Below are 57,671 nucleotides of genomic sequence, written 5' to 3'. Positions count from 1 at the left end.
CTTTCAGCACTTATCCCGTCCACACATAGCTACCCAGCGATGCCTTTGGCAAGACAACTGGTACACCAGCGGTGTGTCCATCCCGGTCCTCTCGTACTAAGGACAGCTCCTCTCAAATTTCCTACGCCCACGACGGATAGGGACCGAACTGTCTCACGACGTTCTGAACCCAGCTCGCGTACCGCTTTAATGGGCGAACAGCCCAACCCTTGGGACCGACTACAGCCCCAGGATGCGATGAGCCGACATCGAGGTGCCAAACCTCCCCGTCGATGTGGACTCTTGGGGGAGATAAGCCTGTTATCCCCGGGGTAGCTTTTATCCGTTGAGCGATGGCCCTTCCATGCGGAACCACCGGATCACTAAGCCCGTCTTTCGACCCTGCTCGACTTGTAGGTCTCGCAGTCAAGCTCCCTTGTGCCTTTACACTCTACGAATGATTTCCAACCATTCTGAGGGAACCTTTGGGCGCCTCCGTTACCTTTTAGGAGGCGACCGCCCCAGTCAAACTGTCCGCCTGACACTGTCTCCTGCCCCGCTAAGGGGCATGGGTTAGAATTTCAATACAACCAGGGTAGTATCCCACCGACGCCTCCTTCGAAGCTGGCGCTCCGAGATCTCTGGCTCCTACCTATCCTGTACAAGTTGTACCAAAATTCAATATCAGGCTACAGTAAAGCTCCACGGGGTCTTTCCGTCCTGTCGCGGGTAACCTGCATCTTCACAGGTACTATAATTTCACCGAGTCTCTCGTTGAGACAGTGCCCAGATCGTTACGCCTTTCGTGCGGGTCGGAACTTACCCGACAAGGAATTTCGCTACCTTAGGACCGTTATAGTTACGGCCGCCGTTTACTGGGGCTTCAATTCGCAGCTTCGCTTGCGCTAACCACTCCTCTTAACCTTCCAGCACCGGGCAGGCGTCAGCCCCTATACGTCACCTTACGGTTTTGCAGAGACCTGTGTTTTTGCTAAACAGTCGCCTGGGCCTATTCACTGCGGCTCTCATGCGCTTGCACGCTCAAGAGCACCCCTTCTCCCGAAGTTACGGGGTCATTTTGCCGAGTTCCTTAACGAGAGTTCTCTCGCACACCTTAGGATTCTCTCCTCGACTACCTGTGTCGGTTTGCGGTACGGGCACCTCTCACCTCGATAGAGGCTTTTCTTGGCAGTGTGAAATCAGGAACTTCGTCCATACGGACTCGCCATCACAGCTCAACGTTACAGTGTGCGGATTTGCCTACACACACGCCTTACTGCTTGGACGCGCATAACCAACAGCGCGCTTACCCTATCCTACTGCGTCCCCCCATTTCTCAAACGGTGAGGAGGTGGTACAGGAATATCAACCTGTTGTCCATCGCCTACGCCTATCGGCCTCGGCTTAGGTCCCGACTAACCCTGAGCGGACGAGCCTTCCTCAGGAAACCTTAGTCATACGGTGGACGGGATTCTCACCCGTCTTTCGCTACTCATACCGGCATTCTCACTTCTAAGCGCTCCACCAGTCCTTCCGGTCTGACTTCAACGCACTTAGAACGCTCTCCTACCACTGACATCGTAGATGTCAATCCACAGCTTCGGTGAATCGTTTAGCCCCGATACATTTTCGGCGCAGCGTCACTCGACCAGTGAGCTATTACGCACTCTTTAAATGATGGCTGCTTCTAAGCCAACATCCTGGTTGTCTGTGCAACGCCACATCCTTTTCCACTTAACGATTACTTTGGGACCTTAGCTGGTGGTCTGGGCTGTTTCCCTTTTGACTACGGATCTTATCACTCGCAGTCTGACTCCCGTGTATAAATATCTGGCATTCGGAGTTTGTCTGAATTCGGTAAACCGGGATGGCCCCCTAGTCCAAACAGTGCTCTACCTCCAGTATTCTCATCACGAGGCTAGCCCTAAAGCTATTTCGGAGAGAACCAGCTATCTCCAAGTTCGATTGGAATTTCTCCGCTACCCACACCTCATCCCCGCACTTTTCAACGTGCGTGGGTTCGGGCCTCCAGTAAGTGTTACCTTACCTTCACCCTGGACATGGGTAGATCACCTGGTTTCGGGTCTACGACCACGTACTATTTCGCCCTATTCAGACTCGCTTTCGCTGCGGCTCCGCCTTCTAAAGCTTAACCTCGCACGTAATCGTAACTCGCCGGTTCATTCTACAAAAGGCACGCTATCACCCATTAACGGGCTCTAACTACTTGTAGGCACACGGTTTCAGGATCTCTTTCACTCCCCTTCCGGGGTGCTTTTCACCTTTCCCTCACGGTACTGGTTCACTATCGGTCACTAGGTAGTATTTAGCCTTGGGAGATGGTCCTCCCGGATTCCGACGGAATTTCACGTGTTCCGCCGTACTCAGGATCCACTCAGGAGAGAACGAACTTTCGACTACAGGGCTTTTACCTGCTCTGGCGGACCTTTCCAAGTCGCTTCATCTAACTCGCTCTTTTGTAACTCCGTATTGAGTGTCCTACAACCCCAAGAGGCAAGCCTCTTGGTTTGGGCTCTTCCCGTTTCGCTCGCCGCTACTCAGGGAATCGATTTTTCTTTCTCTTCCTCCAGGTACTTAGATGTTTCAGTTCCCTGGGTCTGCCTTCAAGACGCTATGTATTCACGTCAAGATACTACGCGATTAAACGTAGTGGGTTCCCCCATTCGGAAATCTCCGGATCAAAGCTCACTTACAGCTCCCCGAAGCATATCGGTGTTAGTGCCGTCCTTCTTCGGCTCCTAGTGCCAAGGCATTCGCCGTGCGCCCTTAATAACTTAACCAAGTTATTAAGCCTATAAAAAAACTTAAAAAATAAATGTGTTTGTTACAATTTCAATGTCGTTTTATCCAGTTTTCAAAGAACAAGTTTTGAAGCTTTTCATTCAAGAAAGAATGAACCTTCAAAACTGAACGCAAAACGTAATCTTACAAACCCTAGGTTTGTATTCCGAAATAATCCTTAGAAAGGAGGTGATCCAGCCGCACCTTCCGATACGGCTACCTTGTTACGACTTCACCCCAATCATCTATCCCACCTTCGGCGGCTGGCTCCAAAAGGTTACCTCACCGACTTCGGGTGTTACAAACTCTCGTGGTGTGACGGGCGGTGTGTACAAGGCCCGGGAACGTATTCACCGCGGCATGCTGATCCGCGATTACTAGCGATTCCGGCTTCATGTAGGCGAGTTGCAGCCTACAATCCGAACTGAGAACGACTTTATCGGATTAGCTCCCTCTCGCGAGTTGGCAACCGTTTGTATCGTCCATTGTAGCACGTGTGTAGCCCAGGTCATAAGGGGCATGATGATTTGACGTCATCCCCACCTTCCTCCGGTTTGTCACCGGCAGTCACCTTAGAGTGCCCAACTAAATGATGGCAACTAAGATCAAGGGTTGCGCTCGTTGCGGGACTTAACCCAACATCTCACGACACGAGCTGACGACAACCATGCACCACCTGTCACCGTTGCCCCCGAAGGGGAAACTATATCTCTACAGTGGTCAACGGGATGTCAAGACCTGGTAAGGTTCTTCGCGTTGCTTCGAATTAAACCACATGCTCCACCGCTTGTGCGGGCCCCCGTCAATTCCTTTGAGTTTCAGTCTTGCGACCGTACTCCCCAGGCGGAGTGCTTAATGCGTTAGCTGCAGCACTAAGGGGCGGAAACCCCCTAACACTTAGCACTCATCGTTTACGGCGTGGACTACCAGGGTATCTAATCCTGTTTGCTCCCCACGCTTTCGCGCCTCAGTGTCAGTTACAGACCAGATAGTCGCCTTCGCCACTGGTGTTCCTCCAAATCTCTACGCATTTCACCGCTACACTTGGAATTCCACTATCCTCTTCTGCACTCAAGTCTCCCAGTTTCCAATGACCCTCCACGGTTGAGCCGTGGGCTTTCACATCAGACTTAAGAAACCACCTGCGCGCGCTTTACGCCCAATAATTCCGGACAACGCTTGCCACCTACGTATTACCGCGGCTGCTGGCACGTAGTTAGCCGTGGCTTTCTAATAAGGTACCGTCAAGGTACAGCCAGTTACTACTGTACTTGTTCTTCCCTTACAACAGAGTTTTACGAACCGAAATCCTTCTTCACTCACGCGGCGTTGCTCCATCAGGCTTTCGCCCATTGTGGAAGATTCCCTACTGCTGCCTCCCGTAGGAGTCTGGGCCGTGTCTCAGTCCCAGTGTGGCCGATCACCCTCTCAGGTCGGCTACGCATCGTCGCCTTGGTGAGCCGTTACCTCACCAACTAGCTAATGCGCCGCGGGCCCATCCTATAGCGACAGCCGAAACCGTCTTTCAGTGTTTCACCATGAGGTGAAACAGATTATTCGGTATTAGCCCCGGTTTCCCGGAGTTATCCCAAACTATAAGGTAGGTTGCCCACGTGTTACTCACCCGTCCGCCGCTAACGTCGAAGGAGCAAGCTCCTTCTCTGTTCGCTCGACTTGCATGTATTAGGCACGCCGCCAGCGTTCGTCCTGAGCCAGGATCAAACTCTCCATAAAAGAAATTTGAATAGCTCAAATTGTTTTGCTGGCATCATTTTGATGTCCAAAATTTTGTTTTGTTCACTAACCGAAGTTAGTTACTGAAAACTTTATTGATTACGTTTTGCTTGTTCAGTTTTCAAGGTTCATTTCGTCAACCATCTTTCGACAGCAACTTTTATATTATAACAAAATCATTTCTCTTTGTCAACATCTTTTTCAAGAAAACTTTCATTCCCAGAAGAGACAACTTTTAAATCTTATCATAACCACTTTACCAAGTCAACATCTTTTTATTCAAATTGTTTTTGAAGTTTGATGTTAGTTCTTACGTCGTCTTAACGACAAGTAATAATTTATCACGTTATGATAGACTTGGCAAGTGTTTTTTAAATAAAATCTATTGAATTAAAAAAACACAAATTTATAAGCATTTTTGTGCATTTACGAGAATACCAAATTGAGATATTCTCTTTGCTTACTTAATTATTTGTTTTACTATACATCTCTTTCTTTTAAATCTCAATGTTTTAAAATAAAAATACTTATTTATTCTCAAGATACCATTTGTTTAGGAAAGGAAATCTCAGTGGTATTTGTTTGTAAACATTACTCCTTCAGATTTATAAATCAAAGTCTTGTAAATTGTAATCAACATAGCAATATAATTTCATGCTATAACGCTACTATGAATAAATCCCGTTGCCTTCTGGATAGTTTGAATCTAAGCAACCTTTCGCACAAACCTACTTTTAATTTTATAACCGCCATAACAACGTTTCCTATATAAGTCACTATAAAGCTCTATTTAGTTTTTCATTTCCTAACAAATAAGCAGGCGCTAAAGTGCTTCTACTGCACTTTAGCGCCTGCTTACTGCTATTTATGTCCCTATTTAAGGTCATCCGCTTGAGGATCCACAATATTTAAGCACCATAAGAAATTGTCCCACGCAGAATACCAGCCACTGAAAACTTCAGAAGAATCATCCCAACGAACGTCGAATTTCTTGTGGCCATCTATTTCTACTAAATATAAAGTAAGGTTCTCATCTTTTTTAGCAACCACTAATTTCATACCATTCTCAAGTTCTTCTTCAGTAAATGGCACATCAGAAACCGAACGTAGTTGTGCCTGTTCAAATACTTGTTTGTTAATAATTTTGTAATTCATTATAAGCCCCCAATAAAAATACTTCTTTTTATACTTTTTGAATTTGAAAAACATAGAACTATAAAAGTATAACCTAAATTTAATCCTCGTTTAAACAACTTAATTTTTTTATAGCTTAAAAAGAGGAGAACTCACCTATATTGTGAATTCTCCTCTTCATTCATTACTATTCTTTTATTGCTTCACGAAAAGACTTCATTACAATTTAACTATTTTGTAATATGACGCATTGTTGGGAATAATAATACATCACGAATTGATGGTGAATTTGTAAGAAGCATGATTAAACGGTCAATACCAATACCTAGTCCACCTGTTGGAGGCATACCGTATTCCAACGCTTCAATGAAATCGTTGTCCATTTCATGTGCTTCATCGTTACCAGCTGCTTTTTCTGCTAATTGCGCTTCAAAGCGTTGGCGTTGGTCGATTGGATCATTTAATTCTGTGAAGGCATTTGCATGCTCACGACGAACAATAAATAGCTCAAAACGATCTGTGAAACGCTCGTCCTCTGGATTCTTCTTCGCAAGAGGTGAAATTTCTACTGGATGACCATATACAAATGTTGGCTGTACAAGAGTCTCTTCTACTTTTTGTTCAAAGAATTCATTAATGATATGACCCACTTCATGAACATCTTTCACTTCTACTCCGTGCTCTTTTGCAAGTGCTTGCGCTTGTTCTTTTGTCATTGGCTGCCAGAAGTCTACACCTGTTGCCTCTTTTACAGCGTCTACCATGTGTACTCGTTTCCAACCTACTGCAAGGTTGATTTCATCTTCTCCATATTGAACTGTCGTTGTACCAAGAACTTCTTGCGCAACATGTGCAATAAGGTTTTCAGTTAGTGACATGATATCTTGATAATCAGCATATGCTTCATATAGCTCAATCATTGTAAATTCAGGGTTATGACGTGTAGAGATTCCTTCGTTACGGAATACACGACCGATTTCATAAACTTTCTCTAAACCACCAACTATTAAACGTTTTAAATGCAATTCGATTGCGATTCGCATATATAGTTCCATATCTAGTGCATTGTGGTGCGTAATAAATGGACGAGCAGCTGCACCACCAGCAATCGTATGAAGCATTGGTGTTTCTACTTCTAAATATCCAGAGTTATCTAGATAATTACGGATTGCACGGATGATTTTAGAACGAGTTATAAATGTTTTTTTACTATCTTCATTTGTCATTAAATCTAAGTAACGTTGGCGATAACGTTGCTCAACATCCTGTAGGCCGTGGAATTTCTCTGGCATAGGACGAAGTGCTTTTGTAAGGAACGTGAAGCCCTCCGCTTTTACTGAAAGCTCTCCAACTTGTGTACGGAATACGTTTCCACGCACTCCAACAATATCTCCTAAGTCTGCTTGCTTAAATAATTCATATGCTTCCTCGCCTACATGATCTTGACGAACATAAATTTGAATTTGGCCACCTAAATCTTGAATATGGGCAAAGCCAGCTTTTCCTTTACCACGTTTCGTCATAATACGACCCGCAATAACAACCTCTTGAAGGTTTTCTTCTAGCTGCTCTTTTGTTTGGTCTGCAAATTGCTCACGCACTTCTGTTGATAAATGTGTACGCTCAAAACGACTTCCGAAAGGGTCTTGTCCGTTTTCTAGTATTGTCGTCATTTTTTGGCGTCTCACCAAAAGTTGATCATTTAATTCTTCTATATTATTTGACACTTGTTTCACTCCTTAAGTAAATTGTCCGCGTTTACGTCCATAATATTTCTATTGTACACAATTTTAGTGCTGTAATCATCTGTTTCAATTTATTTTCAATCCAACAAAAGATGATTAATAATTCTAAAAATTAAAGTTAGCAACACAAAGGCGCCTCTTTTAAAAATACCGAGACGCCCTATACATATCACTATACAATTAATTCCTTAGCTTCTGGACCGACTAAATTAAATTCGCTCTCTTCATATTCCTGCACAAGGCCATTTAATAGCGCACGAAGGTCTGCCGCCGTTTCTGTTTGGTTAATAGCATTACGTGCTTTCCCATTACCACGAATTCCTTTTAAATACCATGACGCATGTTTACGCATTTCACGCACCGCGATTCCTTCTCCTTTTAATTGGAGAAGACGTTCAAAGTGTAGGAGACATACATCCATTTTTTCTCGAACACTTGGTTCTTCCTTTAACTCACCTGTTTCTAGGTATTGAACCGTGCGGTAAATCATCCATGGATTACCTAATGCAGCACGTCCAATCATGACTGCATCTACTCCTGTAGTTTCAAGCATACGTTTAGCATCTTGTGGTGTTTCCACGTCACCATTACCAAGCACAGGAATGTTTACATTCTCCTTCACTTGACGAATGAAATCCCAATTCGCTTTACCTTCATACATTTGTACACGTGTACGACCATGAACCGCCACCGCTGCTGCACCTGCACGCTCAACAGCTTGTGCATTTTCCACTGCAAAAATATGCTCGTCATCCCAGCCAATACGCATTTTTACGCTGACTGGTTTTTTGACAGCATCCACAACAGCCGCTACCATTTCATATACTTTATTTGGATCAAGTAACAAGCGGGCTCCTGCTTCACATTTAATGATTTTATTAACAGGGCACCCCATGTTGATATCAATAATATCAGCAGTTGTATTTTCATCCACATATTTCGCCGCTTCCACTAAAGTTGCTTTATCTCCACCAAAAATTTGCAATGACAGAGGATTTTCACGTTCATCGATATAAAGCATCCCTAATGTTTTTTCGTTTTTTTGGACAATACCCTTATCACTAATCATTTCAGCATACACGAGACCTGCTCCGAACTCTTTAACCGTTAATCGGAAAGCAGAGTTACAGATCCCAGCCATTGGCGCTAAAACCACTCGATTGTCCATGACGATATCGCCAATTTGAAACGGCTTCTCTGTTGTAAGACTCAACGTTGTCTTCCTCCTCTAAAAGCTTTTACCTATTATTTGCTATCTATTGTTAATGCTATGCATTAATCTTTCATCCACATACTATTACTTAATGCACCGTTGAAAACTCTTCAAACGGACTCCATAGGGTGATACCTTCATTTTCGCAATCCATTTGCTGCAACAGATCGTGCGCTTGTTGTAGCTGTACATCAAAGGGTGATGCTGCAATCTCTACTAATGGTACTAAGACGAATGCTCTTTCGTACATTCTTGGATGGGGAACTGTTAAACTCTCCGTTTCAATATTCTCTTGATTGTAAAGTAAAATGTCAAGGTCAATGATTCGTGGACCCCAGCGAAATTCTCGAACACGCCCTAATTCCTGTTCTATGGATTGGCATATCTTCAACATATCAGCAGAAGAAACATCTGTTTTTAGATGAACAGCAATATTTAAAAAATCTGCCTGATCTGTATAACCCACTGCAGCAGTTTCATAAACGGACGATACACGAACAAGTTTAATACCTTCCGTTTCCTTTAAAAGGGCAACTGCATGCTGAAGATTTTCATATCTCTCTCCCATATTCGTTCCGATAGATAAATAGACATCCTTCATCAGAAATCACCTCTCGTTACCTCAACAGACACCTCTTTGTAATAGCCATGAATTGGTGGGTCTGGTTTAATTAGTTCTACACGAACTCCTTTTACTTTATCAGGGTAGGTTGTTAATATTGCATCCGCTACTCTCACGACCAGAGCCTCAATTAGCTTAAACGGTTCCCCCTCCACAATATCACGGCATAATGCATAGACCTCTGCATAGTTCACTGTATAAGAGAGATCATCTGTTTCTCCAGCCTTTGTCATATCTACAGCAAGGGAAACATTTGCTCGAAAGCGTTGACCTAGAGTTGTTTCTGCTGCTAATACACCATGGTAGCCATAAAACTGCATGTCCTTTAAATGAATGTAATCCATCACGCTTCCTCCTTAAACAAACGTTTTCCCACTAAGACATCAGCCATATACGTAGCACGCGTCATTTCCTTTACATCATGAACACGTATCATATGACAGCCCTTTTCAATTCCATAAACCACTGTCGCACTTGTCCCTTCAAGACGCTCTTCAACAGGTAGTTTTAAGACATTGCCAATCATTGATTTACGTGACGTTGCTAATAATACAGGGTAACCCATAGCTACTAAATCCTTTAAGTGTTGCATCATAACTATATTTTGGCCAGTATTTTTAGCAAAGCCGATACCTGGATCTAAGATGATATGATGTTCAGGAACTCCTGCTTGCTGAGCGATGGCAATACTTTTCTCTAAGTCCATTTTTGCTGTCGCCCAAAAATCAACACCATAATCCATATTTTCGCGATTATGCATTAAAATAATAGGCACATGTAAATCCGCAGCAACCTGAGCAATTTCTGGCTCAGCCTTCGCACCCCAAATATCATTAATCATATGTGCCCCTGCTTCAATAGCAGCACGGGCTACATTTGCTTTATACGTATCAACGGAAATAACGGCCCTTACTTCTTTCGCTAATGCTTGAATAACGGGCACAATGCGGGCAATTTCATCTTCATCTGAAATTCGTTCATACCCAGGGCGTGTAGATTCCCCACCTACATCAATTATTTTAGCCCCTTCAGCCACCATTTTTTTCGCTTGAGCAACAGCAGCTTCTACATTGTTGTATTTTCCACCATCTGAGAAGGAATCTGGTGTAACATTGAGAATCCCCATAACAAACGTTTCTTTTGTATAGTCTAATGTAATACCATTAAGCGTTAATGGTTTCTTATATTTTTCTAGCATGTAAACGCTCCCTCTATCCTTGCTCCACTTCTTGAACAAATGCCTCATGTAAACACGAATAAATCGGCCCATTATTACCTAAAAATTGCACATTCTCTAAGCTACTAATCGGCACAAGCTCTTGTACTGAATTGGTAATGAAGCATTCCGTACTTTGTAGTAAGTCTTCTTTTGTATAAAAACCTTCTTTAACTTCTAAATCGAGTGCAGAGGCCTTCTCTATAACCCACGCTCGAATAATACCCGGTAAAATACCTGTCTCTAAGGAAGGCGTATATAGTATATCATTATTTACCCAAAAAACGTTTGATGTCACACCTTCAGCCACATAGCCCTGTTCTGTTAAAAAGAACCCTTCTCGTTGTGCCAATGATAGCATTTCAAAGCGGCCAAGCACGTTGTTACCATAATGGTGTGATTTAACTCGCAATCCTTGTTCAGGTGTATTGCGTGGCGTTGAAAGCCATTGCGCAATTTTCTCCGTCCCACGTTTTGTATTCTGAAGTTCTTTTCGAAAGATAATGACATTGGGTTGTTTATATTCTGTTGGCTGTAATCCAATATGATGTTCTCCAGCTGATACATTTAAACGGAAGTAGCCATCCTGACCGCCAGCCAGCTTGTTTAACTGTTGCACAACTTCAAGTAAAAATTTTTCAGGATAGGTTAAATGAATGTGATACTGAGATAAAGCAAGCTGTAATCTATCCATATGCTCTTCCCAGCGAAATATCTGACCTCTATATGTGCGGAATGTTTCAAAAAAGCCCAATCCATATAAAAAGCCATGATCAAATGGAGAAATCTGCAAATCCTGTGCGTCCATATAGTTTCCATTCATCCAGCACTGCATCTATTCCACTCCTTCTACATACTTCTCTATAAATTGACGCAATAGTTTTTTGCCTTGCTCTGTCATAATAGATTCTGGATGATATTGTACACCCTCTATCGAATATTCCGTGTGACGAAGCCCCATAATTTCTCCCTCTTCTGTCCAAGCGGTTACTTCTAGACATGCCGGTAACGTCTCTTTTTCTACAATAAGAGAGTGGTAACGTGTGGCCTGGAAGGGATTTGGCATACCTTTATGCAAACCCACTTCAGCATGTAGCACAGGTGATGTCTTACCATGCATAAGATGCTCAGCTCGTATGACATTGCCGCCAAACACCTGTGCAAGTGCCTGATGACCCAGGCAGACCCCTAAAATCGGAATATTTCCCGCGAAATATTTAATAATGTTCAGGCTTTCACCTGCCTCATTTGGACTACATGGTCCTGGAGAAATAACAATCATATCAGGTGCAAGTTGCTCAATCTCCTTTACTGTTATATCATCATTTCGTTTCACTACTATCTCATGACCAAATTCACCTAAATATTGTACGATGTTGTAGATAAATGAATCATAATTATCAATCATTAAAATCATTTTGCTCGCTCCTCTGCCATTGCCTTTGCCTGCCACATTGCCTTCGCCTTATTTAAGGATTCCTGATACTCCCTTTCTGGCACAGAGTCAATGACAATACCTGCTCCAGCTTGAATATGTGCAACCCCATCTTTTATAAATGCTGTACGGATCACAATATTAAACTCCATATCACCTGTATAGCCGAGCCAACCGATAGAACCAGTGTATAAACCTCGTCGTACAGGCTCCAGTTCTTCAATAATTTCCATGGTGCGGATCTTTGGCGCACCTGTAATCGTCCCACCTGGGAACATTGCACGGATAACATCTGCATTCGTTTTATCTTCCGCTATTTCTCCTCGTACATTTGAAACAATGTGCATGACATGTGAATAGCGCTCAATGACCATAAATTCGTCCACTTCCACTGTTCCATAGGCTGATACTCGTCCTAAATCATTGCGCTCTAAATCCACTAACATCACATGCTCAGCACGTTCTTTCTCATTATCAATCAACTCTTGTGCCAATGCTAAATCTTCCGCTTCGGATTTCCCTCTTGGTCGAGTACCTGCAATGGGTCTTGTCGATAATTCATTGCCATGACGTTTTACTAATAACTCGGGTGACCCAGAAACTACAGCAAAATCAGGTGCTTCAATATAAGCCATGTATGGCGACGGATTAAACGCTCGTAAAGCCTCGTAGACATCCATCGCAGTCGCATTTAAGTTCTTGGACTGACGAACAGATAAGTTTACCTGAAACACATCACCCTGTGCTATATAGGTTTGAATTTTCTTTACAGCTGCTTCAAAATCAGTTCCTGCAAATGAGACAAGCAATTCATGCTCATCATTAGCAACTTCTACAGCATTTGTTTTTTCAAATTTACGCGCCTCTAAACCAGACTGTGCTGCAACCTGCCAGTTGTTAGCCCATTCTTCCAAGTTAACGTCACTATCTTCTAGCTTCATAAGAGTAACTGTATTCGTTTTCACATCATGTACTGCCCAACTATCAAAAATATAAAAATAGATATCTGGTATTTGCAAGTCATCCTTTGCCATATTAGGAAGTACTTCAATTTTACGTGCATAATCATATGCAACAAATCCAATAGCCCCTCCTTGAAAAACAGGAAGGTCCACATTATAAGAAATTCGATATTCCGCTACAAGCTCTTCCAGTAAAGCTAGAGATTCACCTTGTAAAATTTCTTGTCTATCATTTCTCCAGTTTACTAAAAGCCCCTCCTCTACTGATTGTGCAGTAGCTAACGGATTCCAAGCAGCTATCGTAAAATGCCCTCCGCGTCCACTCTCTAAAAACACATGCGCTTGCTGTGTCTCTGTTTGCTTCTTATAGCTATAAAAAAATGAATCTGCATCCATTGTTAATGTTTTTGTAAGTATTGTTTTCAAGTTATTTTCCCCTTTAAACATGTGGTGTGATTCCATCTTAACTTGAATATTACATAGAAGCGAATATTTTTATAATTTTAATAGTGTCCGTTTTTATGCACTAAAAAGGACTCCTTTTAAAAAGGAGCCCTTACATAAAAATCTTTATTTAGTCTTCAAATTGGTATAAAGGTGTTGAAAGGTAACGCTCTCCGTTAGAAGGTACAATGGCAAGAACATTCGAACCTTTACCTAAACGTTTTGCCGCTTCAATCGCAGCATAGATGGCAGCACCAGATGAAATACCACATAGGATACCTTCTTCACGTGCTACTTTACGTGCTACTTCAAAAGCAACCTCATTTTCAACAGGGAATACAGCAGAATAAACATCTGTATCTAGTACTTCTGGTACAAATCCAGCTCCAATACCTTGAATTTTATGTGGCCCTGGTTGACCACCAGAAAGAACCGGTGAATCTTTTGGTTCAACAGCAATGATTTCAATGTTTGGATACTTTTCTTTTAATACAGCACCTGCACCTGTAATGGTACCACCTGTACCAACGCCAGCTACAAATGCATCAAGTGTTAGGCCATCAAATGCTTCTACAATTTCAGGACCTGTTGTCAGACGGTGAATAACAGCGTTCGCTGGATTTGTAAATTGTTGTGGGAGGAAGTAGCCATGCTCAGCAGATAGTTCTTCTGCTTTAGCAATTGCACCCTTCATACCTGCTGGACCAGGTGTTAACACAAGCTCTGCACCATAAGCTCGTAATAAGTTACGACGCTCTAAACTCATTGTTTCTGGCATAACTAAAATCGCTTTGTATCCTTTAGCAGCAGCAATCATCGCAAGACCGATACCTGTATTACCAGAAGTCGGCTCAATGATTGTACCACCCGGCTTTAATGTCCCGTCTTTTTCTGCAGCTTCAATCATTGCTAGAGCTAGACGGTCTTTTACTGAGCTTCCTGGATTAAAATATTCTAATTTTACATACACAGTGCCTTCATTTTCATTTGTTGCATGATTTAATTTTACAATTGGTGTTTTACCAACTAATTCAGCCACTGAATTCGCTAATCTACTCATTTACTAATCCACTCCCAATCCCTACTATTTTTATAGGTTTTACTTATTTTGTATTTTATCAATTTTTCCATTCGATTGTCAATAAATAAAACTTATATTTTCAGAATATTTATCATTACTTAAAACGGAAAAGCCTTATCATCTGTCTACAAAAAAAGAATCTGCATCCATTGGGTATGTCACTACGAATGCCTGCAAGTTTGATCAGACTCATTTTACCCCGCAAAACTTGCAGACTCTTTTCATGTATTATTTTTCTTTTTTAGACTCTCCATAATACCAAGTAGCATTAAATTCAGACCAAAATGCTTCCGGTGTAACAGATTGCGTCAATTGCTCTAAAGCCAATTCACGCTCAATATGTTCTTTCACATCGTCATATGTAAAGGATTGTCCTTCTAATACCTCTTGCACTTGAACAATTCCATAATGACCATTATCTAACTTAAAGGCTTTACTTACCTCATTTGCCTTAAGAGATTTCACAGTATTAATAATGGTAGGGTCCACATTCTCCTGATTCTCTGTGAGGAAACCAATATCTCCTCCTAGACTGGCTGAAGCACTATCAACAGATATTTCTCGTGCCAGCACTGTAAAATCAGAACCATTTTTCAATTCACCTAGTGCCTCATCAGCAGCTTTTTTTGAATCGACTTCAATAAAATTCGTACGATAGCTTGTTTTTGTATTATATAACCCCTGATTTTCCTCATAATACTTTTCAACACTTTCTTCCTCTATCACTACGTCCTTCGTGAGTACTTTATCCAATATAAGCTGTGAACGAATTTTTTGGCGTAGTTGCTCTACTGATAGATTTTGCATGGCTGTATCAAACTTATCTTGAGCAGAACGCATTAACGCAAGTTCAAGATCTATTTCTTTATCGGTAACTTTAATTTTATATGTTTTTGCTGCCTTTTCCATTACCGATTCATTTACTAAATTTTGTAGTGTTTCTTTACCATATCGTTCTTCCATGGCAATCATCCACTCTTGGCGCGTGATCACATCCCCATCAATGGCAGCGACTTGTTCGTCGCTACCAATTTCCTGACCTTTGTTTGGGATTAACCAGCTGATGAACCATAAAATATTTCCTAATAACAGAATCGCTATGACAGCTAAAGCAGGCTTTGTCTTTAAACGACGTTGCAGTAAAGGCGTTTGGTTTGGTGTTACAGTGGTTGAAGGTCGTCGATTACGCGTTGAGCTCATCAATAAACCCTTCTAGCTCATCCTTAGAAAAACTGTATGTCTCTAGGCAGAAGTGACACTCTGCTTCCGCTCCGCCATCCTCTTCAATCATTTCTCTAATTTCCGCTGCTCCTAAACCTAAAATTGCTGCACCAAACCGCTCTTTTGTACATTGACATTTAAATTCAACTGGCATGGAATCTAAAATTTGTAGATGTCCATTTCCTAAAACAGCTTCTAAAATTTGCTCTGGTGTAAAGCCTTTTTCAATCATTTTTGAAACAGGCTCTATTGTAGCAAGATGTTGTTCAATTTCATTGATTGTTTCTTCCTCACAGCCCGGCATTAATTGAAGAATAAATCCGCCTGCTGCAAGAATAGTGTTGTCTGGATTGACTAATACACCTAATCCAACTGATGATGGTACTTGCTCAGATGTTGCGAAATAATAAGTAAAGTCTTCAGCGATTTCACCCGAAACAATTGGTGTTTGTCCAGAGAACATATCTCTCAATCCAAGATCTTTAACAATTGTAAGAAATCCTTCTGTACCAACGCCTGCTCGAACATCTAACTTCCCTTGCTCATTTAAATCAAAGTGAACATGGGGGTTTGTAACAAATCCGCGTACTTCCCCATGTGCATTACTATCAATTACCATAGGGCCAATTGGACCGTCACCCTCAATTTTAATCGTGATTTTCTCTTCACCTTTTAACATAGCTCCCATCATGACAGCTGCTGTCATTGAACGACCTAAAGCTGCTGACACAACTGGCCAAGTATCATGACGACGTTGCGCTTCACCTACTGTAGCAGTTGTACGAGCTGCAAACACACGAACTTGCCCATTAAATCCTAACCCTCTTACTAAATAATCATTCATAAATGGAATGTCCCTCATTTCCTATTGGTTACGTTTATATAGCTTATATAAACCCTTCAAAGTTAAAAACGGATCCACAACATCAATGATTTGTGTCTCCCCTGCGATTAAATTTGCTAGCCCACCTGTAGCAATAACTAATGGCTCCTCTTTACTTTGTGCTTTCATCCGGTTAACAATGCCCTCTACTTGTCCTACAAAGCCATAAAAAATACCTGCCTGCATGGCAGAAACGGTCGTTTTCCCGACAATATGTGAAGGCCGTACTATTTCAATACGCGGCAATCTTGCAGCCTGTGTATAAAGAGCCTCTGTAGAAATCGTTATACCCGGCGCGATAGCACCACCCATGTAATCGCCCTTCTCATTCAAATAACAATAGGTTGTCGCTGTACCAAAATCAACTATGATACAAGGGGCTTTATATAAATCTAGAGCTGCTATGGCATTCACAATGCGATCTGACCCAACCTCACGCGGATTTTCGTATTTAATATTTAAACCCGTTTTCACACCCGGGCCAACTACCAAAGGCTTTCTTCGAAAATATTTCTGACACATCGCGTCTAATGAAAACATAATTGGTGGCACAACTGAGGATATAATAATACCTGTAATTTGTTCAAATGAAATGCCTGCATGATTAAAAAATGAAAGAACTTGCATAGCATATTCATCCTCTGTTTTATGAAGGTCCGTCACCATACGCCAATGGAAAGCTAATTGTTCGTTGTCATCATAGACACCTAATACAATATTAGAATTCCCTGCATCTAAAACTAAAATCAAGGCTGACACCTCCCCTATCATCATTGCACCTTTCATAAACCTAACATGACAGCTACAATCTAATTGAAATGAAGATAAAATACTTTAGAAAATGATACCATACTTTTTACCTTGATTCAGCATTCATCTCCTTCCTCTAAAGGCGTGAGCGGAATGCTTACTTTATTTTTTCAGTGGATGTTCATCTATAACGATGAAAGCTTCTTTAAAAAGGAGCTCCCTAAACTAGGCAGCCCCTTTGAAAATCATTTAAAATTAAATTTTTCTGGATCTGGACCACAACGTAGACCATCATTCAATGCATCCAACTGTGTCATTTCTTGCTCAGATAACGCAAAGTCAAAAACATCAAGGTTTTCAGACATACGTGCCGGTGTCATCGTCTTTGGAATTGTGACAACATGATGCTGTACATCATAGCGTAACACAATCTGTGCAGGTGTCTTGCTGTATTTAGAGGCTAATTCTTGAATCAACGCTTCTTCAAGTAGAGAGCCATTCATCAATGGAGACCACGCCTCCACCTGTATACCCTTATCCTCACAATAGGCACGTACTTCCTCTTGTGTTAAATGTGGGTGAAATTCAATTTGATTAATAACAGGAATAACAGTCGTTTCCTTCAAAAGGCTTTCTAAATGATGCACATGGAAATTACTAACACCAATTGAGCGTACTCGACCATCTTGATAAATTTTTTCTAGTGCTTTGTAAACCTCAATATAATTTTGATCAATTCCTGGCCAGTGCACTAAATACAAATCTAAATAGTCTAATCCCATTTTCTCTAAACTGCTATCATATGCGGCAAGTGTTTTTTCATAGGAAAGACCATCGTTCCAAACTTTAGATGTGATAAATAGTTCTTCACGAGTTACTAAACCTTCTTCAATTGCGGCTTGTATTCCACGACCAACACTTTCTTCATTGCGATATACTTGTGCTGTATCAATGCTACGATAACCTTTAGCAATAGCTGTTTTTACGGCTTCTGCTAGGTCATCTCCTTCAGGTACTCGAAAAACACCATAACCAACCAAAGGCATCTTAAGTCCATTATTCAATGTTACATTTCCCACGTTAAACACTCCAATCTGTTTTCACTAACATTACATCTTCTCTCCACCCTAAGAGCAGAGTTATATGTAACTGTCTTACATAAATATATCCTAATGCTTATTAGCAAGAAAAGGCAAAGAAAAAGACTGTTTACCTAATTTTAGTAAACAGTCTTTTCTACTTTAATCACGTTTCTCATCGATACCTTTAGGAGCATCATTTGGTTCTTTACTTTCTTTTGCCAGATTTAAAGTTGTTGGGTTAGGCTCTTTGCTAAGTAGCTCTTTTTCAACAGTTGGTTCACCAATAGTATCTAATGTTGGCTTCGCTTCAATTTTCGGAGTGCTCTCTTCAATATTTTCTACGACCTCTGGCTCTGGTAAAATACCATGATCACGTAAATGTTCGATTTCCTGTGCATTTAATGTTTCTTTCTCCATTAAAGTATTGGCAATTAAATCAAGCAAATCACGTTTCTCCGTTAGGATGCGTTTTGTACGCTCATATTGTGTATCAATAATTTTTTGCATTTCTTTATCAATTTCATAGGCTACTGAGTCAGAATAATTTTGATCTGAATTAAAGTCGCGACCAAGGAATACATTGCCACCCTGACTTGAACCAAATTGCATAGCACCAAGGTTTTCACTCATTCCGTATTCGGTAACCATAGCACGAGCAATGCTTGTAACTTTTTGGAAATCGTTATGTGCCCCAGTAGAAACTTCACCAAGAACAATTTCTTCAGCTACACGACCACCAAGAAGGCCTGCAATACGATCTAAGAGCTCTTGCTTTGTTGTAAAGAAACGTTCTTCCTTCGGTAACATAATCGCATATCCACCCGCTTGACCACGAGGAACAATTGTTACTTTGTGCACTGTATCCGCTTCATCAAGCTCAAGACCTACTACTACGTGACCAGCCTCATGGAAGGATACCAGTTTTTTCTCTTTGGCTGAATATACTCGACTTGCTTTAGCTGGACCCGCAATTACTCGGTCAGAGGCTTCATCGATATCCGCCATACTAATCGTACGTTTACTTTTACGAGCTGCTACAAGTGCTGCTTCGTTTAGTAAGTTTTCTAAATCTGCACCGGAGAAACCTGGAGTACGTTGAGCAACTGCAGCTAAATCAACTGTATCTGCTAAAGGTTTATTACGTGCATGTACTTTAAGAATTGCTTCGCGCCCTTTTACATCAGGATGACCTACAGTAATTTGGCGGTCAAATCGACCTGGACGTAATAACGCTTTATCTAAAATATCTGGGCGGTTTGTTGCAGCAATGATAATAATACCTTCATTTGCTCCGAAACCATCCATTTCAACCAATAATTGGTTCAGTGTTTGTTCACGTTCGTCATGACCACCGCCAAGACCAGCGCCACGTTGACGACCAACCGCATCAATCTCATCGATAAAGATGATACATGGTGCGTTTTTCTTCGCGTTTTCAAATAAATCTCGAACACGTGATGCACCGACGCCGACAAACATTTCTACGAAGTCAGAACCTGAAATTGAGAAGAAAGGAACGCCTGCTTCGCCTGCCACTGCACGTGCAAGTAATGTTTTACCTGTACCTGGAGGACCGACAAGTAAGATACCTTTTGGAATGCGTGCACCGATTTCAGTGAACTTGCGATGGTCTTTTAAAAAATCTACAACCTCTACAAGCTCTGCTTTCTCTTCATCAGCACCTGCTACATCTGTAAAACGAACTTTTTTCTTTTGGTCATCATAAAGTTTAGCTTTACTTTTACCAAAGCTCATCACTTTATTACCGCCACCCTGAGATTGGCTCATTAGGAAGAAGAATAAGAAAATGATGATGATGAAAGGAATAATTCCTGTAAAGAATTGAATCCATCCACTTGTTTCTGGTGCTGCTAAAAAACTAATATTACTATCTTTATCCTTAGCAGCCTCATCGATACGGTCCATTAAAGATTGGTTTTCACGAGGGATATTCACTGTAAAGCTTTGACCCTTCTCATAACCTTTCAGTGTACCTTCAACGATGTAAACTGATTTATCAGGTTGAATTGTAGCACTTGTTATTTCTTTCTTATCTAGAGCTTGTTGAAACTCATGATAAGATAACTCTTTCGTTGGTGAATTTCCACTATTGAAAGTACCAAAAATACCGATAATCACTAGGAAAATCAGTAAATAAAATATGGTATATCGAAATATTCGATTCATCTCCAGCCTCCTCATTACAAACAGAAAAATTATAAGTAAAATCTTAACATATCATGATTTCATCATACAACGAAAAGCCCTACTTAAAAAATGTTTCGTTCACTTTTGCCGTTATCAAAACAGTTTTAGGCCATCTTTATATGTCCCAGCGTAATTGTACCTGTTCCTTGGACTCGATATAGCTGAACATTGTGTCAAGATTTTGAATTATGTTAAACATAACGAAAAATACATGACTTGCGCTGGAGGCCTTTGCATTTATAGCTGGTTTTTGTAACTTAGAAAGAATAAACTTCAGGCTTCAGTATACCAATATAAGGTAAATTACGATATTTTTCTGCGTAATCTAAGCCATACCCTACAACAAAGCCATCCGGCACTTCAAAACCAACATAGTCAGCAGATAAGTCCACTTTACGGCCTGATGGTTTATCTAATAATGTAACAATTTTGATGGACTTTGCTTTGCGGTATTTAAATAAATCTACTAAATAGCTTAACGTTAAACCACTATCGATAATATCCTCGATAATTAATACGTCACGTCCCTCAACGCTTGTGTTTAAATCTTTTAAAATTTTCACTTCACCCGATGACACAGTAGCATTACCATAACTAGAAACATCCATAAAATCCAATTCGATGAAAGAATCGAAGCGTTTCATTAGGTCTGTCATAAATGGCATTGCTCCTTTAAGCACACCAACAGCTAATGGGAATGCATCTTTGTATTCCTCTGTTAATTGTGCACCTAAATGTGCAATTCTTTCTTGCAGTTGTTCTTCTGTAATCATAATTTTTTCGATGTCGTTTTGTAACATATCGATTCCTCCTCGTGATGTATCAAAAAATTTTCAACCAATTATGGTGAAATATTTTACAAAGACCTTAGTCTACGATGAGCACTGTATCATCGTTTGGTTGCGGAGTGGTTGAAAAAAATATTCCCATACGCACACCAATTACCGCTACCACCTCATCAGATTGAGAAATCAGTAACGGCCAGCTATTTCGCTCATTTAAAGGAATCTTTTCATCTATAAAAAGGCGAGATAAGCGTTTTGGCTGATCCATTCCTTTTAACAGCATTCTGTCTCCGTCCTTGCGTGCTCGAATATAGAGCGGTAGTTGGAGTTTGCTAGCGTTAAAATAAAAAAGCTGTGCAGTATCCGTCAGCAATTCAGACGATAAATCATGCAAATTGACTACGCATAAGCGTTCACCATTTGTCAGTGTTGTCCATCCATCAGCAGCCGTAATCATTTGTTTCTCAGGAGATGTTTGGCCTTCTAATGGCTTATTCTTCTGAATCGTTAATTTCCCGTAAAGGCGAACTGCTAGAAAATCTTCAGGCAAGTGAATTTCAGCATACCCTGCTGTTGTATCACAAAGCTTTAAAATTGAAGTCAATAAAGCATAACTTTGTATCGTATTTGAATCTTTGTAAAGATAGTTTAATAGTATTAAAATGAGCCTCCTTTGTAAAGCAAGTGGTACCAATTGAAAAGCCTCAATTTCCATGCTATATGTATTTTCGTTACTTCTTATGATGGTTTGAGAAAATACATCTTGGGCTAATGTCATTAAAAAGGTATCGTCTTCTTGCAATTGCTTTGTGAAATGGGCCACCTGCTCAGTCACTCTCGGATTTTCTGCCTCCAGTAAAGGCACCACATGATGTCTAAAGCGATTGCGTACATAGGTGTCTTTGGAATTGCTAGCATCTTCTCGATAATCCAAACCTTTTCTAAGTAAATATTCCCTTATTTCAGACTTTGTAACCGTTAAAAACGGACGAATTAATGATTTGCCTTCAAAACATCGTTGAGGACGTATGCCTTGCATACTGTTCATTGTTGCATTTTTTGTAAGGGCCATTAATACTGACTCCAGTTGGTCATCCGCATGATGTGCAGTTACAAGCTTATTGGCATTTGTTTTTCTCAAGATTTCTTTGAAATATCGATACCTCTCCCTACGACAAATTAACTGTGTATTACCATTTTCCTGTGCCATAATTGCAGGTATTGGAATATCTGTAGCATGTAAGTAAACACCATTGTCATCACAATACTTTTGGACAAATGCTCTATCTGCAGCAGAGTTTTGCCCTCTCAACATATGATCGACATGTACTGCTTCCACCTGAATGTTCCACTGCGCCTGTGTTTGGATAAAGTAATGGAGTAACGCCATAGAGTCTACCCCACCCGAAACGGCGATGAGAAGATGATCGCCTTGCTGTAATAATTGCTCTTCTTCAATAAATGTTTTGACCTTTAATTCAAATGACAAACGCTTCTCCTCCCCTTTTCGTTGTTATTTTAAGATGAATTACTCATAGAATACTGAGCTGGTCTAAAGACAGCCCATGTCGGTACAACATGCGTCACCTCTAACATTAATACTGTACAGTCATCTTCTATTTCGAAATACCCTTGGAATGATTGCATGATCGTTGTTAGCTTTTCTTGAATGGTTTTATTTGTACTGGCAACCTGCTGTGCAAAAGCTAAAAATGTTTCCTCTTGCTCATCCCAATCATCTACACTTGAAAACAGGCCATCTGAGTGCATTAAAATAACGTCTCCTGCCTTCAGTTTTCTTTTTTCAGCTTCTACTGTTGAAATAGATAAAAATCCTACAGGTGCTGCATTACTTTCAACTTTCAGCACCTCTTTTCCACGTAAAATATAGGTCGACATACCTCCAGCCTTCCACGACCACAAATCACCATGCTGTAAATCAACAAGTGCAAAATCAAGTGTTGCATACATATCATCCTGTTGCTTTAATGACATAACATAATGCAATGTATGCATCGCCGTTTCCGGATTCATATTGTAATTAAGACACTCTCGCATCAAGTGGATCAATTTTCTACTTTCATGTTGTGCTTCTTTATTTTGCCCCATACCATCAGACAGCAAAATGGCAAATAGTCCCGGATGCAATTGGAAGAGGGCATGAGAGTCTCCAGAATATAGTGTTGCATCTTTCGACATGCTATATATATCATACTCTACTTCAAAGCTAATAGCTGATCTAAAGCATATTTGAACATGACGAAACGGTATTTCACAGGCTATTACTTTTTCTATTTCAAAAGGTTCATCGAAAATCTCATAAAGAATTGGCAGAATCATGCGTTCAGCTAATGTTGTATCTTCCTCCCAGTTGACACGTGCTGGTGCTAAAGCACAAACAATCTTTCTTGCACCTGGCTTATTGCTAAGCACATCTAGTTGAAAACATTCAATATTGGCATCCTTTAAGCGTTCAGCAATTTCCTTTTCTACACTAACAAATGAAATTGTATCCTCCTTCATCTCAGCGATTAACTGGTTTAAATGGTTACTCATATCACGAAGTTGCAGGGCAATCATTTTTTTACCATGAAAGTACTGCCCATTAATGCGCTCCCTATAAAGCTCTGTATCTAATTCCTCGAAAATCTTCGTCGATTTTACGCATTTATAGCGTATTTGTTCTTCTACACGATGAATAGCTGATTCCTTGCCTACCCCTTTCATATGAAACCAGTCTGTCACAAGCTTGTCCATACCATTATTTTTAGCACCCCAGCAATGTTCATAGCGGAAACAGCTTAAACAAGTGTTCATTGGAGATACTTCCTTCGCAGCTTCAACTGGAGCCGTCATAAAGCGATCAAATACAAGCTCCTTCATGAATTGTACAAAATGCTGAAAATGCTCTAATTTATACGTTACATGTTCGGTTAACCAATTCTGTCGTGCCAGTAAAATCTCCTCACGTTGTGGGAAAAGCTTGTCCCTCACCCTATCTGAATATTTCTTTGGGATCGTTAGAAAAAGAATGCTCCCGATGGCAATGGAGGTAAAATACACGCTATCTAAAGGCAGTGTGGCGTCATAAAATAAAAAAAAGACACTTGGCAAAATACTACCGATCGCAACACCAAATCTACCACCTTTAGCTCCCATTCCTGCACACAGCCCCGTTAAGGTCGCAACTGAAAGCATCCCGGTAAATGAAAGCTTAGCAATACCGATAAGAGTTCCCAGCACTGCTCCGATTACTGTTGCTAATGGGACACTGCCAACCAATGCACCAAAACAGATAAAAAGCTGCAATAAAAAAATGGGGAGTGAGAAATAGCTAATCACAACTGCTTGCATCCCAGTAAGCATGGCAGCAAACACGACTAATCCAGAGCCTAGCTTCTCATATGTCCAATGACTCGTAAACCATTCATACGAGTTAACAAATAGCACTTGCATAAACAGCGTCATAATAAGAGCTAGAGCTGCCTCACAGCCTACATAAAATTGTACAAGCACTGGTGGTAAGCCTTGATACATCACCCCTTGCCACATTATTTGTACCAGTAATACAGCTAAAGACACCGCAATACTTTGGGGCAACTGCCAGTAACGGAAACGCATGATACATTCATACATAACAATTTGTAACGCTAGAATGAAGACTTGTCCAAAACCAAGGAAAAAACAACCTGCTAAACTACCGAATAAAACGAATTTGGCATACTCCCTATACTTTGTTCGAATAATGGCCCAAAAAGGAACTGAGAACGGTACAGCTGCTTCAAATACAACAGATTGAGCTAAGAAAAAGGCGGTTAAAAAAAAGAGAGAACCTATTAGGATCTGCTTCTTTTTCATACCGATCTTTTGGTCATCTACATTCGTTGTATTATACCATTCAATACTTGTCATTTGATTATCCCCTTTCCGCACTTTTGGTTATTATAAAAAATTATGTGCGGAAAGATTGTCTGACATTGACAGAAAAAAATATAAATATTTCGACTAATAGCTATTCATAAATACGAGAATTGGCAACAATTTCTTTCGCAACAGCCTAACATTTATGAAAAACGTTGAAAAATCCACTTATAAAAACAAAATTGTAATGACTTGCTATTCATCATAAAGCTTAGTGCGAGGGCATTCTATGAGCTATCAATCACTTTATTCAACTGTTACCACGATACATTTCTACGTAAGAACAAAAAATCCGCTAAAATACTCTTCTATGCTAGTTTTTACGAAATATATTTTTTTAAAAAACCTACTTGACACTAGCACGTTTGGCTTGTATTATTTAACTTGTTGCTTAAACGACTGTGCGGAAGTAGTTCAGTGGTAGAACACCACCTTGCCAAGGTGGGGGTCGCGAGTTCGAACCTCGTCTTCCGCTCCATATAGTAATTGGCGGCCTAGCTCAGCTGGCTAGAGCGTACGGTTCATACCCGTAAGGTCGGGGGTTCGATCCCCTCGGCCGCCACCATAGTAGGCCCGTTGGTCAAGTGGTTAAGACACCGCCCTTTCACGGCGGTAACACGGGTTCGAATCCCGTACGGGTCATCTCAAATAGGCGCCTCAGAACTAAATTCTGAGGCGCCTATTTTTATTGTAATCTATTTTGTCACTATTCCCATCTATCCGTCTGTTCATTTATAGCTATGTGACTGCGTATAAAAATATGGCATACTAAAGAAAAGAGTGTTTTTTAGGAGGTTAAATTCCCTTGAGTGCATTAACAAAAGCCGCGTTAATTTGCGGAAGTGGCTCGATGATTATTCTTATTTCAATTCTTATTAATTTACCTTTTTTTGTTCAAATAATCCTATTACTTTGTGGACTTGCCGTGAGTGTATATGGTGTTTTCTTACTTGTCAAAATGGTTACTCATCCAGTGGAGAAAACATCCATAGCTTCTGCCGATGAAAAAACAATAAACCCCACAAAAAAGAAAAAGAGACCTTCTTCTACTTTGTAGGTAAATGAAAAAAAGGGATTAGCTTTATTAAAAAGCTAATCCCAACTCTATTTCATACACTTTTTCTACGATTAAAACAGTCAGCAAACTACCCTCTTCTAGCTCCGCGACCTCCGCGTTTTGATTCTGTAGCACGTTTAAGTGTTGCTAGACGTTCATCACTATCTTTTAAGAAGCGTGCCATTTTTTGCTCAAAATTTTCTTTTGGCTGGTGGCGTTCGTTACGATCATTAGAACGATTATCACGACGTGGACGTGCTGGACGTTCTGGTCTCTCAGCTTGAGGCTTTGCTTTACGGATTGAAAGACCGATCTTCCCGTCCGCTTCAACATTCATCACTTTTACTTCAACTTCATCTCCAACTTTTAGATGCTCATTGATATCTTTTACATAATTGTCAGCAACTTCACTAATGTGAACTAAGCCTGTTTTGCCATCTGGCAGCTCAACGAATGCTCCAAAATTTGTGATTCCTGTTACTTTACCTTGTACCTTGCTGCCTACTTCAATTGACATAAAAAAAATGCTCCTCCTTAAAAATTAAGCGACTCATTTGAGCCATGTAATCAATTTAATCAAACCTTTTATTGCATTAAGCTTCTCTTTTCATTATATATAACAATAAAAGAGTGTCAACAATACACAGCTTTTCAGTCGTCTTTTTTATCTTCCTTATCTGGAATGATAAAAATAATCTCACCTTCATCAGATAAGTAATACTCTTTTCTTAATAGCTTTGCGATATATTCATCATCCTGTAATTGTTTGATTTTAAGATTTAATGTATCTTGTTCTTCTTTCAATTCAGTGAGATGCTGATTCGCTTCTTTCTTTAATTTCTCTTTTGCTGCTAAAGTTTCATTTTGATGTGATAGCACATTTAAGAGAAGAGCGATAATAATGACTGGTACAATCGCAAAAAAGACAATACGACGCAATTTACGTTTACGAGCCTGCTGTTTGCGATTTATAGCTCTATCCGTGTTACGGACATAGTCATTATCAAGCTTCGTGAAATTTTGTTGTTCATCATCTGATGAATGACGTCTAGTCATGCCCGCACCTCCGAAAATTATTGTTGCTTTCTATTATACTTCAAATATCGTAATTTTTTAAAAAAAGTGTAGGACAAATAGGAATAAATTTTGACAAAAGGTCTTATAACAAACATTACTATATTTATGAATAGCTGCAAAATTTGTCGAATAACAGCGACTATGAAGCGTACAATGAACCAGAAGGGTCTCCAAGTTATATTCACCACAATTCTAGCAATGAAACGTAAAAAATTTTGAAATAACGATTGATACAAAAAAATTCCGGCTATTTGCGCTAGCGGGTCATAAGCCCGCCAAGCGCCGTCTTTTAGCCAAAATAATAAATAGTATGTCGCTCCCCCAAGTAGAATCCATGTTATTAATTCAACAATCATCATCCACTTTCGAAGGCTTGACCTTTTTGGAGTTGAAAAAACTACGAGCCTTACACTATCAATAATGAAACCAACTGCTATACCGCTCAAAACCATGACAATTAATTGATATAATTGTTCACTAACAATCATCCAAATAACTTATGAAGGAAACCTTTCGAGAAGCCACTTTCCTCCTCGTCGTACTGTAAGGTTTTTACAGTTCCTTCAAGCGTCAATAATCCTTTATCAACATCTAAATGAACGATATGCAGTTCTTCTCCGCGAATTAACAAGTGCCCTTGGGACGTCTTAATGAAAAACTCTTCCTGATCAAAGCGTTCAATTGATTTTACAGAAGTCATGTCCATTCTTTTACGATTACGAATCGTTAAAATATGCTCTCCAGATGGAATTGTGTAACGATTACTTTCTTGATGTAGCGTCATTTTTTTCCTCCTTTAGTCGTCCTAGCTTCTGTTCACTTTATGCGGACAACCTTCAAAGCATGACAACTTTATTTAAGTTGTGTAATACTTTCATCCACAAAAGAAAGGTGGGACAACATTAGGAGGTTTAAAAAATAAATTTAACTTTAATCCTCATCATCAATAAATTCAGGTTCAACCTTTTCTAGTCTTTCTTCCTTCAAAATGGTAAACATTTTTGCGGCATCTTCTTTTTTCACCGTATCACGTAATTCTTCTACACGTGCAGTCACTATTTTTTGACCAAAACGAATAGCTAGCTCATCTCCTGCTTTTACTGTACTACTAGCTTTCGCTACCTTATCATTGATTGTGATACGACCTTGATCTGCCACCTCTTTCGCTAAAGTGCGGCGTTTTATTAAACGGGATACTTTTAAAAATTTATCTAGTCTCATCTTTTTACTCCTTTTCTAGTCGCTTTGCTTCATTCCAAAATGCATCTAATTGCTCTAATGTAAAATCGGAAAAAGACTTTCCACTGATCTTTACCTGTTCCTCTACATAACCGAAACGTCGTGCAAATTTTTCATTTGCATGTAGCATAGCCTCTTCTGGTGACAGTTTGTAGAAACGCGCTAAATTTACTAGTGTAAACAACACGTCACCAAATTCATCCAAACGGGATGCATTAGAGCCTTTCGTTACTTCCTGGCGAAATTCCTGCCACTCCTCATCAAATTTATCCCATGCCCCATCCACATCTGGCCAGTCAAAGCCCACTTTTGCAGCTCTTTTTTGGTAATTAAATGCTGTTTGTAATGCAGAAGAGGCTCTATACTCCTCGTCTAATAGTGGTTTATCGCTAGTACCCTTTTCTTCAGCCTTAATAGCCTCCCAATTGGCCACAACATCGTCCGCATCTTCCACTGCAACATCACCAAAAACATGTGGGTGGCGGCGAATCATTTTTTCACTAATGGAAGCTAACACATCTTCAAGTGTAAAGTAACCTTCATCTTCTCCAATTTGTGCATGTAAAAATACTTGTAATAGCACATCACCAAGTTCCTCGATCATTGCAAAATCGTCCTCAGCATCTATAGCAGCCAAATATTCATGTGCTTCTTCGAGTAAATATTTTTTTAACGACTCATGTGTTTGTTTTTGATCCCAAGGACAGCCATTCGGACCTCTTAGCGTTGCAATAATCTGACGGAATGTTGTCCAATCTTTTAATGCCTCTTCTTGCGATTTGACAGGTGGTACATAGACTGTTGTTAAATTATTAACTTCTACACTTTGATCGAGTTCATAGAGAGGTACCGTAACAATCTGTTCTTGTGCAGACCCTGCAGCCGTCACAACCGTCACAGGGTACTCGTCATCATATTTCTCCATCAACGTTAGCTTTACTTCCGAGGCACTAAATGTATCGTATACTTGCGCGATCAAAATATGTTGACGCATGTTGATGTCATGCATTGAAAAGCCGGTACCATCAAGCAATTGAAAACCTTCTATTGGATCAATTTTTAATGCACCAAAAATAGGATCTAAGAAACTCTGACCACCCTCAATAACTAACTTAATTTTGCCTTCATCCGCTGCTGCAATAAGCAGTTGCACTGTCTGTTCTGCAACTAATGGATGGCCTGGCACAGCATACATAATATCCTCAACAGCAGCAGCTTCAATAAGTGCATTTGCTATTTCCGCATAGACAGGCTGGAATGCATCATGTTTTTCATATACTTTATCAAAGCTTTCGAATTTCACACCCTCTGCTGCTAATTCCTCTAATACTGGGTGATCTATCGTACGTACATATAATTTTTTAGCAGCCTTTAATTTTCTATAAACACCCATTTGCAGCTGATCAAAATCCCCTGCACCTAAGCCAATAATTGTTAAAGTTTTCAATATTCACACCTACTTCTTTGAATTGAGCCAAAGTTGGTAAACAGCCATTCTACGTCCAAACGGCAATAAATACCACTCTTTCTCCATTAATACTCGTTTCTTCGCAATGACAGTCAGCATAACAAATGCCCCTATGGATACAGCTGTTAAACCCGTCACCATAGCTACCATACGTGAAGACAGTGAATGGCTTAAGATTGCCGATACAAACTGTAACCAGACAAGTACAACGACTGCCATACTGAAAGATGCTGTCCCAACTTTTTTATAAAAATCGACAGATGCTAGCTGAATGCCAGTCAATGTTTTTAAATAAATAATTAGTAAAATCGCTGTTAATAATAATCCTATATCATTTACGATAGCCGCTCCTAATACACCTAACCAACCGATTAATCGTACATTCAGTATCATTTTTAGCAGAAAACCTAGCATTAAAAATAGAGCTGGCTTTTTTAATTTTCCATAGCCTTGTAAGATCGCTGTAAATGTAAGAATAATCGATAATGGTACAATTTGGAATACATAGACGATTAATACTTCGGATAAAGTATTCGTTTTGAAAAGCATTTCATTTAAATACGGCATAACTAGCATTAAACCCAAGGCTGCAGACCAGCCGAATAGTATGGACGCTTTGTACGTTAATTGTATAAATGGAACTGCACTGCGCCCCTCTTGTTTTTTAGATAAATGAGCAACAAGCGGAACAATAGCAAGCGACAATGAGGATGCAATGACAACACCTAGTTGAACTAAAGGTTGTCCACGATCATAAATACCTTTTGTTTCCTTCGCCATTGTAGGATTCATGCCATTATCAATTAATGCTGAATATATCGTAAACGAATCGACAAGCTGATATCCAAGTAGTAGAAGACCGCTCATACTGACACTTAAGCTTAGCCATGTCACCTCTTTAACAATGGGCAAACTTGAAATAGGATGTAGTTGTAGTTTAGTTAGCTTTAGCCCAAAACGTTTATATGAGATATAGGCAAGTAATAACAAGGCCGTAATTTCACCAATTACAGTACCAATAACAGCCATTTCACCTGCACCATAAAGGGATTTAGTAGTCGTCATAATGATAAATGTTCCTGCTAAAATAACAGTAACTCTTACCGCTTGTTCGAGGACTTGGGCATAAGCAATCGGCTCCATAATGCCTCTAGATTGGAAGCCACCTTTTAAAATAGCCAATGCTGGCATAACCAATACTACAAATGAGCCTGAGCGAATCAATGGTGCTAATTGAGCATCTCCCATCAATTGGGCAATTTTTTCAGCTCCTCCAAATAAAACAGCAAAAAACAGTAGCGATAACACCGTCAAATACCGGAAAACCACACGCATAATAGTGCTTCGTCTTTCATTACGTTCTATTGTATCAACAATGCAATCATTATCTGCAAGCATTTTAGAAATGGCTATAGCAAAGCCACTAGATGTCCAAACAACGAAAATCGATATAACTGGATATACCTGTTGATAGATATAAAAGCCTTCATCTCCAACTAGATTTTGAAAAGGTACACGATAAATTGCACTAAGAACCTTTACAATAAGAGCCGCTATTGTCAATAAGGCGGCACCCTTCATGTAGCTTTTCATGCCAAAACGTTGCGACATAAATTGCCCTCTTTCCTTCTTAACAATGCCAATAGTATAGCATATCTCAAAAGTTTGACGCGCTAAGGAGCTATACTGTTCCTATATTGACCAATCTTTATGTACGCAAAAAAAGTTATTGTTCAGCCTTAAAGGTCATCGCAATAACTTTTCCATGCATCAACTATTCATTTGTTTAGCTAAGAAGTTTGCAGCTGTTTCCACTACTTTTACCTCTACTTCACCGACAAAATGTACTTTAGATAAGGCAATAATGCAACCTATCGGATCACCGTTCACCATAATAGGTGTCGCACAATACGATTTCACTTGCTCATATTGCCCAGGGACAATTTCAATCGTTGTCTCCATTTTTTCTATTTTTGTTGAGCGCTCTTCCATGAAGCTCTCCGCAAAGGATGTAATGCGACGGTTAATATATTCCTTTTTACCAATCCCTGCAACTGCGATTACCTCATCGCGGTCAGTGACAAATGCTGGTGTTCCTAATGTTTCATAAAGTGTTTCAACATATTCTCTTGCAAATTCACCCAAATCATTGATGGGCGAATATTTTTTTAATATGACTTCACCTTCACGGTCCGTATAAATTTCAAGCGGGTCGCCTTCACGAATACGTAGCGTCCTACGAATTTCTTTCGGAATAACCACACGCCCTAAATCATCAATACGACGAACAATTCCTGTTGCCTTCATTCTAATGCCTCGCTTTCGCTACAATGAAATTTTTATTCAACTATAGTATGGTTTTTTTTTAAACAATCTATGCAAAAACTGAAGAAAAAGGATTTCACAACCATCAAATTTTTTCAAAAAACTGTATTACTTACATCAATCAACTCCTTATTAGATTACCCAAGGAACAAATTTCTATAATCAATTCATAAAAAAAACTGGAAAAATAAAAAGGCTATCTTATCTCTTCCATAAAAAGATAAGATTAGCCTTTTGCTATTTTTTTGCCTTATCGATAATTTGCATTAGCTCTTCCAAAATATCAAAGGGTTGATATTTTCCGCTCTTACGCTCATCGATTGTTAATTTCAACTGCATGCCATCCATACCAAAGCCAACAGCACGCTCAAACTTCATTGACGCTTCAATAATCTTACTGCCATCGACATTGGCTGTCCCCTGTTCGGATAATAGGATAGTAATAATTTTTTGCTTTTCCTTTACAGATACTACTCCAGCACCTAAGCCCCAAACCTTCATTCTTGCTATTCGTAGTAAACGCTCTGTTTCTATTGGAAGATCGCCAAATCGATCCTCCAATTCCTCCATGATTTCTTCGTACTCCTCCACCTGATCCATTGCCTTAATACGTTTATACATTTGGATTTTTTGATACCCATCTGGAATATAGGCATCGGGGATATAAGCATCAACACTTAGCAATATTTCTATATCTGGCTTTTCTTCTTTTTTCACGCCTGTTTGACGTTCAGCAATGGCATCCTGAAGCATTTGTGAGTATAAATCAAAGCCGACTGAATCGATAAAGCCATGCTGCTGCGCACCAAGTAAGTTACCTGCTCCCCGAATAGATAAATCACGCATAGCAATTTTAAAGCCGGAGCCTAGCTCAGTAAATTCTTTAATTGCCTGCAATCGTTGTTCCGCTACATCTGTCAATACTTTGTCACGCTGGTACATAAAGTACGCATAGGCTACCCTGTTAGAGCGACCAACACGTCCACGTAATTGATAGAGCTGCGCTAAGCCCATGCGATCAGCATCATGAACAATTAATGTATTCACATTTGGTATATCGACGCCTGTCTCAATAATGGTTGTTGTAACAAGCACATCATAGTCACCCTCTAAAAAGGCTAAAATCACAGATTCCAGCTCTGACTCTGTCATTTTTCCATGCGCAAAGCCTATACGTGCTTCAGGGACAAGCACTTGAATCTCCTCAACCTTCCGAGCCATATCTTCTACTCGGTTATATAAATAAAACACTTGTCCGCCACGCGCCATTTCCCGCTCGATAGCTTCTCGCACTAATGCACCACTGTGCTCCATCACATATGTTTGAACCGGGAATCGGTTAGCAGGAGGCGTTTCAATAACAGATAAATCTCGGACTCCTACCATTGACATGTGAAGTGTCCTCGGGATTGGAGTTGCCGTTAAAGTTAAAACATCAACATTTGTCTTTAGCTGTTTAATTTTTTCCTTATGTGTCACACCAAAGCGTTGTTCTTCGTCAACAATTAACAAACCAAGATCTTGGAAAATTAAATCTTTAGATAAAATTCGATGTGTTCCTATAACTATATCAACGCGCCCCTCTTTTAAGCCTTTTAATGTGGCAGACTGCTCCTTTTTCGTTCGGAAACGAGATAACAGGCCAACATTAATGGCAAAATCCTGAAAGCGCTCACGGATGGTTTCATAATGCTGCTGGGCTAAAATCGTTGTAGGAACGAGGAATGCAACCTGTTTACCATCTTGAATAGCTTTAAATGCTGCACGAATGGCTACCTCGGTTTTACCATAGCCTACATCACCGCACACTAAACGGTCCATAGGGCGTTCTCGCTCCATATCTCGTTTCACTTCTACAATAGAACGTAGCTGATCCTCTGTTTCCTCATAAGGGAACAATGACTCGAAATTACGCTGGTCATCATTATCAGGTGTAAAAGCATGCCCCTTCTCAGCTTCACGCTTCGCATATAGCTTAATTAAATCGTCGGCAATATCCTGTACAGCAGAAGATACCTTCGCTTTAGCCTTTTTCCATTCAGCGCCACCTAATTTATGTAGCTTCGGTTCACGATCCTCTGACGCCACATATTTTTGGATTAAGTCTATTTGTTCTACAGGTACGTATAGTTTATCGTCTGCACGATAGCGAATATGCAAATAATCCTTATGTGTACCATTGACCTCTAATGTTTCTACACCAATATATTTACCAATCCCATGATGAACATGTACAACATAATCACCTGGTTTAATTTCCGTATAGCTTTTAATACGTTCAGCATTAGTCATTTTTTGTGTACGTGCTTTTTTCTTTGCCTGCTGTTTAAAAAGCTCGTCTTCTGTCACAATTGCTAGACGTTGCAGTGGCAATTCAAAGCCACTCGACAAGCCACCATCTACTATATAAATACCAGGTTCTGTTGGTTCACCAATAGCCGTATGAATATCGTATTCTCCAAGCATGTGCTGAACTCGTTTAACACGTTCTTTATCTCTTGCAACAATCAGTACGGTAAATTTACCAAGTAACCAGCGTTCGACTTCAGTTTGAAGCAATGACATTTGTCCGTGAAATTGCTGCATTGGCTTACAAGAGAAATTAGTTGTCTTATTAAACGTTATTCCAGCAAATGTTCTTGAAAATAATGAAAATGATAGCTTCTGTTGTGACAACATTGCTTGTATTTCTTTTAATGTAAAGGCAGGTTTGACATCATGAACCATTTTTCCTTCTTCAATTAAAGATAAAAACCATTCATCCTCTTCACGTTCCCATGCATCCATCACTTCCTGAATGCGTCCAAGCTCGTCAAAGAGCACAATACCATCTTGTGCAAAATAATCTCCTAAATAAGCTGTTTTATCGTATAATAATGAGCCGTATTTATTTACGTAGTCGGGTAAATTCCCTTGCTGTAACAATTCAATATCATATTGAATATATTGATACAGAAGTTCTTTTGTCTCCTGCTTTTTTACCTTCTTTAGGCTTGCAGCCAATGCCGCTTCTAAACGGCCTGCTAATGCCTGCCTTTCTAACTTAGTTAGAATGACCTCTGAAGCAGGAAGAATACGAATCTTTTGTAATTTATCAATCGAACGTTGATCATCTGCTGAAAATGTTCGTATGGAATCAACCTCAGTATCAAATAATTCAATTCGAATAGGTGCTTCCAAATAAGGTGGATAAATATCTAGTATGCCTCCGCGCAACGCAAATTCTCCAGGTGTCGTTACCATTGAATTACGCACATAGCCCATTTCAACTAATGTTTGTAACCAAGTATCTATTTCAATCTCATCGCCTACAGCTGTTTGTAAAAAATATTGTAGCCAATGTTCCTTAGGCTGCATTATTTTCCGTAAACCTGCCACTGGTATGACGTAGACAGCCTTCTCACCTCTAGCTAAGCAATCGAGTGTTGCAATTCGCTCCGCACGTAGTTCTGGTGAAGCAACAGAAAGGTCTGCTGCAATGAATTCATCCGCTGGATAATAATGAACATGCTCTTCACCTAATAATCCAGCAAGCTCATCAACCATCTTTTGTGCCTGCAGTAGATTAGGAGAAACAATGTAGATTGGCTTCTTCACATGCTCAAATAACGCATCGACCATTACGGGGCGTGCGCTTCCTGTTAAACCAGTAATAAGCTGTGATGCAGTTTGACCGCTCTGAATCTCCTGTAAAAATGATGTAATATGTTTATCCTGCGACACAAGCTGTCGTAAAACCTCCACAGTCAAAAGCTCCTTTCAGCATAAAATTCTAAATTTTCAATGCTATTATTCTAGTACTATTTTATTTATCTTTCTTATCAGCTATTTTATAAAATGGAAAAAGCCTTGAACACACATGAAGTGCGTCAAAGCATCCTTCCAATTATTGAATCCATTTATTGAGTGCGTGATAATCTGGATATTGTTTCAGCGAATCCTCACATTGCTCACAAATGCAGTGCACAGTCGTTTGTCCATGTTGATCTTTCTCAACATAATCATCTGCTTCTCCCAATTCAAAAATATGCAATTTTCGAATTGTATCATCTGCATCAAATGGTAGTGTCCCTATTTCTACTTCACAATGCCGACATCGGTAGCGAACTGACATCTCCAAATCATCCTCCTTTAAGCAGCTTTCTACTTAAAGTATAGACATTTATAAAACGGATTATGCACTTTCCAATGTCATCCGCATTGCAATAACTTGAAAATTAGAGAATTGATTTTTGCTTGTAGTGAAGACTAATCACTACAAACATCAGCTGTCATGATAGTAAAAGGTCTGTAGTCATTCACCTTAAACCAGTCCAATTATCCAAAGACTTTAACGGAAATTTATTAGTGGCATTCCATCTATTTGCTAGCGTTAAAGTGATTCATCACATCAAGAAATGGCTTTGAAAGAGATGCTTCAACAGCATTTACAGAATTTTCAATGGCTTCTTCAATAAGACCTTGATCGTCCTTTGAAAATCTTGCTAATACATAGTCTGCTACCTTCATACCAGCTGGTGGGCGGCTAATCCCTACTCGGATACGATTAAATTCCTGAGTACCAAGATGCTGAATTAAGGATTTAATGCCGTTATGACCACCTGCACTTCCTTTTTGTCGCAGACGTAATTTACCTGTTTCTAAATCTAAGTCATCATAAATAACAATCAAATCTTCTACATCAATATCAAAATAATCCATAAGGGGACCGACACATTCCCCTGATAAATTCATATATGTTAAAGGTTTAACAAGTAGAACCTTTCCCTCAGGTCGATGTACAGTTGTATACATCCCATTAAATTTCGAGTTTGTTAAAGGTGTCCCCCATTTTTCTGCTAATGCATCAATAACATCAAAGCCAATATTATGTCTTGTATGTTCATAAGGTTTACCTGGATTTCCTAATCCAACGATAATTTTCATAAGTACCTCTCTCTTCTTTCCAATCTAATAGTCATTATTTTACCATATAGCACACCTAGAAAGCATTTTGTACAATCCTACTGACATAAAAAAAGGCTAATAAGAAAGCCGTAGCCTCCTTATTAGCCTTACCTATTATTTACTTTTATACTTGCTCTTCCACACTTTCTGTAGTCTCTTCCCCTACAGAAGGAGGCGCCACAACGGTTACTAATATATAGTCATCTTCACTGATGATTTCAACAGGTATTTTTTCACGAATATCTGCTACCGTTAGGGTTTCCCCGATTTTCAATGCTGAAATATCAACATCAATTGATTCAGGTAACGCCGCAGGTTTTACTTTCACTTTCAATTCTAAGTTAGGCTGCATTAAAATACCGCCCTCACTTACTCCAACTGACTGACCAAGTAATTTAATCGGAACATCAGCTTCTAACTCTTCAGCCATATTAATAGCTAAAAAGTCGACATGATTTACTTCATCTTTCAATGAACATTGCTGTACCTCTGACACAACAGCATTCACTTTTTTCCCCTCTAACTCTAGTGAAAACACACTATTTTGCCCATTTTTTTGAATGGATTTTTTAAAATCTTTCGCAGCAATAGAAATTGGGGTTGAATCTAACTTATAGCCGTAAATAACTGCAGGAATGGCTCCCCCTTTTCTAAGTTGGGTTAATGTCGAACGATGCCCAGTTTCGCGCCTTGTAACACTTAATACTGTACTCATACCTCTTTATTCCCCTTCCAAGAAAATTATTTACGCCTTATCAACAATGTATTTGTTGAAGGCTATGATAATATTTAGCTCTATTTTTTAACTTAGAGTAAATATTATTAAGACACATTATCTATTATACCCCTTTGTGAGATGATTCACACCAAAAGCACTCATCTATTACGTCACCTTCACAAAAATGAATATAAAAAAGACAAATCCACCCAAAAAGGTAGATTTGTCTTTAACTCGCCATATTTATTAATCAAATAGAGTACTTACAGATTTGTTTTCATAAACACGAGAAATAGCATCAGCCATTAATTTAGCTACAGAAAGCTCCGTAATTTTAGGCGATTTTTTCTCTGCTGGCAACTGAATTGTATTTGTCACAACTAATTCTTTAATAGAAGAGTTTTCAATACGTTCAATCGCTGGGCCAGATAATACAGGGTGTGAGCAGCAAGCATAAACTTCTTTAGCGCCAGCAGCACGTAAAGCATCGGCACCAATTGTAATTGTACCTGCTGTATCAATAATATCATCAATCAAGATTGCCACTTTACCATCAACATTACCAACAATGTTCATAACTTCCGCAACATTTGGTTTCGGACGACGTTTGTCAATAATTGCAATCGGTGCTTTTAATCGTTCAGCCATTTTACGAGCACGTGTTACCCCACCATGGTCTGGTGAAACAATCACGATTTCATCATCTGGAATACCTTTAGATTTGAAGTAATCAGATAGTAATGGTACCGCCATTAAGTGGTCAATTAAGATATCGAAGAAACCTTGGATTTGAGGTGCGTGTAAATCTAATACGATAACACGTGTTGCACCAGCAGTCTCAAGTAGGTTAGCCACTAATTTAGCTGTAATTGGCTCACGCGCCTTTGCTTTACGGTCTTGGCGTGCATAACCATAATAAGGCATTACAACGTTTACTGTACGAGCAGACGCACGTTTAACTGCATCTACCATAATTAAAAGCTCCATTAAATGTTCGTTTACTGGTGCAGAAGTAGACTGCACGATAAACACATCACAACCACGAATACTTTCTTCAATGCTAATTTGAACTTCTCCATCGCTGAAGTGCTTAACAGAAGATTTACCTAATTCAACGCCCATTTCCTGCGCAATTTCTTGAGCTAATGGATTATTGGAATTAAGTGAAAATATTTTTAATTGTGAGTTTGCATAATGATACGGCATGATGGCCTCCTGTTTAGTTGATAATTATTTTGAATTTAATTTGCTTACATAATTCGGTTTGTTTTCTTGTCGTGCACGAGCTATTGCTAGTGCGTCTTCAGGAACTTCTTTAGTAATTGTAGAACCTGCTGCAATAAATGAACCTTTTCCAACTTTCACTGGTGCTACTAAGTTAGTATTACATCCTACAAATACATCATCTTCAATAATTGTTTTGAACTTGTTTTTTCCATCATAATTTACTGTAATGGAACCACAGCCAATATTGACGTTACTGCCTATTTCTGCATCACCAATATAGCTTAAATGTGATACTTTCGTGTCATTATCTAGCTTGCTTTTCTTCACTTCTACAAAGTTACCAATTTTCACATGGCTACCGATGTCTGAAAGTGGTCGAATATGAGCAAATGGCCCAATAGCTGTATCATCCGCAATAGCGCTTTCACGTACAACAGAAGAATGTACAGTTGTGCGGTCACCAATACGACTATCTACAATTTGAGTATTTGGTCCAATTATGCAATCTTCACCGATAACAGTGGCACCTTCAATCATTGAGCCTGGTTGAATAACCGTATCGCGCCCAATAACTGCGTCTGCGCTAATATGCGTTGTTTCAGGATGTATAATTGTGACACCATTACGCATATGTTTTTCATTGATTCTCGTACGCATTAATGTCTCAGCTTGTGACAAAGCTACACGATCATTGACACCTAATGTTTCTTCAAAATCATCAGTGACATAAGCTTCAACAATATCACCTTGCTTTTGTAAAATTTCAATGACATCCGGTAAATAATATTCACCTTGTGCATTGTCATTTTTCACAAGCTTCAATGTTTCAAATAACAATTTGTTATCAAAGCAGTATGTGCCCGTGTTTATTTCTTTTACTAATTGCTGTTCTGCTGAAGCGTCCTTTTGCTCAACAATTTGCTCAACCTGTCCGTTATCGCCACGTAAAATACGACCATAGCCAGTTGGATTTTCCGCAATCGCTGTTAAAATAGTTGCTTTAGCATTCTTTGCTTGGTGATGTTCGAATAAAGCCTGCATTGTTTCAGGACGAATTAGTGGTGTATCCCCACATACAACTAATGTAGTTCCTTCTTCGTTACCTAAAATAGCCTCAGCTTGTTGAACAGCATGAGCTGTACCTAGCTGTTCGGCCTGCAGAACATACTCGCTTTTATCTCCAAGCTGTTGTTGCACTTTCTCTGCACCATGTCCAACAACCGTTACAATGCGATTTACATCTAACGTTTGAATATGATCCACCACATGTTGCACCATTGGTTTCCCACATACTGGATGGAGCACTTTATATAATTTGGACTTCATACGTGTACCTTGACCTGCAGCCAAAATGACAGCAAAAATATTGCTCATCTGTAAGTCCTCCAATACGCTCATTTTCTCTTATGACTATATAGCAAAATTCATCTATTTTCAAGGCATGTAGAGTTGACAAAAAGATGAATTACAAAATCCATTGCACCTTATGCTCGATTGTCATGAAGTATATCCTAAAATTACTCATATTCTCTTTTTATCAAAATAAAAAGAACCCTTCCTACTAGAAGAGTTCTTCCTCATTTTCTACACATTAATTTGTAGCAAATCCTTTAATAGGTATTTATTCCCTTTTTATTACACACCAATACCCTCTAATTCTTCCTCTTTGCCCGTTTCCTCTATTTCGCTAGAGTTATGATAGGCGTTTAAAATGATCTCTTGAATTTTATTTCGAGTGTCAGAATTAATTGGATGGGCAATATCTCTAAACTCCCCATCCGGTGTTCGTTTACTTGGCATAGCTACGAATAAACCAGTATTTCCATCAATTACACGAATATCATGAACAACAAACTCATTGTCAAGTGTAATGGAAGCAATCGCACGCATGCGACCATCCGTCTGTACTCGACGTAATCTCACATCAGTAACTTCCATTTTCTCACCACCTCTCTTCTTAGATGCCTTCATGAAAATATCATATCCTCAATTACCGAATATTTTCCTTTTAATAGTCTATCAAATTTTCTAAAAAATTTGAATACTTATTAGAATAATATTTTTTCTTATATACGGAATTTTTGACAATTGTTTGTCAGCTTAAAAAAATTCCCTAAAAAGAAGAGCGTTTCTCTTTAGGGAACTTAACGAATTATTTTATTTTACCATTGCGATAACTTCGATTTCTACTTTTACATCTTTCGGAAGACGAGCTACCTCTACAGCTGAACGTGCTGGTTTATGGTCATCAAAATGGCCTGCATAAACCTCATTCATTGCGACAAAGTCGTTCATATCTTTCATAAAGACCGTTGTTTTCACAACATGATCTAAAGAAGTTCCAGCTTCCGCTAAAACTGCTTTTAAATTAGCGAACACTTGATTTGTTTGAGCAGTAATATCGCCTTCCACTAATTCACCTGTAGCTGTTAATGGAATTTGACCAGAGCTATAAAACATACCGTTAACAATAATCCCCTGTGAATATGGTCCGATGGCTGCTGGCGCATTTGTTGTTGCTACTACTTTCATTTGTCATGTCCCCTTTTAGAAAAATAGTTACCTTCACTTAATGCAATTGTACGATCTTTTTCGTTCACTTCATGAAGCTTTACAAGTGAATAATAATCATCTACTAAAGTTTCGTCGGCATGCTCAGCCTCCACAAGCACCGCGATGCCTGCTAGCTGACAGTCAAATTCCTCTAATAGATTTTTCATGCCGTTCATAGTACCACCGACCTTCATAAAGTCGTCAGTAATTAACACACGTTGTCCACTCTTCATGCTTCTTTTTGATAATACCATTGTCTGAATTCTTCTGGAAGAACCAGACACATAGTTAATGCTAACTGTAGAGCCCTCAGTTACTTTACTGTCTCTTCTCACAACTACTACTGGTACATTTAAATGTCTTGCAATGGCATGGGCAATGGATATCCCCTTAGTTGCTACAGTCATTATGACATCAATTTGTTGATCTGCAAAGGCAGAAGCAAAGACCTTCCCTACACGATTTATTAAATCTGGGTTTCCTAGCAAATCTGTCATAAATAAGTAACCGCCTGGTAACAATCGATCTGAATGTTCAAGCTCTGCCTTTAAATCCTGAATGACTAAACGTACTTCTGCCTCGGACATCTTCGGAATATACTTTACTCCTCCAGCAGCACCTGGCACTGTCATCAATAACCCGATTCCTTTTTCTTCGAATGTTTCCTTTACAATCGTTAAATCCTCACTAATGGATGACTTCGCAGATTGATATAGTTCTGAAAAATAAGTTAGCGGGATCAGCTGATGTGGATGTTCTAGTAAGTAGTACGTCATATCAACTAGTCGTTCACTACGCTTCCATTTCATGCGACCCTCTCCTAAACACGAATATTTATAGGTAAAATTAACACAAATTTGCGTTTCTAAGCAAGCGTATTCCGCTCACCTAAAATTCGCACTGCATAAACTTCCTCACAAAAACCACGTAAACCATTATAAATGCGACTAACACGAGCTTCACTATCAACTAGTCCAAACACAGTCGGGCCGCTTCCACTCATTAACGTAGCATCTGCACCAAAGCGTTTCATTTGTTCTTTTAACATCACAACTTCTGGATGTAAGTTAAATGTTACAGTTTCCAAAACATTTCCTAATGAAGAACATAATAGCTCATAATCTTTTGTTTCTATCGCTTGTATCATTTGCTTGGTATTTGGATGTTTCAACCCTTCAACCTTAAGACCCCCATATACCTCAGCCGTTGACACGCCAATTTTAGGCTTTGCTAATACAACCCAACAGTTTGGAGGGGCTGGTAATTCAGCTATTTTTTCTCCACGGCCTGTAGCGAGTGCTGTGCCACCATAGACACAAAACGAAACATCCGAGCCAATTTTAGCACCCAGCTCCGCTAATTCATCTATCGATAACCCTAAATCCCAAAGCTCATTTAGTCCCTTTAATGTAGCTGCTGCATCACTACTGCCACCTGCAAGTCCAGCCGCAATGGGTATTTCCTTTTCAATAGTAATGGATACACCTTGCCTAATGCCGTATGTATCTTTAATGAGACGCGCTGCCTGATACGCAAAATTACGATGATCATTTGGTACAAAATTATCTGTTGAAATAATTTGAATAACACCGTCTTCTCGAGATTCAAGACTGATACGATCAGCTAAATCGACAGTTGTCATAACCATCTCTACTTCGTGAAAATTATCTGGCCTTTTATAAAGTACATCTAATGTTAAATTGATTTTTGCAGGCGCCTTTACATAAAGCATCTTTCTTCCTCCCTTATAGCTACACGTATAAACAGTTCTTTTTTTCGCGCAAGATTATTCATTTTATTTTACCATAATGAGAATGCGAAAATGGAAAAAAAGAACCGTTTACCCTGTTCGGAGTAACGGCTCTCTCTCGTCAGTTGTATTTGTTGTGTCAGTAAGGATTTTTATCCTTGCTGAATGAAACTTTATAAGATGACTACTTTAATAAAAATAGCCTACTTATGCTCTTGCTCATTACTTGCCCGTTCAGCCATTTCTATGGCACGTTTGACCATATTACCAGCATCTCGAGCTTTTATGCCGCCCCAGCCTTCCTTTTGCACAACATCATAAAATCCAAGCTCTTTTGCGATCTCTTCTTTTAATCGAGGTGACATGATACCTTTTCTAGGCATATAAACTCCTCCTTTAACAACTGACGAATTTAGTATGCCCGTGAAAACGCAAAACACTCATGTAGTTTTTAACATACATGAGTGTTTCTAAAATATAGAAATAAGTACTAGAAACTATTTTGCGACAGCAGCTTTTGCTTCGTCTAAAAATGTAATCTCTACTGCTTCAGTTAAAATATCTGTGTAGCTATACGATACGCGCTTGCACGTATTGTCTTCTTGATCGAGCTCTACTACAAAGATAGCGCGATATGTCTCACGTAATATCCCTGCACACTCAACCGTTTTCTTGCGACCACCATTTGCTTTTAATTGCAAACGTTTACCCAAATGACAATCCAACGACTTTTTAATGTCCGCTAAAGTTTTTGGCATTTTCGCTTACACCTCACTACTAACTAGTATAAGCGAATCGCCCAAAAATGTCAACAAAATATAATATTTTATCAGCCCATTATAAATCTTGTCAACTTATTTTTTATAAAAAGTATATATTTTTTTACATCCATGAAAAAATGTTAACAAAAATTCTTACTTTGCAAACACAGGATATAGTGCATCGGCTAATTTTCCAAACTCTTGAATAGTAAGTGTTTCTCCTCGACGAGTTGGCTCAATTGTAGCTGCCTCTAATGCCTGTAAAATTTGTTCCTTTTGTGCCTTCCCATTTGGTAAACCAGCTTGCAGATTATTGTAGATTGTTTTTCTTCTTTGAACAAAAGATGCTCGAGTCACAACAAATAAAAAATCCTCATCTATTACTTTTACTGGTGGCTCGTCATGCTTGATGAGCCGAATAACCGCTGAATCGACATTTGGTTGTGGCATAAACACTGTTTTTGGTACAGTCATAGCAATATCAGCCTTAACATAATACTGAATCGCAATAGATAATGAACCATATTCCTTCGTTCCAGGCTTAGCCGTTATACGATCAGCCACCTCTTTTTGCATCATGACAACAAAACCTCGGATTGGTAATCGGTCATTTAGCAATTTCATTAAGATTGGGGTAGTAACATAATACGGTAGATTGGCAACGACCATAATATCTTCAATACCTGGCATTTCCTCCGCAATAATCTTTGCAACATCTGCTTTAAGAATGTCAGAGTGGATAATAGACACATTATTATATGGACTAAGTGTGTCTTCTAGCACAGGTAATAAACGTTGATCAATTTCAAAGGAAACAACCTTTTTGGCACTTCTCGCCAAATGCTCTGTTAGGGCACCAATACCAGGACCAACTTCAATTGCGCCACTATTTTCCGTTAAATTTGCGTGACTTACAATATTTCGTAAAATATTAGGATCAATTAAAAAGTTTTGTCCTAAGCTTTTTTTAAATGAAAATCCATACTTTTTTAAAATTTCCTGTGTACGAATTGGTGTTGCAATATCCTTATGCATCATTTTCCTCCTGATCTAACTGTGCGACCGCCGCACCAAATTGCTGTTCTGTAATCTGAAACATTTTTAACCTTTTATGAAGCTGTTTACCGTTTGTAGCACCAATATTTAAAATTTCTCCCAGTCGATCACGTCGCTGTTTTGATTGTGGATAGCCAATCAAACGCGCTGTCATTAAATCTTCCAGTGTAATATCATCTTCATTTGGCACATCTTGTTTAGGGGTATAGACATGTCGTAATGCTTCCCGTATATCATCGTCAGCTGCATGCTCAATCCCCAAGCCTTTACCATTCTTCGCAATTGTTTTGGCTTTTGGTAAAAAGGCATGTTTCACTCCTTGAACACGCTCTTCAATAATGGCACGTATTCGACGTCCTGGGTAGTCAGGATCCGTAAATACAATAACACCACGCTTTTCTTGAGCATGTTGGATTCGCTTCAATGTTTCTTCAGAGATAGCAGATCCATTTGTTTCTATAGTATCTGCTTGTACGGCACGCTTAATAGCTGTCGTATCATCTTTTCCTTCAACGACAATGATTTCTTTTATTTGCAAAAAGACTCCTCTTTTCTATCTACCTTATCTTCTGACCATTTTACAACTGCAAGATACCGTTTGTACAGAAATACAGGGTTTGAACGAGCCTTCTAGCGAACGTACCGTCAAACATTGCTAATAATTAGCATTCCAACGCTTTCTTTCAAGGGGCGTTTGTTGTACTTACTGTTTAAACAGTTGTTAAAACAAAAAAAGCCTCCCTGCCAGTCAAAACAGGAAAGCTCCATTAGTGAAATAACATTTTGATTAATTTTACAATTTTTTTAATTTAATACTTTAATACGCACTTTCTTACGTCCCCAGTTACGTGCCTGAGCATCTGTTTGTACAAGTATATCGATCTTATTACCCTTAATTGAGCCACCAGTATCTCCAGCAATAGCTGTACCATAGCCTTCAACCCATACTTTTGAGCCTAATTTAATAACAGAAGGGTCAACTGCGATTACCTTCATACCAGAATTTGAACGCAAGTTTATACCAGTTGCTGATGTACCAGTACAACCGTTGCAATATGGTGTATAAGCTGTTGCCGTTACATAGAATTCTTTACCACTAGCTGGCTCTGCTGAACCACGTGACACAGTTGCTGCACTTGCAACGACTGTTTTTGTGCCAACTGCAACGACTTGTTTTTTTGGCTCTTTTAAAACTGCCTCTGCTTGTAGGTTTTTAGCTACAACCTTGCCATTTTCTTTGACAACTTCATACGTACGAGAAATTGAGCCCTTCTCGCCCGTTGCCACTACCTTTTGTTTCCCCTTTTGCAATGAAGCATCCTGCTTCTTTTCAACTGCGAAATCTAAAGAGTCTTCCACTACATCGATAACCTTTTCTACGCGAACTACTGCGATTTTACTCTGTGGAGTAATAACGTCCTCCAGGTTATTTTCGACACGATCGAATTCATTTAACTGAATTCCTTGTTGTTTTAAAAAGTTAGCGACCGTAGTCGAAGTGGACCATACTTGTCTTTTGTTTACGCCATCGACAAGCGCTACTTGAAACGCTTTTTGAATATCGATTTTGTTCTCTGCTCCTAGTTCAGTATCTAGACCTTGTGCTAAAGAGTCGTGTTCAGATACTTCAATATTTGCTTCCTTCAAAATGTCTTTCACTAGTGTTTCAGTTGTCCAAACTTTTGACTGATTTCCATCAACTGAAATAGTTACTTCTTTTGCCTGTTCCCATTGAATTGCTAATCCATTAACAATTTTGGTGTTCAGAGAGGGTGATATTTTATCATGCGCTGCTACATCTATATTTCGATCTTGTAATAATTGTTCTACAGTTTTGGCATGTGTTGAAACTTCGATTGTTTCTCCGTTTGCTTCAAGCGTTACGGCTTTTTTCGTACCTTGATAAAGTACGAAAGAGATTACAGATACAAACAGGACAAGTGAAATAATTCTTATCACTGCTTGCTTACTCCTCAATGATCCTAAGAACAAGTTTTTCATGGAATTATTTGACATGAAAAAACGCCTCCTTAATACAAGGTTGGATTATACGGACTAGTTTTGGCACTGTCAACCCGAAAGTATTTCTCTGAAAATTGACTTCTATGTTTTTGCCAACCACAAACCCTGTATTGGAGGCATCTAAGCTAGTTAATTGTCAATCCCAAAAAAAATTTTCGCATTAGCGGTAGTTGCTTGTGCAATTTCCTCAATTGTTAACCCCTTCAATCGCGCAATTTCCTCCGCAACTAAGGGCACAAAGCTTGGTTCATTACGCTTACCTCGATGTGGATGTGGCGCCAAATATGGTGCATCTGTTTCAATCATCAAGTGCTCTAGAGGTATTTCCGTAGCCACTTCCTTTGGCAGACGTGCATTTTTGAATGTCACTGGTCCACCAAGACTAATCATAAAATTCATAGCTATACATTCACGTGCTGTTTCTACACTCCCACTAAAGCAGTGCATAACACCCCCTACGGATGCTGCGTTTTCTTCACGCAAAATTTGTACAACATCCCCTGTTGCATCCCTGTTATGAATAATGATTGGCAAACCTAACTTTTGCGCTAATTGAATTTGCTTGCGGAAAAGTGCTTGTTGAACTTCTTTTGGTGACTTATCCCAATAATAGTCCAAACCTGTTTCACCAATGCCAACTATTTTTGGATGTGCAGCTAATTCCTCAATCCAATCTAAATCTTGTTGCGTACAATCAATAGCGTCTACTGGATGCCAGCCAATGACACCATAAACAAAATCATATTGCTCTATTAATTGCATTGTTCTATTAATGGTTTTACGGTCAAAACCAATAACAACCATTTTCTCTACTCTAGCTTCAAGGGCTCTATCAATTACCTCTTGAAGGTCTTCCTCATACTGATCTGCATTCAAATGTACATGTGTATCAATAAACATCTTCATTCTCCTAACATCGATTTTATTAAAATTTATTATTTCATATTTTTCGTAAGCATTACAATTTTGTTACAAACCATTCGGTATTGTGACATTCCACTTAATCGACAATACTTGCAATGATTCTATATACCCATAAAATCACATTTTTCACACCATATAAATTATTTCAAAATAACAATAACCTAATTTCTCTAACAGATTTGAAAAGCCTGCTGAATAATATGTATTCAGCAGGCCTTTCTTAGATTGTTACTTTACTTTTGCACCATTTTCTAGTTTTGGATCAACTGATGCTAATTTTAAAATTCCATCTTTTTCACCAGCTAGAATCATTCCTTGTGATAATTCACCACGTAGTTTAACTGGCTTCAAGTTTGCTACGACAATCACTTTTTGACCGATTAATTCATCAGGTGTATAGAATTTTGCAATACCTGAAACTACTTGGCGTTGCTCATATCCAAGATCCACTTGAAGCTTTAATAATTTATCTGCTTTTGGAACAGTTTCACATGCCGTAACAGTCGCCACACGCAAATCAATTTTCATAAAATCATCAATGGTAATTTCAGGAATTTCTGGGTTTTCGTCAGTCTCTGGAGTCTTTTTAGTCTCTTCTTCTTGTGTTGTTTTCACAGAGCCACGCATTTCCTCACGAATATAAGCAATTTCAACTTCATTTTCCAAGCGTGGGAAAATTGGTATCCCTTTTTCTACCACTTTAATGTTTGTTGGAATAGTATTGCCGAATGTTTCAATTGTATCCCATGCTAAGAATTTGTCATCTAAACCTAACTGATCGATCATACGTTTCGGTGTTGTTGTCATAAATGGTTGTAACATGACAGCAATTTGGTGTAAGCTCTCTGCCAAATTTCGCATAACGGCTCCTAATTTTGGCTTATCTGACTCTTCTTTTGCTAACACCCAAGGCTGTGTCTCATCTATATATTTATTAGTACGCGACACCAGTGTCCATAAGTCAGCAAGAACAACACTAAATTGCATTTTTTCCATACTTTCTTCATATTTAATACGCACCGACTCAGCTTGCTCTTTTAATGCTGCATCAAATTCTGTCGATTGAAGATTTTCTGTAGGAATAATACCATCAAAATATTTATTAATCATTGAAATAGTTCGATTTAGTAAATTTCCTAAATCGTTCGCCAAATCAAAGTTTGTACGTTCAATAAATGATTCTGGCGAAAATACACCATCAGAGCCGAATGGTAATTCACGTAAAAGGAAGTAACGTGTTGCATCTAGGCCATAACGTTCGATTAACATTTCTGGATAAATGACATTGCCTTTTGATTTAGACATTTTACCGTCTTTCATCATAATAAAACCATGTGCAAATACTTTTTTCGGTAATGGTAAATCTAACGCCATTAAGAAAATTGGCCAATAAATTGTATGGAAGCGCACAATATCTTTCCCTACTACATGTACGTCTGCTGGCCAGTACTTGTTGAATAGTGTTTCATCGTCAGACAGGTACCCTAGAGCTGTAATATAATTCGTTAATGCATCCACCCATACATAAATGACATGCTTTGGATCCCCAGGTACTTTAATTCCCCAATCGAAGGACGTTCTTGATACTGATAAATCTTCTAGCCCTGGTTTAATGAAGTTATTAATCATTTCATTTTTTCGTGATTCTGGCTCAATGAATTCTAGGTTTTCTTCATAATAAGTTAATAAACGATCTGCGTACTTCTTCATATTAAAGAAGTACGATTCTTCTTTTACTTTGTGTACTGGTCGACCACAGTCGGGACAGTTCCCATCAACTAATTGAGTTTCTGTAAAGAATGACTCACATGGTGTACAATACCAGCCTTCATATTGGCCTTTATAAATATCACCATTATCTAAAAACTTTTGGAAAATCTTTTCGACAGCTTTCGTATGTCGCTCTTGCGTCGTCTGTATAAAATCATCATAAGAAATATCCATTAAAGACCAAAGCTTTTTCGCAGCATCTGCAATTTCATTTACATAATCTTGAGGGTGTTTCCCCGCTTCAGCTGCTTTTTCTTGTATTTTTTGCCCATGTTCGTCCATTCCTGTTAAAAAACGAACATCATAACCACGTAAACGTTTATAGCGTGCAATAGTATCAGATGCAACGGTTGTATATGCCGTACCAATATGAAATTTCCCACTTGGATAGTAAATGGGTGTTGTTATATAGAATGTTTTTTGTTTTTCACTCACAAGAACTGCCTCCATTGTTTTACAATATACTTTCTATTCTAACGAAGTACCAAATTCGTTTCAATGAAAGTTTATCATATGCGAAAATTGTCGAATAATATATTGAATCCATTAAATGACTTAAATAAGAATCTTTTTTACTATTGTTGAAAATATTTATTAAAAACCTTTTAAAATGAATAAAATAACTGCATTCTTCTCAAAAAAATTTTTTAGAAAGCATAATATTAGTGTATTAATTAATTGACGTTTATGGCATTACTTGGTATGATAACTATCAGACAAGGAAATTATGTCGAAATTTGACGAAATACCAATATAACTTTTAATAATTAGGAGGAAATCTATTATGAAATCAACAGGGATTGTTCGTAAAGTCGATGAGTTAGGTCGTGTAGTAATTCCTATCGAGTTACGCCGTACGCTAGGTATTGCTGAAAAGGACGCTTTAGAAATCTATGTGGATGACGATAAAATCATCTTAAAAAAATATATGCCTAATATGACATGTGCTGTTACTGGTGAAGTTTCCGATGATAACTTCCGTCTAGTTGGAGGCAAATTAATTTTAAGTCCAGAAGGCGCTGAAATGTTAGTAAAAGAAATCCAATCTAATTTAAAAAAATAATTGATTGCTCACCTAAATCAAATACAATGATTTAGGTGTTTCTATTTATATAATTTACTATACCCAATTTCTAAACCCCTTATAATGTCCATGTCAGACCTTTCTATTTAAGGGTACTATTATTTACAGTTATTATCAATTTAAAATCAAATAAAGAGCTACCTTAGTAAGGTAACTCTTTACTATTATTGACTATGATATTCATTATAAACATCTCTTTTAGCTACTTGTCTCAACTTGGCTACTTCCTTAATGGCTTCTTTTGATGTTATATTCGATTGATCCATGATGAAATCAACATGTTCAATAATGGACATTGTCTCCCAATAGGCTTTTGCATGTTCATCTTCCTCTTCGGCAGAGCTATTGCCTTCAAGAACAATACAAAACTCTCCACGAATCTCCTGGGTTTGCGACCATTCTACAGCTTCAGCCAATGTGCCGCGTAAAAATTCTTCAAATTTCTTTGTCAGCTCACGCGCGAGGACAACGCGACGGTTTCCGAGTATTGCTTCCATATCCTTTAATGTATCTTTTAAGCGATGAGGTGCCTCATATAATAAGATAGTTTCTTGACGTCTTTTTAATTGCTCTAACTGCTGGCGTCGATCTTTTTTTCCACGATTCAAAAACCCATAAAAGAAAAATGGCTGTGGTGTTAATCCAGAGGCAATTAATGCTGAAATCGCAGCATTGGGACCTGGCACTGGTACAACTGGAAAGTTTTGAGCAATTGCTTTTTCAACTATGTCCGCACCTGGATCAGAAATACAAGGTAAACCTGCATCACTTACTAATGCAATTGTTTTCCCTTCGTGAAGCATAGATAATAATTTTTCGCCACCTACTGCTAAATTATGTTCATGGTAACTGATTAATGGTGTTTCGATATCAAAGTAATTACATAGCTTCTTTGTATTTCTAGTATCTTCTGCCGCAATAATATCGGCTTCTTTTAAAATGCGAAGTGCACGTACACTCATATCCTCTAGATTTCCAATAGGCGTTCCTACCAGATATAAACAACCTGTCAGATCGTGTATTGTACTTTTTTGTGATTTCACGATTCACCCCTCCTTATATAGTTTATTTTCTGCATTCTTGTTAATTGCTTAAAAGCATATTCAGCACGCATTGCTTCTTGCTTTGTCTCAAACATTTCTTTATAAATACATTTCACTGGGCCTCTAGCTCTTGTATATTTTGCCCCTTTACCAGCGTTATGTACAGCAACACGCTTTTCTATATTATTTGTATACCCTGCATAAAGGGTTTGATCCGCACACTCTAGCACATAAAAGTAGTGATTACTGCTCTTTTCCATAAAGAATGTCTCTCACTTCTGCTGTATATTCGTTATTGCCATCATAGACATACAAGGGTGGCAAGATTTTTAAATCTGGTTTTCCATCTTTTATTCCTTCTATTAATAATGTATTGGCTTCTTTGCCTTCTTTCGGATAAATGAGTTGCATCCGTTTGGGCTCTAAGCGATTTGCTCGCATAGCTGTAACAATATCTAATAATCGACCTGGACGATGGACAAATGCCGCCTTGCCACCTTGCTTTAATAATTTACTTGCAGATTGGATGGCTTCTTCTAATGTTAAATATAATTCATGTCGTGCAATGGCATGATGTTCACTGAGATTTTTATCACTTGCTTCATGTGCTAAAAAATAGGGAGGATTGCAGGTAACAACATCATACTGTTCTATGCCTAAGTGTTTTGGTATTTCTTTTACATCACCAAGAATCATTTGAATTTGGTTTTCCAGTTGATTGTAATGGATGCTTCTCTCTGCCATATCAAATAAACGGGGCTGAATCTCAACTCCCGTAATTTCCCCTTTTGTACGTGCACTTAAAAAGAGAGGAATTACGCCATTTCCTGAGCATAAATCAACAATTTTTCCCTTATGATAGGGAATATTGACAAACTTTGAAAGCAACACTGCGTCTAACGAAAACGAAAAGACGGAGGGACTTTGAATAATACGCAAATTCTCCGCCAATAAATAGTCTAATCGCTCATCATCCTTTAACCATTTTTCCATGCTTATTCCTCCTACGCTACAAAACAAAAGACTGATACCACCGTAGTGGGAATCAGCCTTCTATTACACATTTTGTTTATTTAAAAATGATAGACAAAACAGACAATCTTCACCTTTACGTGAACTTCCAAAATGAACATGACAAACGTGGAAGCCTTCCTGGTATAAGCGAGCTAGGTTATCATAACCTTCACCTATATCTAGAGGACTCTCTTTCTTTACTTCAGCAGCTTGTACGGAGTTTGTATTAGAAAGTAGTTCTTCCAGACGTGTACGAAGATGATGATTTTCTGTTTCAAGCGCCTTATGCTCTTCCATCATTAACGCTACAAATTGTTTCAATGCACCAAATTGCTCCTGCATTGCTTCGAGCTGTTGTTCGAACTCCATAACGGTATCCAAGAAATTACGGTCCTTCACCCAAGCCACCTCGTTAAATTCTCTATCTTAAATAAGATTTTTTTCGCATGCTAGCAGTTCTTCTAGTGTATACTCAACTGTGCGTTCCTGCTCATGTAAATATACTTGAATAAGTCTTTCCAGCACATTTAACCCTACAACTTTCCCGCGACCATCTGGTGTCATCGCTACCTCACCTATATCTGGCATGCCCTCTTTTGCCTCTTCATATTCATCATTTTCATACTTTAAGCAGCACATTAAACGTCCGCAAAGACCTGATATTTTTGAAGGATTTAAAGATAAGTTTTGATCTTTAGCCATTTTAATAGAAACTGGCTCAAAATCACCTAAAAATGTGGAGCAACAAAGCATTCTTCCACATGGGCCGATACCACCTAATAATTTTGCTTCATCACGCACACCAATTTGGCGAAGTTCGATACGTGTTCTAAAAACCGAAGCTAAATCTTTTACAAGATCCCTGAAGTCAACACGTCCTTCAGCTGTAAAATAAAAAATAATTTTATTACGATCAAATGTATATTCAACATCTACAAGTTTCATTTCTAAATTATGCTCTATAATTTTAGTACTAGCGAGTTCAAATGCACGTTTCGACTCAGCTGCATTTTCCTCTACTTGTATACGATCACGATCATCTGCTGGTCTAAGTACTTGTTTTAGTGGTAATACAACATCATTATCACCTACTACTTTTTGAGGGACAACTACTTTTCCATACTCTACTCCGCGAGCTGTCTCTACAATAACATATTGACTATCTTCTAGTAGAAATGATGCCGGATCAAAATAATATATTTTACCCGCCTTTTTAAAGCGGACTCCTACTACATTATACAAATGTATATCCCTCCTGCAGATTTAGCATTAACTGCTCAATCAATAACGTCCTATTCATGTTACGTTGTAAAGAGGCTCGCGCTTGTAAAATAGATTCCATTTGACTTGATAGTCGCTCATAAGTGGAATGTAACGCAACTTCTTTAAATAGTGGTAACATGTCTGGATAAGTACAAGCTGCCTCGGGATTAGCTTTTATTGACACTATATCACGGTAAGCAAATAGTAGTAAATCCAATGCTTGCTCCATCTCGCCTTTTTCTTTAAAATGTGGTAACCACTCTTCATGTGCAATAAGCATTGCCTCGTGTACATTTTGCCGAATGGCCTCCACTAATTTTAACACTGTTTTTCGAGCGAGTGCAAACTGCTCATCATTTGCCAAAAATATAGCCATTTCGAGCTCGTTTGTCATCATGCTTACTGTTGAAGCCATCGAATCCGAAATATTATTGTCCTGTAAGTGCTTCAACAAAACATGACGTGGCATTTTTTGAAATTTGATATGTTGGCAACGAGAACGGATTGTTGGAAGTATTGACTGCATTTGCTCTGTTAATAATATGGCAGTTACTTCTCCATCCGGCTCCTCTAAAAATTTAAGTATCATATTGGCTGATGCTGTATTCAGACGGTCTGCATGATGAAGCACATAGATTTTACGCCCTTCTTCTACACCCATCATTTTCATCTCGCCAATAAGTTCTCGCATTTGATCAATTTTTATAAATTGACCATCTGGATAAATTTGATGAATATTTGGGTGATTTCCCGAATCCACACGTCTGCAATTTCGACATGTTTCACATGGAACATTTCCATTTGGTTGCTCACATAGCATTAATTTGACAAAAAAGGTCATAATATCTGCCTTGCCTGTCCCTTTTTCGCCATCAAAAATATATGCATGTGCTAATCTATTTTTGTCAAAAATCGTTTGAAGTTGCTTCATTACGACTGGCTGTAGCGTGAATAGCTCTTCAACATTCTTGGCCATACATTTTAATTCCTTCCTGTATCTACAACAAAAAGTGTAACTGTCTCCAATTTTTACTTTTTGAAAAGAAACATTACAGTGCTTCCTAGTTTAGTGGCAAGCTGCCAAATCAAAATTTGAAAAAAGCCCGCGCCTAAATGAGAATGAGACACGGGTTTTACATATATAAATTAATTAGTAAGCCTTTAATCTCACCGATTTTATCAAGGAGGTCTATCGCTTCTTTTTCCTCGTCTAAGAGATCTTGGGCAAGTTCGACAAGACGTGTATCAATAGTTTCAATGATTTTTAATCGTCTGCCTTCGCCAAAACGATTCCATGTATGTGATTGTTTTAAATCCATTCCATGTTCTACTGTCTCTTGTAGAAATCGTTTTACAAGCATTTTAAACTTAGCAAGTTCCCGTAAATTACGTGACCTTGCAACACGATCACCAGCACTCGAAATATCTCCTAATAAACGTGTTAGTTGCTCTGTTTGCAGCTTGTTACCTTGCTTAACGACCATATCTCCAAATCGGTTATTTTGATTATTATTTTGTAGTGGCTCATTGCGATTTGTATTTAACCCGACACGTATATCTTGATTAATCTTCAAGCTGGTTTCGCCCCACTATCTTTATCAATTTCTCCCTGCATTGGGATAAATATCAGGCTCATATGATAAGCCTAATATCAGTGACCTCTTACGAATGGAGGCTACTTATTAAAAATGATGGAATTGTTCAATTGGTAAAACAAATACAGTAGCTCCTCCTACCTCTACCTCCACAGGGTAAGGTATATAGGAATCGGCATTTCCTCCTAATGGAGAAACTGGCGCAACCATTTGCTCCCGTGCTCGACAATTATCCCGAATAATATCTAAAAGTTTGGGTATGAGAGAGTCTTCAGTTCCTATAAGAAATGTCGTATTTCCTGAACGTAAAAATCCTCCTGTGCTCGCTAATTTAGTTGCGCGAAACTGATTTTTCGTTAAAGCATTTGATAAGCGACTGCTATCCTGATCTTGCACTACAGCTACGACTAACTTCATTCGCACTCACCCCTTTTATAAAATTCACCTAAATAGGTTTTCATACTATTCCTAAGCATTTATAAACATTAATACTTCGACTATTATCCATGTGAAATTAATTACACCTCGGCATAATTACGTCCATATTTTATCAAGCTTGCTCGTAATTCAGTAGGTATCTGCTGAATTAGATAAAATAATGGATAGTATCATTATATCACAATGTTGTGGACAACTTCATGCTTTTAGTGCATTGCTTCCAATAATAATAACCATACATCTTCAACAACATGCTCAATATGTTGGTCTGCATTCACTACACGTATACGTTCTGGGTACCGATCGACTAGTTGTAAATATCCTTCACGTACCTTCTGATGAAACGGCAAACTTTCAACATCTAAACGATTTACTTCTCTCTTGTCAGTTGCATGAATACGTGCTAATCCAACCTCTGGTGGAAGATCAAATAATATAGTTACGTCAGGTAATTTCTTACCGATAGCAAATTCGTTAATAGAAAGTACCTCATCAACACCTATTCCTCTTGCATAACCTTGATAAGCTAAAGATGAGTCGATAAAACGATCACATATTACCAACTGACCAGCATCTAAAGCTGGTTGTACTTTTTCAAAATAATGCTGACTTCTTGCTGCAGCATATAACAATGCTTCTGTTCGCTCGTCCATAGCTGTATGTGCAGGATTTAAAATAATGGTTCTTATCTTTTCTGCAATTTCGATGCCGCCTGGTTCTCTTGTTGCTAGAACGTCAATATTTTTTTCTGCTAGTCGCTCAGCTATCATTTGAATGATTGTTGTTTTCCCTGCTCCCTCTGGGCCTTCGAATGTAATAAATATATTGCTTTTCATGCTGTTATTGCCTCCAACTATCTAATGACCTGAATCATTTTTTCTGCTAATCGATGATTTCCTTGGAATGTCGCTCCTGCTGCTAATAGCTCTTCCAGTTGACTTAATTTTGCTACGGTTATTCTTTCTCCTGGAACAAGTAATGGAATACCAGGCGGATAAGGAATAATCATACTTGCTGAAACCCTTCCCATTGTACGCATATATGGTAACCATTCTTTACTTAATGATGCAATTTCATTAAAGGTATAAATAGGTTCAGTAATAGGTACAAAATGATAGGCCGT

General features: G+C 38.9%; 55 protein-coding genes, 3 tRNA genes and 2 rRNA genes (2 of these 60 cut by a window edge). 5 read left to right on the top strand and 55 right to left on the bottom strand.

Going from position 1 to position 57,671, the window contains the following annotated elements; all coding sequences use genetic code 11:
* From NV349_RS00550 to NV349_RS00455, 20 genes are all read right to left on the bottom strand, one after another.
* Positions 1-2,780: ribosomal RNA gene (locus NV349_RS00550) — 23S ribosomal RNA — on the bottom strand (it extends 148 nt beyond the left edge of the window).
* 183 nt (positions 2,781-2,963) lie between these two features.
* A 16S ribosomal RNA gene (locus NV349_RS00545) occupies positions 2,964-4,515 on the bottom strand.
* Together the 16S and 23S rRNA genes form the textbook arrangement of a ribosomal RNA operon.
* Before the next feature lie 873 nt (positions 4,516-5,388).
* On the bottom strand, positions 5,389-5,670 hold the full coding sequence (locus NV349_RS00540) for a hypothetical protein (protein WP_036123109.1): 282 nt from the start codon (positions 5,668-5,670) through the stop codon (positions 5,389-5,391).
* Positions 5,671-5,879: 209 nt separating this feature from the next.
* A complete protein-coding gene (gene lysS / locus NV349_RS00535; RefSeq protein WP_082673746.1) occupies positions 5,880-7,385 on the bottom strand; it encodes a lysine--tRNA ligase in 1,506 nt (501 codons plus the stop codon).
* 181 nt (positions 7,386-7,566) lie between these two features.
* Positions 7,567-8,607, bottom strand: coding sequence for a tRNA dihydrouridine synthase DusB (gene dusB / locus NV349_RS00530; RefSeq protein ID WP_036120709.1), 1,041 nt, complete (start codon positions 8,605-8,607; stop codon positions 7,567-7,569).
* Between the two features lie 88 nt (positions 8,608-8,695).
* Positions 8,696-9,208 carry a 2-amino-4-hydroxy-6-hydroxymethyldihydropteridine diphosphokinase gene (folK, locus tag NV349_RS00525; protein ID WP_058844493.1) on the bottom strand — a complete coding sequence of 171 codons (513 nt, stop codon included), beginning with the start codon at positions 9,206-9,208 and terminating at the stop codon, positions 8,696-8,698.
* Positions 9,208-9,573, bottom strand: coding sequence for a dihydroneopterin aldolase (gene folB, locus NV349_RS00520; protein WP_036120703.1), 366 nt, complete (start codon positions 9,571-9,573; stop codon positions 9,208-9,210). Before folB ends, folK begins: the two co-directional genes overlap by 1 nt.
* Positions 9,573-10,427, bottom strand: a complete 855-nt coding sequence (gene folP / locus NV349_RS00515) for a dihydropteroate synthase (protein ID WP_036120700.1) — start codon at positions 10,425-10,427, stop codon at positions 9,573-9,575. Before folP ends, folB begins: the two co-directional genes overlap by 1 nt.
* A 13-nt stretch (positions 10,428-10,440) precedes the next feature.
* Positions 10,441-11,280, bottom strand: a complete 840-nt coding sequence (gene pabC, locus NV349_RS00510; protein WP_271912032.1) for an aminodeoxychorismate lyase — start codon at positions 11,278-11,280, stop codon at positions 10,441-10,443.
* Positions 11,281-11,862, bottom strand: coding sequence for an aminodeoxychorismate/anthranilate synthase component II (gene pabA / locus NV349_RS00505; RefSeq protein ID WP_036120693.1), 582 nt, complete (start codon positions 11,860-11,862; stop codon positions 11,281-11,283).
* The gene (locus NV349_RS00500) at positions 11,859-13,289 is read right to left on the bottom strand and encodes an anthranilate synthase component I family protein (RefSeq protein WP_271912030.1); all 1,431 of its coding nucleotides are present in this window, start codon (positions 13,287-13,289) and stop codon (positions 11,859-11,861) included. Before NV349_RS00500 ends, pabA begins: the two co-directional genes overlap by 4 nt.
* Positions 13,290-13,416: 127 nt before the next feature.
* Entirely contained in the window at positions 13,417-14,346 is a 930-nt protein-coding gene (cysK, locus tag NV349_RS00495; protein WP_036120688.1) for a cysteine synthase A, read from the bottom strand.
* 249 nt (positions 14,347-14,595) lie between these two features.
* Positions 14,596-15,567, bottom strand: a complete 972-nt coding sequence (locus tag NV349_RS00490; RefSeq protein WP_036120685.1) for a peptidyl-prolyl cis-trans isomerase — start codon at positions 15,565-15,567, stop codon at positions 14,596-14,598.
* The gene (gene hslO / locus NV349_RS00485) at positions 15,551-16,432 is read right to left on the bottom strand and encodes an Hsp33 family molecular chaperone HslO (protein ID WP_036120682.1); all 882 of its coding nucleotides are present in this window, start codon (positions 16,430-16,432) and stop codon (positions 15,551-15,553) included. Before hslO ends, NV349_RS00490 begins: the two co-directional genes overlap by 17 nt.
* Positions 16,433-16,453: 21 nt before the next feature.
* Positions 16,454-17,221: a type III pantothenate kinase gene (locus NV349_RS00480; RefSeq protein WP_058844489.1), complete on the bottom strand. Its 768-nt coding sequence runs from the start codon at positions 17,219-17,221 to the stop codon at positions 16,454-16,456.
* A gap of 245 nt (positions 17,222-17,466) precedes the next feature.
* Entirely contained in the window at positions 17,467-18,267 is an 801-nt protein-coding gene (locus NV349_RS00475; protein ID WP_271913508.1) for an aldo/keto reductase, read from the bottom strand.
* Positions 18,268-18,462: 195 nt separating this feature from the next.
* The gene (gene ftsH / locus NV349_RS00470) at positions 18,463-20,490 is read right to left on the bottom strand and encodes an ATP-dependent zinc metalloprotease FtsH (RefSeq protein ID WP_271912026.1); all 2,028 of its coding nucleotides are present in this window, start codon (positions 20,488-20,490) and stop codon (positions 18,463-18,465) included.
* 278 nt (positions 20,491-20,768) lie between these two features.
* Complete coding sequence (hpt, locus tag NV349_RS00465; protein WP_036120670.1) at positions 20,769-21,311, bottom strand: hypoxanthine phosphoribosyltransferase; 543 nt, start codon at positions 21,309-21,311, stop codon at positions 20,769-20,771.
* A 67-nt stretch (positions 21,312-21,378) separates the two neighbouring features.
* Positions 21,379-22,785, bottom strand: coding sequence for a tRNA lysidine(34) synthetase TilS (tilS, locus tag NV349_RS00460; protein ID WP_036120667.1), 1,407 nt, complete (start codon positions 22,783-22,785; stop codon positions 21,379-21,381).
* Between the two features lie 29 nt (positions 22,786-22,814).
* Complete coding sequence (locus NV349_RS00455) at positions 22,815-25,208, bottom strand: SpoIIE family protein phosphatase (protein WP_271912023.1); 2,394 nt, start codon at positions 25,206-25,208, stop codon at positions 22,815-22,817.
* A gap of 412 nt (positions 25,209-25,620) precedes the next feature.
* Between NV349_RS00455 and NV349_RS00450 the strand changes: the two genes are divergently transcribed.
* From NV349_RS00450 to NV349_RS00435, 4 genes are all read left to right on the top strand, one after another.
* Positions 25,621-25,695, top strand: a tRNA-Gly gene (locus tag NV349_RS00450).
* A 10-nt stretch (positions 25,696-25,705) separates the two neighbouring features.
* Positions 25,706-25,782 (top strand) — tRNA-Met (locus NV349_RS00445).
* 5 nt (positions 25,783-25,787) lie between these two features.
* A tRNA-Glu gene (locus NV349_RS00440) sits at positions 25,788-25,859 on the top strand.
* Between the two features lie 163 nt (positions 25,860-26,022).
* Positions 26,023-26,274, top strand: coding sequence for a hypothetical protein (locus NV349_RS00435; RefSeq protein WP_036122369.1), 252 nt, complete (start codon positions 26,023-26,025; stop codon positions 26,272-26,274).
* A gap of 88 nt (positions 26,275-26,362) precedes the next feature.
* Here NV349_RS00435 and NV349_RS00430 read toward each other — a convergent pair whose 3' ends face one another.
* The 25 genes from NV349_RS00430 to metG all read right to left on the bottom strand — a co-directional run bounded on the left by NV349_RS00430 (position 26,363) and on the right by metG (position 50,561).
* Entirely contained in the window at positions 26,363-26,791 is a 429-nt protein-coding gene (locus NV349_RS00430; protein WP_004229154.1) for a S1 domain-containing RNA-binding protein, read from the bottom strand.
* Between the two features lie 134 nt (positions 26,792-26,925).
* The gene (locus NV349_RS00425) at positions 26,926-27,330 is read right to left on the bottom strand and encodes an FtsB family cell division protein (protein WP_036122366.1); all 405 of its coding nucleotides are present in this window, start codon (positions 27,328-27,330) and stop codon (positions 26,926-26,928) included.
* Between the two features lie 17 nt (positions 27,331-27,347).
* Positions 27,348-27,839, bottom strand: coding sequence for a spore cortex biosynthesis protein YabQ (gene yabQ, locus NV349_RS00420; RefSeq protein WP_036122364.1), 492 nt, complete (start codon positions 27,837-27,839; stop codon positions 27,348-27,350).
* Complete coding sequence (gene yabP / locus NV349_RS00415; RefSeq protein WP_004229167.1) at positions 27,836-28,135, bottom strand: sporulation protein YabP; 300 nt, start codon at positions 28,133-28,135, stop codon at positions 27,836-27,838. The genes yabQ and yabP overlap by 4 nt, the downstream gene beginning before the upstream one ends.
* Positions 28,136-28,281: 146 nt before the next feature.
* Positions 28,282-28,572 (bottom strand): RNA-binding S4 domain-containing protein, encoded by a 291-nt coding sequence (locus tag NV349_RS00410; protein WP_036122359.1) that lies wholly within the window; start codon positions 28,570-28,572, stop codon positions 28,282-28,284.
* A gap of 4 nt (positions 28,573-28,576) precedes the next feature.
* Positions 28,577-30,037, bottom strand: coding sequence for a bifunctional methyltransferase/pyrophosphohydrolase YabN (gene mazG, locus NV349_RS00405; protein ID WP_271912015.1), 1,461 nt, complete (start codon positions 30,035-30,037; stop codon positions 28,577-28,579).
* 9 nt (positions 30,038-30,046) lie between these two features.
* The gene (locus NV349_RS00400; protein ID WP_271912013.1) at positions 30,047-31,669 is read right to left on the bottom strand and encodes a putative polysaccharide biosynthesis protein; all 1,623 of its coding nucleotides are present in this window, start codon (positions 31,667-31,669) and stop codon (positions 30,047-30,049) included.
* 159 nt (positions 31,670-31,828) lie between these two features.
* Complete coding sequence (gene spoVT / locus NV349_RS00395; protein ID WP_036122344.1) at positions 31,829-32,365, bottom strand: stage V sporulation protein T; 537 nt, start codon at positions 32,363-32,365, stop codon at positions 31,829-31,831.
* Positions 32,366-32,620: 255 nt separating this feature from the next.
* The gene (gene mfd / locus NV349_RS00390; RefSeq protein WP_036122341.1) at positions 32,621-36,127 is read right to left on the bottom strand and encodes a transcription-repair coupling factor; all 3,507 of its coding nucleotides are present in this window, start codon (positions 36,125-36,127) and stop codon (positions 32,621-32,623) included.
* A gap of 142 nt (positions 36,128-36,269) precedes the next feature.
* Positions 36,270-36,497, bottom strand: coding sequence for an anti-sigma-F factor Fin (locus NV349_RS00385; protein WP_004229176.1), 228 nt, complete (start codon positions 36,495-36,497; stop codon positions 36,270-36,272).
* A gap of 245 nt (positions 36,498-36,742) precedes the next feature.
* The gene (pth, locus tag NV349_RS00380; protein ID WP_036122336.1) at positions 36,743-37,309 is read right to left on the bottom strand and encodes an aminoacyl-tRNA hydrolase; all 567 of its coding nucleotides are present in this window, start codon (positions 37,307-37,309) and stop codon (positions 36,743-36,745) included.
* A gap of 145 nt (positions 37,310-37,454) precedes the next feature.
* Positions 37,455-38,045, bottom strand: a complete 591-nt coding sequence (locus NV349_RS00375) for a 50S ribosomal protein L25/general stress protein Ctc (protein ID WP_036122334.1) — start codon at positions 38,043-38,045, stop codon at positions 37,455-37,457.
* Positions 38,046-38,294: 249 nt separating this feature from the next.
* The gene (locus tag NV349_RS00370; protein WP_036122331.1) at positions 38,295-39,254 is read right to left on the bottom strand and encodes a ribose-phosphate diphosphokinase; all 960 of its coding nucleotides are present in this window, start codon (positions 39,252-39,254) and stop codon (positions 38,295-38,297) included.
* Positions 39,255-39,278: 24 nt separating this feature from the next.
* Positions 39,279-40,649, bottom strand: a complete 1,371-nt coding sequence (gene glmU, locus NV349_RS00365) for a bifunctional UDP-N-acetylglucosamine diphosphorylase/glucosamine-1-phosphate N-acetyltransferase GlmU (RefSeq protein ID WP_141905714.1) — start codon at positions 40,647-40,649, stop codon at positions 39,279-39,281.
* A gap of 261 nt (positions 40,650-40,910) precedes the next feature.
* Positions 40,911-41,213 carry a septation regulator SpoVG gene (gene spoVG / locus NV349_RS00360; protein ID WP_036122325.1) on the bottom strand — a complete coding sequence of 101 codons (303 nt, stop codon included), beginning with the start codon at positions 41,211-41,213 and terminating at the stop codon, positions 40,911-40,913.
* Between the two features lie 219 nt (positions 41,214-41,432).
* The gene (locus NV349_RS00355) at positions 41,433-41,807 is read right to left on the bottom strand and encodes a RidA family protein (protein WP_271912011.1); all 375 of its coding nucleotides are present in this window, start codon (positions 41,805-41,807) and stop codon (positions 41,433-41,435) included.
* On the bottom strand, positions 41,804-42,637 hold the full coding sequence (gene purR, locus NV349_RS00350) for a pur operon repressor (RefSeq protein WP_004229190.1): 834 nt from the start codon (positions 42,635-42,637) through the stop codon (positions 41,804-41,806). The genes NV349_RS00355 and purR overlap by 4 nt, the downstream gene beginning before the upstream one ends.
* Before the next feature lie 56 nt (positions 42,638-42,693).
* Positions 42,694-43,560 carry a 4-(cytidine 5'-diphospho)-2-C-methyl-D-erythritol kinase gene (gene ispE, locus NV349_RS00345; protein WP_036122319.1) on the bottom strand — a complete coding sequence of 289 codons (867 nt, stop codon included), beginning with the start codon at positions 43,558-43,560 and terminating at the stop codon, positions 42,694-42,696.
* Between the two features lie 221 nt (positions 43,561-43,781).
* Complete coding sequence (locus tag NV349_RS00340; RefSeq protein ID WP_036122317.1) at positions 43,782-43,961, bottom strand: small, acid-soluble spore protein, alpha/beta type; 180 nt, start codon at positions 43,959-43,961, stop codon at positions 43,782-43,784.
* A gap of 114 nt (positions 43,962-44,075) precedes the next feature.
* Positions 44,076-44,336 carry a biofilm formation stimulator Veg gene (gene veg / locus NV349_RS00335; RefSeq protein ID WP_004229199.1) on the bottom strand — a complete coding sequence of 87 codons (261 nt, stop codon included), beginning with the start codon at positions 44,334-44,336 and terminating at the stop codon, positions 44,076-44,078.
* 156 nt (positions 44,337-44,492) lie between these two features.
* Entirely contained in the window at positions 44,493-45,374 is an 882-nt protein-coding gene (gene rsmA, locus NV349_RS00330) for a 16S rRNA (adenine(1518)-N(6)/adenine(1519)-N(6))-dimethyltransferase RsmA (RefSeq protein WP_036122314.1), read from the bottom strand.
* Positions 45,367-45,933: a ribonuclease M5 gene (gene rnmV, locus NV349_RS00325; RefSeq protein WP_036122312.1), complete on the bottom strand. Its 567-nt coding sequence runs from the start codon at positions 45,931-45,933 to the stop codon at positions 45,367-45,369. Before rnmV ends, rsmA begins: the two co-directional genes overlap by 8 nt.
* Positions 45,934-46,199: 266 nt before the next feature.
* Positions 46,200-47,411 carry a resuscitation-promoting factor gene (locus tag NV349_RS00320; protein WP_036122310.1) on the bottom strand — a complete coding sequence of 404 codons (1,212 nt, stop codon included), beginning with the start codon at positions 47,409-47,411 and terminating at the stop codon, positions 46,200-46,202.
* 135 nt (positions 47,412-47,546) lie between these two features.
* Entirely contained in the window at positions 47,547-48,317 is a 771-nt protein-coding gene (locus NV349_RS00315) for a TatD family hydrolase (protein ID WP_271912007.1), read from the bottom strand.
* 252 nt (positions 48,318-48,569) lie between these two features.
* Complete coding sequence (metG, locus tag NV349_RS00310; RefSeq protein WP_036122305.1) at positions 48,570-50,561, bottom strand: methionine--tRNA ligase; 1,992 nt, start codon at positions 50,559-50,561, stop codon at positions 48,570-48,572.
* 334 nt (positions 50,562-50,895) lie between these two features.
* Here metG and NV349_RS00305 point away from each other — a divergent pair, with 334 nt between their 5' ends.
* On the top strand, positions 50,896-51,174 hold the full coding sequence (locus NV349_RS00305) for a transition state genes transcriptional regulator AbrB (RefSeq protein WP_004229214.1): 279 nt from the start codon (positions 50,896-50,898) through the stop codon (positions 51,172-51,174).
* A gap of 185 nt (positions 51,175-51,359) precedes the next feature.
* Here NV349_RS00305 and rsmI read toward each other — a convergent pair whose 3' ends face one another.
* From rsmI to NV349_RS00255, 10 genes are all read right to left on the bottom strand, one after another.
* Positions 51,360-52,238 carry a 16S rRNA (cytidine(1402)-2'-O)-methyltransferase gene (rsmI, locus tag NV349_RS00300; RefSeq protein WP_058844484.1) on the bottom strand — a complete coding sequence of 293 codons (879 nt, stop codon included), beginning with the start codon at positions 52,236-52,238 and terminating at the stop codon, positions 51,360-51,362.
* Positions 52,235-52,498, bottom strand: coding sequence for a GIY-YIG nuclease family protein (locus NV349_RS00295; RefSeq protein ID WP_036122300.1), 264 nt, complete (start codon positions 52,496-52,498; stop codon positions 52,235-52,237). The genes rsmI and NV349_RS00295 overlap by 4 nt, the downstream gene beginning before the upstream one ends.
* The gene (locus NV349_RS00290; RefSeq protein ID WP_036122296.1) at positions 52,482-53,231 is read right to left on the bottom strand and encodes a tRNA1(Val) (adenine(37)-N6)-methyltransferase; all 750 of its coding nucleotides are present in this window, start codon (positions 53,229-53,231) and stop codon (positions 52,482-52,484) included. Before NV349_RS00290 ends, NV349_RS00295 begins: the two co-directional genes overlap by 17 nt.
* A gap of 63 nt (positions 53,232-53,294) precedes the next feature.
* On the bottom strand, positions 53,295-53,651 hold the full coding sequence (gene yabA / locus NV349_RS00285; RefSeq protein ID WP_004229222.1) for a DNA replication initiation control protein YabA: 357 nt from the start codon (positions 53,649-53,651) through the stop codon (positions 53,295-53,297).
* Positions 53,652-53,678: 27 nt separating this feature from the next.
* Positions 53,679-54,494: a PSP1 domain-containing protein gene (locus NV349_RS00280; RefSeq protein ID WP_141905706.1), complete on the bottom strand. Its 816-nt coding sequence runs from the start codon at positions 54,492-54,494 to the stop codon at positions 53,679-53,681.
* The gene (holB, locus tag NV349_RS00275) at positions 54,487-55,491 is read right to left on the bottom strand and encodes a DNA polymerase III subunit delta' (protein ID WP_036122279.1); all 1,005 of its coding nucleotides are present in this window, start codon (positions 55,489-55,491) and stop codon (positions 54,487-54,489) included. Before holB ends, NV349_RS00280 begins: the two co-directional genes overlap by 8 nt.
* Before the next feature lie 157 nt (positions 55,492-55,648).
* Entirely contained in the window at positions 55,649-56,089 is a 441-nt protein-coding gene (locus NV349_RS00270) for a YaaR family protein (protein ID WP_036122373.1), read from the bottom strand.
* 108 nt (positions 56,090-56,197) lie between these two features.
* Positions 56,198-56,527 (bottom strand): cyclic di-AMP receptor DarA, encoded by a 330-nt coding sequence (locus NV349_RS00265; RefSeq protein WP_004229230.1) that lies wholly within the window; start codon positions 56,525-56,527, stop codon positions 56,198-56,200.
* 227 nt (positions 56,528-56,754) lie between these two features.
* Positions 56,755-57,384: a dTMP kinase gene (gene tmk, locus NV349_RS00260; RefSeq protein ID WP_058844483.1), complete on the bottom strand. Its 630-nt coding sequence runs from the start codon at positions 57,382-57,384 to the stop codon at positions 56,755-56,757.
* A 17-nt stretch (positions 57,385-57,401) separates the two neighbouring features.
* Positions 57,402-57,671, bottom strand: partial view of an aminotransferase class I/II-fold pyridoxal phosphate-dependent enzyme gene (locus NV349_RS00255; RefSeq protein WP_271911999.1) — the 3' end only. The gene runs 1,164 nt beyond the window's last position; only the last 270 of its 1,434 coding nucleotides appear in the window; the start codon falls outside the window, past its right edge — the gene reads right to left on this strand; it ends in the stop codon at positions 57,402-57,404.

It is taken from the genome of Lysinibacillus sp. OF-1 (assembly GCF_028356935.1).
Classification (GTDB): domain Bacteria; phylum Bacillota; class Bacilli; order Bacillales_A; family Planococcaceae; genus Lysinibacillus; species Lysinibacillus fusiformis_D.
This window is presented reverse-complemented; position numbering and strand designations above follow the sequence as displayed.

Coding starts and splice junctions, on each gene's coding strand:
- NV349_RS00265 (WP_004229230.1), bottom strand. CDS start 56,527: ATGAAGTTAGTCGTAGCTGTAGTGCAAGATCAGGATAGCAGTCGCTTA.
- yabP (WP_004229167.1), bottom strand. CDS start 28,135: ATGACGCTACATCAAGAAAGTAATCGTTACACAATTCCATCTGGAGAG.
- NV349_RS00375 (WP_036122334.1), bottom strand. CDS start 38,045: ATGAGTACAGTATTAAGTGTTACAAGGCGCGAAACTGGGCATCGTTCG.
- NV349_RS00475 (WP_271913508.1), bottom strand. CDS start 18,267: ATGCCTTTGGTTGGTTATGGTGTTTTTCGAGTACCTGAAGGAGATGAC.
- hslO (WP_036120682.1), bottom strand. CDS start 16,432: ATGAATGATTATTTAGTAAGAGGGTTAGGATTTAATGGGCAAGTTCGT.
- spoVG (WP_036122325.1), bottom strand. CDS start 41,213: ATGGAAGTTACTGATGTGAGATTACGTCGAGTACAGACGGATGGTCGC.
- NV349_RS00315 (WP_271912007.1), bottom strand. CDS start 48,317: ATGTTTATTGATACACATGTACATTTGAATGCAGATCAGTATGAGGAA.
- metG (WP_036122305.1), bottom strand. CDS start 50,561: ATGGAGGCAGTTCTTGTGAGTGAAAAACAAAAAACATTCTATATAACA.
- NV349_RS00430 (WP_004229154.1), bottom strand. CDS start 26,791: ATGTCAATTGAAGTAGGCAGCAAGGTACAAGGTAAAGTAACAGGAATC.
- NV349_RS00425 (WP_036122366.1), bottom strand. CDS start 27,330: ATGACTAGACGTCATTCATCAGATGATGAACAACAAAATTTCACGAAG.
- NV349_RS00410 (WP_036122359.1), bottom strand. CDS start 28,572: ATGAGACTAGATAAATTTTTAAAAGTATCCCGTTTAATAAAACGCCGC.
- cysK (WP_036120688.1), bottom strand. CDS start 14,346: ATGAGTAGATTAGCGAATTCAGTGGCTGAATTAGTTGGTAAAACACCA.
- folK (WP_058844493.1), bottom strand. CDS start 9,208: ATGAAGGATGTCTATTTATCTATCGGAACGAATATGGGAGAGAGATAT.
- NV349_RS00320 (WP_036122310.1), bottom strand. CDS start 47,411: ATGTCAAATAATTCCATGAAAAACTTGTTCTTAGGATCATTGAGGAGT.
- folB (WP_036120703.1), bottom strand. CDS start 9,573: ATGGATTACATTCATTTAAAGGACATGCAGTTTTATGGCTACCATGGT.
- NV349_RS00500 (WP_271912030.1), bottom strand. CDS start 13,289: ATGTTTAAAGGGGAAAATAACTTGAAAACAATACTTACAAAAACATTA.
- spoVT (WP_036122344.1), bottom strand. CDS start 32,365: ATGAAGGCAACAGGAATTGTTCGTCGTATTGATGATTTAGGGCGTGTG.
- purR (WP_004229190.1), bottom strand. CDS start 42,637: ATGAAATGGAAGCGTAGTGAACGACTAGTTGATATGACGTACTACTTA.
- NV349_RS00370 (WP_036122331.1), bottom strand. CDS start 39,254: ATGCCGTATCATTATGCAAACTCACAATTAAAAATATTTTCACTTAAT.
- folP (WP_036120700.1), bottom strand. CDS start 10,427: ATGCTAGAAAAATATAAGAAACCATTAACGCTTAATGGTATTACATTA.
- yabQ (WP_036122364.1), bottom strand. CDS start 27,839: ATGATTGTTAGTGAACAATTATATCAATTAATTGTCATGGTTTTGAGC.
- tmk (WP_058844483.1), bottom strand. CDS start 57,384: ATGAAAAGCAATATATTTATTACATTCGAAGGCCCAGAGGGAGCAGGG.
- pabA (WP_036120693.1), bottom strand. CDS start 11,862: ATGATTTTAATGATTGATAATTATGATTCATTTATCTACAACATCGTA.
- NV349_RS00385 (WP_004229176.1), bottom strand. CDS start 36,497: ATGTCAGTTCGCTACCGATGTCGGCATTGTGAAGTAGAAATAGGGACA.
- holB (WP_036122279.1), bottom strand. CDS start 55,491: ATGGCCAAGAATGTTGAAGAGCTATTCACGCTACAGCCAGTCGTAATG.
- NV349_RS00305 (WP_004229214.1), top strand. CDS start 50,896: ATGAAATCAACAGGGATTGTTCGTAAAGTCGATGAGTTAGGTCGTGTA.
- glmU (WP_141905714.1), bottom strand. CDS start 40,649: ATGAGCAATATTTTTGCTGTCATTTTGGCTGCAGGTCAAGGTACACGT.
- ispE (WP_036122319.1), bottom strand. CDS start 43,560: ATGCTTTATGTAAAGGCGCCTGCAAAAATCAATTTAACATTAGATGTA.
- NV349_RS00295 (WP_036122300.1), bottom strand. CDS start 52,498: ATGGAAAAGAGCAGTAATCACTACTTTTATGTGCTAGAGTGTGCGGAT.
- hpt (WP_036120670.1), bottom strand. CDS start 21,311: ATGTTACAAAACGACATCGAAAAAATTATGATTACAGAAGAACAACTG.
- NV349_RS00355 (WP_271912011.1), bottom strand. CDS start 41,807: ATGAAAGTAGTAGCAACAACAAATGCGCCAGCAGCCATCGGACCATAT.
- rsmA (WP_036122314.1), bottom strand. CDS start 45,374: ATGCATAAGGATATTGCAACACCAATTCGTACACAGGAAATTTTAAAA.
- NV349_RS00540 (WP_036123109.1), bottom strand. CDS start 5,670: ATGAATTACAAAATTATTAACAAACAAGTATTTGAACAGGCACAACTA.
- veg (WP_004229199.1), bottom strand. CDS start 44,336: ATGCCAAAAACTTTAGCGGACATTAAAAAGTCGTTGGATTGTCATTTG.
- NV349_RS00340 (WP_036122317.1), bottom strand. CDS start 43,961: ATGCCTAGAAAAGGTATCATGTCACCTCGATTAAAAGAAGAGATCGCA.
- NV349_RS00290 (WP_036122296.1), bottom strand. CDS start 53,231: ATGGAAAAATGGTTAAAGGATGATGAGCGATTAGACTATTTATTGGCG.
- NV349_RS00490 (WP_036120685.1), bottom strand. CDS start 15,567: ATGAGCTCAACGCGTAATCGACGACCTTCAACCACTGTAACACCAAAC.
- ftsH (WP_271912026.1), bottom strand. CDS start 20,490: ATGAATCGAATATTTCGATATACCATATTTTATTTACTGATTTTCCTA.
- NV349_RS00455 (WP_271912023.1), bottom strand. CDS start 25,208: ATGACAAGTATTGAATGGTATAATACAACGAATGTAGATGACCAAAAG.
- pabC (WP_271912032.1), bottom strand. CDS start 11,280: ATGCAGTGCTGGATGAATGGAAACTATATGGACGCACAGGATTTGCAG.
- NV349_RS00400 (WP_271912013.1), bottom strand. CDS start 31,669: ATGTCGCAACGTTTTGGCATGAAAAGCTACATGAAGGGTGCCGCCTTA.
- pth (WP_036122336.1), bottom strand. CDS start 37,309: ATGAAAATTATCGTTGGATTAGGAAATCCAGGTAAACCTTATGAACAT.